The 57671-nt window shown below is 71.8% G+C and carries 46 protein-coding genes (2 of these 46 cut by a window edge); 35 read left to right on the top strand and 11 right to left on the bottom strand.

Annotated features, from left to right (window positions below; translation table 11 throughout):
* Together MCHT01_RS19065 and MCHT01_RS27850 are read left to right on the top strand one after the other, a co-directional pair.
* Window positions 1-693, top strand: the 3' portion of a protein-coding gene (locus MCHT01_RS19065) for a zinc-dependent alcohol dehydrogenase family protein (RefSeq protein ID WP_218017915.1). 306 nt of this gene lie to the left of the window's left edge; 693 of the gene's 999 nt are visible here — the last part of the coding sequence; its start codon lies beyond the left edge, outside the window; its stop codon occupies window positions 691-693.
* Between the two features lie 308 nt (window positions 694-1001).
* Window positions 1002-2540, top strand: a complete 1539-nt coding sequence (locus MCHT01_RS27850) for a methyl-accepting chemotaxis protein (RefSeq protein ID WP_067067379.1) — start codon at window positions 1002-1004, stop codon at window positions 2538-2540.
* Window positions 2541-2644: 104 nt separating this feature from the next.
* Here the strand turns inward: MCHT01_RS27850 and MCHT01_RS19055 are convergent, their stop codons facing one another.
* On the bottom strand, window positions 2645-4165 hold the full coding sequence (locus MCHT01_RS19055; protein WP_067067378.1) for an aminotransferase-like domain-containing protein: 1521 nt from the start codon (window positions 4163-4165) through the stop codon (window positions 2645-2647).
* Between the two features lie 167 nt (window positions 4166-4332).
* On the opposite strand from MCHT01_RS19055, the gene MCHT01_RS19050 reads away from it, so the two are divergent.
* The 4 genes from MCHT01_RS19050 (at window position 4333) to MCHT01_RS19035 (ending at window position 9033) form a co-directional block, all read left to right on the top strand.
* A complete protein-coding gene (locus MCHT01_RS19050; RefSeq protein WP_067067376.1) occupies window positions 4333-4794 on the top strand; it encodes a carboxymuconolactone decarboxylase family protein in 462 nt (153 codons plus the stop codon).
* A gap of 271 nt (window positions 4795-5065) precedes the next feature.
* Entirely contained in the window at window positions 5066-5770 is a 705-nt protein-coding gene (locus tag MCHT01_RS19045) for a gluconate 2-dehydrogenase subunit 3 family protein (protein ID WP_067067375.1), read from the top strand.
* Between the two features lie 91 nt (window positions 5771-5861).
* Window positions 5862-7634 carry a GMC family oxidoreductase gene (locus tag MCHT01_RS19040; RefSeq protein WP_067067374.1) on the top strand — a complete coding sequence of 591 codons (1773 nt, stop codon included), beginning with the start codon at window positions 5862-5864 and terminating at the stop codon, window positions 7632-7634.
* Between the two features lie 16 nt (window positions 7635-7650).
* A complete protein-coding gene (locus MCHT01_RS19035) occupies window positions 7651-9033 on the top strand; it encodes a c-type cytochrome (RefSeq protein ID WP_245643419.1) in 1383 nt (460 codons plus the stop codon).
* A 69-nt stretch (window positions 9034-9102) separates the two neighbouring features.
* Here MCHT01_RS19035 and MCHT01_RS26835 read toward each other — a convergent pair whose 3' ends face one another.
* Window positions 9103-9942, bottom strand: coding sequence for a GFA family protein (locus MCHT01_RS26835; protein WP_067067373.1), 840 nt, complete (start codon window positions 9940-9942; stop codon window positions 9103-9105).
* Window positions 9943-10272: 330 nt separating this feature from the next.
* On the opposite strand from MCHT01_RS26835, the gene MCHT01_RS19025 reads away from it, so the two are divergent.
* The 23 genes from MCHT01_RS19025 (at window position 10273) to tolA (ending at window position 38943) form a co-directional block, all read left to right on the top strand.
* A complete protein-coding gene (locus MCHT01_RS19025) occupies window positions 10273-11070 on the top strand; it encodes a response regulator (protein WP_067067371.1) in 798 nt (265 codons plus the stop codon).
* A gap of 234 nt (window positions 11071-11304) precedes the next feature.
* Window positions 11305-11883, top strand: a complete 579-nt coding sequence (locus MCHT01_RS19020) for a Pvc16 family protein (RefSeq protein WP_067067368.1) — start codon at window positions 11305-11307, stop codon at window positions 11881-11883.
* On the top strand, window positions 11880-12623 hold the full coding sequence (locus MCHT01_RS19015) for a hypothetical protein (protein WP_067067366.1): 744 nt from the start codon (window positions 11880-11882) through the stop codon (window positions 12621-12623). The genes MCHT01_RS19020 and MCHT01_RS19015 overlap by 4 nt, the downstream gene beginning before the upstream one ends.
* 18 nt (window positions 12624-12641) lie before the next feature.
* Complete coding sequence (locus tag MCHT01_RS19010) at window positions 12642-14273, top strand: phage tail sheath family protein (protein WP_067067364.1); 1632 nt, start codon at window positions 12642-12644, stop codon at window positions 14271-14273.
* A gap of 78 nt (window positions 14274-14351) precedes the next feature.
* Window positions 14352-14810 carry a phage tail protein gene (locus MCHT01_RS19005; RefSeq protein ID WP_067067362.1) on the top strand — a complete coding sequence of 153 codons (459 nt, stop codon included), beginning with the start codon at window positions 14352-14354 and terminating at the stop codon, window positions 14808-14810.
* A 22-nt stretch (window positions 14811-14832) separates the two neighbouring features.
* Window positions 14833-15333: a phage tail protein gene (locus MCHT01_RS19000; protein WP_067067360.1), complete on the top strand. Its 501-nt coding sequence runs from the start codon at window positions 14833-14835 to the stop codon at window positions 15331-15333.
* 34 nt (window positions 15334-15367) lie between these two features.
* On the top strand, window positions 15368-15619 hold the full coding sequence (locus MCHT01_RS18995; protein ID WP_067067358.1) for a DUF5908 family protein: 252 nt from the start codon (window positions 15368-15370) through the stop codon (window positions 15617-15619).
* Between the two features lie 3 nt (window positions 15620-15622).
* Window positions 15623-16294, top strand: coding sequence for a CIS tube protein (locus tag MCHT01_RS18990; RefSeq protein ID WP_067067356.1), 672 nt, complete (start codon window positions 15623-15625; stop codon window positions 16292-16294).
* A gap of 11 nt (window positions 16295-16305) precedes the next feature.
* Window positions 16306-18105 (top strand): type VI secretion system tip protein VgrG, encoded by a 1800-nt coding sequence (vgrG, locus tag MCHT01_RS18985; protein WP_067067354.1) that lies wholly within the window; start codon window positions 16306-16308, stop codon window positions 18103-18105.
* Between the two features lie 17 nt (window positions 18106-18122).
* Entirely contained in the window at window positions 18123-18422 is a 300-nt protein-coding gene (locus MCHT01_RS18980; RefSeq protein ID WP_067067352.1) for a PAAR domain-containing protein, read from the top strand.
* 1 nt (window position 18423) lies between these two features.
* A complete protein-coding gene (locus MCHT01_RS18975; RefSeq protein WP_067067350.1) occupies window positions 18424-18831 on the top strand; it encodes a GPW/gp25 family protein in 408 nt (135 codons plus the stop codon).
* Window positions 18832-18844: 13 nt separating this feature from the next.
* On the top strand, window positions 18845-22834 hold the full coding sequence (locus MCHT01_RS18970) for a baseplate J/gp47 family protein (protein WP_067067348.1): 3990 nt from the start codon (window positions 18845-18847) through the stop codon (window positions 22832-22834).
* A complete protein-coding gene (locus MCHT01_RS26830; protein ID WP_067067347.1) occupies window positions 22831-23697 on the top strand; it encodes a hypothetical protein in 867 nt (288 codons plus the stop codon). The genes MCHT01_RS18970 and MCHT01_RS26830 overlap by 4 nt, the downstream gene beginning before the upstream one ends.
* Complete coding sequence (locus tag MCHT01_RS26825) at window positions 23694-26390, top strand: hypothetical protein (protein WP_169806163.1); 2697 nt, start codon at window positions 23694-23696, stop codon at window positions 26388-26390. The genes MCHT01_RS26830 and MCHT01_RS26825 overlap by 4 nt, the downstream gene beginning before the upstream one ends.
* Entirely contained in the window at window positions 26387-29083 is a 2697-nt protein-coding gene (locus tag MCHT01_RS18955; protein WP_148661609.1) for a contractile injection system tape measure protein, read from the top strand. The genes MCHT01_RS26825 and MCHT01_RS18955 overlap by 4 nt, the downstream gene beginning before the upstream one ends.
* Window positions 29067-30470, top strand: a complete 1404-nt coding sequence (locus MCHT01_RS18950) for an ATP-binding protein (RefSeq protein WP_067067342.1) — start codon at window positions 29067-29069, stop codon at window positions 30468-30470. The genes MCHT01_RS18955 and MCHT01_RS18950 overlap by 17 nt, the downstream gene beginning before the upstream one ends.
* Before the next feature lie 410 nt (window positions 30471-30880).
* Window positions 30881-33235 (top strand): Ig domain-containing protein, encoded by a 2355-nt coding sequence (locus MCHT01_RS18945; protein ID WP_148661608.1) that lies wholly within the window; start codon window positions 30881-30883, stop codon window positions 33233-33235.
* On the top strand, window positions 33232-34842 hold the full coding sequence (locus tag MCHT01_RS18940; protein WP_067067338.1) for an eCIS core domain-containing protein: 1611 nt from the start codon (window positions 33232-33234) through the stop codon (window positions 34840-34842). The genes MCHT01_RS18945 and MCHT01_RS18940 overlap by 4 nt, the downstream gene beginning before the upstream one ends.
* Before the next feature lie 138 nt (window positions 34843-34980).
* The gene (locus tag MCHT01_RS18935; protein ID WP_067067336.1) at window positions 34981-36195 is read left to right on the top strand and encodes a pyridoxal phosphate-dependent aminotransferase; all 1215 of its coding nucleotides are present in this window, start codon (window positions 34981-34983) and stop codon (window positions 36193-36195) included.
* Between the two features lie 83 nt (window positions 36196-36278).
* Complete coding sequence (gene ybgC / locus MCHT01_RS18930; protein WP_439956176.1) at window positions 36279-36701, top strand: tol-pal system-associated acyl-CoA thioesterase; 423 nt, start codon at window positions 36279-36281, stop codon at window positions 36699-36701.
* A gap of 147 nt (window positions 36702-36848) precedes the next feature.
* Window positions 36849-37541 carry a protein TolQ gene (tolQ, locus tag MCHT01_RS18925; protein ID WP_067067334.1) on the top strand — a complete coding sequence of 231 codons (693 nt, stop codon included), beginning with the start codon at window positions 36849-36851 and terminating at the stop codon, window positions 37539-37541.
* A gap of 21 nt (window positions 37542-37562) precedes the next feature.
* A complete protein-coding gene (gene tolR, locus MCHT01_RS18920; RefSeq protein ID WP_067067333.1) occupies window positions 37563-38000 on the top strand; it encodes a protein TolR in 438 nt (145 codons plus the stop codon).
* Between the two features lie 22 nt (window positions 38001-38022).
* Window positions 38023-38943 (top strand): cell envelope integrity protein TolA, encoded by a 921-nt coding sequence (gene tolA / locus MCHT01_RS18915; RefSeq protein WP_067067331.1) that lies wholly within the window; start codon window positions 38023-38025, stop codon window positions 38941-38943.
* Window positions 38944-38999: 56 nt separating this feature from the next.
* Here the strand turns inward: tolA and MCHT01_RS18910 are convergent, their stop codons facing one another.
* The 5 genes from MCHT01_RS18910 to pcp form a co-directional block, all read right to left on the bottom strand.
* Complete coding sequence (locus tag MCHT01_RS18910; RefSeq protein WP_067067329.1) at window positions 39000-39842, bottom strand: hypothetical protein; 843 nt, start codon at window positions 39840-39842, stop codon at window positions 39000-39002.
* Window positions 39829-40794 carry an MbnB/TglH/ChrH family RiPP precursor modification enzyme gene (locus tag MCHT01_RS18905; protein ID WP_245643418.1) on the bottom strand — a complete coding sequence of 322 codons (966 nt, stop codon included), beginning with the start codon at window positions 40792-40794 and terminating at the stop codon, window positions 39829-39831. Before MCHT01_RS18905 ends, MCHT01_RS18910 begins: the two co-directional genes overlap by 14 nt.
* Window positions 40791-41033, bottom strand: coding sequence for a hypothetical protein (locus tag MCHT01_RS18900; RefSeq protein WP_067067327.1), 243 nt, complete (start codon window positions 41031-41033; stop codon window positions 40791-40793). The genes MCHT01_RS18905 and MCHT01_RS18900 overlap by 4 nt, the downstream gene beginning before the upstream one ends.
* Window positions 41034-41181: 148 nt before the next feature.
* Entirely contained in the window at window positions 41182-41835 is a 654-nt protein-coding gene (locus MCHT01_RS18895) for a LysE family translocator (protein WP_067067325.1), read from the bottom strand.
* Between the two features lie 218 nt (window positions 41836-42053).
* A complete protein-coding gene (gene pcp, locus MCHT01_RS18890; RefSeq protein ID WP_067067323.1) occupies window positions 42054-42692 on the bottom strand; it encodes a pyroglutamyl-peptidase I in 639 nt (212 codons plus the stop codon).
* A gap of 143 nt (window positions 42693-42835) precedes the next feature.
* Between pcp and MCHT01_RS18885 the strand changes: the two genes are divergently transcribed.
* Window positions 42836-44932 carry a M66 family metalloprotease gene (locus tag MCHT01_RS18885; RefSeq protein ID WP_169806162.1) on the top strand — a complete coding sequence of 699 codons (2097 nt, stop codon included), beginning with the start codon at window positions 42836-42838 and terminating at the stop codon, window positions 44930-44932.
* A 191-nt stretch (window positions 44933-45123) separates the two neighbouring features.
* The gene (locus tag MCHT01_RS18880) at window positions 45124-47655 is read left to right on the top strand and encodes a GspE/PulE family protein (protein ID WP_084452975.1); all 2532 of its coding nucleotides are present in this window, start codon (window positions 45124-45126) and stop codon (window positions 47653-47655) included.
* Between the two features lie 322 nt (window positions 47656-47977).
* Here the strand turns inward: MCHT01_RS18880 and MCHT01_RS18875 are convergent, their stop codons facing one another.
* Both MCHT01_RS18875 and MCHT01_RS18870 read right to left on the bottom strand, forming a co-directional pair.
* A complete protein-coding gene (locus MCHT01_RS18875) occupies window positions 47978-49417 on the bottom strand; it encodes a 3-deoxy-D-manno-octulosonic acid transferase (RefSeq protein WP_084452973.1) in 1440 nt (479 codons plus the stop codon).
* Complete coding sequence (locus MCHT01_RS18870; protein ID WP_067067319.1) at window positions 49417-50805, bottom strand: phosphomannomutase/phosphoglucomutase; 1389 nt, start codon at window positions 50803-50805, stop codon at window positions 49417-49419. The genes MCHT01_RS18875 and MCHT01_RS18870 overlap by 1 nt, the downstream gene beginning before the upstream one ends.
* Before the next feature lie 287 nt (window positions 50806-51092).
* Here MCHT01_RS18870 and MCHT01_RS18865 point away from each other — a divergent pair, with 287 nt between their 5' ends.
* The 3 genes from MCHT01_RS18865 to MCHT01_RS18855 are packed head-to-tail and all read left to right on the top strand — an operon-like array spanning window position 51093 to window position 54336.
* Window positions 51093-52823: a DNA-3-methyladenine glycosylase 2 family protein gene (locus MCHT01_RS18865; RefSeq protein WP_067067318.1), complete on the top strand. Its 1731-nt coding sequence runs from the start codon at window positions 51093-51095 to the stop codon at window positions 52821-52823.
* Window positions 52820-53449 carry a methylated-DNA--[protein]-cysteine S-methyltransferase gene (locus MCHT01_RS18860; protein ID WP_084452969.1) on the top strand — a complete coding sequence of 210 codons (630 nt, stop codon included), beginning with the start codon at window positions 52820-52822 and terminating at the stop codon, window positions 53447-53449. The genes MCHT01_RS18865 and MCHT01_RS18860 overlap by 4 nt, the downstream gene beginning before the upstream one ends.
* Window positions 53446-54336: a DMT family transporter gene (locus MCHT01_RS18855; RefSeq protein WP_067067316.1), complete on the top strand. Its 891-nt coding sequence runs from the start codon at window positions 53446-53448 to the stop codon at window positions 54334-54336. Before MCHT01_RS18860 ends, MCHT01_RS18855 begins: the two co-directional genes overlap by 4 nt.
* On the opposite strand, the gene MCHT01_RS18850 is transcribed toward MCHT01_RS18855, so the two are convergent.
* Entirely contained in the window at window positions 54299-54889 is a 591-nt protein-coding gene (locus MCHT01_RS18850) for a TetR/AcrR family transcriptional regulator (protein ID WP_067067523.1), read from the bottom strand. The two genes, MCHT01_RS18855 and MCHT01_RS18850, sit on opposite strands and share 38 nt — an antisense overlap.
* Window positions 54890-55053: 164 nt before the next feature.
* Between MCHT01_RS18850 and MCHT01_RS18845 the strand changes: the two genes are divergently transcribed.
* On the top strand, window positions 55054-56337 hold the full coding sequence (locus MCHT01_RS18845) for an MFS transporter (RefSeq protein ID WP_067067314.1): 1284 nt from the start codon (window positions 55054-55056) through the stop codon (window positions 56335-56337).
* A gap of 247 nt (window positions 56338-56584) precedes the next feature.
* On the opposite strand, the gene ligA is transcribed toward MCHT01_RS18845, so the two are convergent.
* Window positions 56585-57671, bottom strand: partial view of an NAD-dependent DNA ligase LigA gene (ligA, locus tag MCHT01_RS18840; protein ID WP_067067312.1) — the 3' portion only. The gene runs 1061 nt beyond the window's last position; the window shows 1087 of its 2148 coding nt (coding positions 1062-2148); its start codon lies beyond the right edge, outside the window — the gene reads right to left on this strand; it ends in the stop codon at window positions 56585-56587.

Raw genomic sequence — 57671 nt, 5'->3', positions numbered from 1 at the left:
GTGGTGGCGCCCGCGGCCCGACTGCTGCCGCTGCCCGGCGAGGCGGATCCCGCGCAGCTGTCCATGCTGACGGTCAACCCACCGACCGCCTCGCTGCTGCTGAGCGACTTCGCCGAGCTGCAACCCGGCGATTGGGTCATCCAGAACAGCGCCAACTCGGGCGTCGGCGGCTACCTGGTGCAACTGGCCCGGCTGCGCGGGCTGCGGACGGTCAACATCGTCCGCCGCGAGTCGGCGGTCGAGGGCGTGCGGGCCCTGGGCGGCGACGTGGTGCTGGTCGACGGCGAGCACCTCGCCGAGCGCGTCAAGGACGCGACCCAGGGCGCGCCGATCAAACTGGGCATCGACGCCGTCGCCGGCGCGGCGACGCGCCGCCTGGCCGCCTGCCTGGCCGAGGGCGCCACGCTGGTCAACTACGGCGCGCTCAGCGGCGAACCCTGCGCGGTCTCCACGCGCGAGCTGGTCTTCCGCGACATCACGCTCAAGGGCTTCTGGCTGGCGCGCTGGTTCCGCCAGGCGCCGCTGGGGCAACAACTGACCCTGCTGACCGAGCTGGCCGGCCAGATCGCCGCCGGCCACCTGCACGCCCCGATCCAGGCGACCTACGACGTGTCGCGGATCCAGGAGGCCGTCGCCGCGGCCGCCGCCGGTGAACGCCAGGGGAAGATCCTCATCGTGCCGACGCACGGCTGAGCCCTCGGGGGACCCCGAACCGCGCCGCGCCGCGCCGCGCCGCGCCGCGCCGCCGATGCCGAGCCCGTCGAACGACGGCGCCCGGCCGCCGATCCGGCGTCGTGCGACGTACACGTCGATGGGTCGCCAGGCGGGCGCGAGACAGACCCTTCGGGCGGGTGGCGGCCGCCCCGTCACGCCGACGTCAAGAAACTCCCGCCGAACGACGATTCCTGCCGCTTCGCGCGGGGAGACCCTGATGACAATCCGCCGCCTCGGCGACCGGAGCCCGTCAGGTCCGCCTCCCCCCTCGACCCCAGGAGTCCGTCATGTTCTCGCGTCTGTCCGTGGGCGCCAAGCTCGCCTTGGCCTTCAGCTCGGTCCTTCTCTTCACGCTGATCGTCGCCGTCACCGCGGTGATCCAGCTCGGCCGGGTCAACGACGTGTCCACCGACATGTCCCAGAACTGGATGCCCTCGGCCCAGCAGGCCCAGCTGATCCAGCAGCACATCAGCCGCTTCCGCACCCGCGAGTACCGGATGATGGTGTCCTCCGGCGAGGCCCGCGTGGCCGACGCCAGGAAGATCGACCAGTCCCGTGCCGACGTCGCCAAGGCCATCGACGGCTACGAGCCGATGATCAGCTCCCCCGCCGAGGCGCAGAAGCTCAAGGAGATCCGCGCCGCGTGGGCCGGCTATCTCGAGCAGAGCGCGCTGATGGTCGCCGCGGCGAAGTCGGCCGACGACGAAACCGCCAAGCGCATCCTGGCCATCGACGGCCTGCCGCGCTACGACGCGTTGAACCAGGCCACGGCGGACCTGGTCGACCTCAACAACCAGGGCGCGAAGGCGGCCGACGAGCTAGGCGACCAGATCTTCCGCAACAGCCGCTGGACCGTGGGCCTCGTCAGCGCGCTCGCCATCGCGGTCGGCGCCGCCCTGGCCGTCGTCATCACCCGCAACCTGACACGCCCGCTGGCCGCGTCCGTCCAACTGGCCGAGGCCGTCGCCGAGGGCGACCTGACCGGCACGCTGCGGGTGCAGGGCCGCGACGAGGTCGCGCAGCTGCAGACCGCGCTGCTGCGCATGGTCCAGCAGCTCAAGTCGGTGGTCGCGCAGGTGCGTGACGGCGTGGAGTCCGTGTCCAGCGCGTCCTCGCAGATCGCCGTGGGCAACGCCGATCTGTCGGCGCGCACCGAGCAGACCGCCTCCAACCTGGAGGAGACCGCCTCGAGCATGGAAGAGCTGACGGGGACCGTGGCCCAGTCGGCCGACACGGCGCGTCAGGCCAACCAGCTGGCCGGCGGCGCGGCCGACGCGGCCACCCGCGGCGGTCAGGTGGTGAACCAGGTGATCGAGCGCATGCGCCAGATCAGCGAGTCGTCCAACCGCATCAACGACATCATCGGCACCATCGACGGCATCGCCTTCCAGACCAACATCCTCGCGCTGAACGCGGCCGTCGAGGCGGCGCGCGCCGGCGAGCAGGGTCGCGGTTTCGCGGTCGTCGCGAGCGAGGTCCGCACCCTGGCCCAGCGCAGCGCGACGGCGGCCAAGGAGATCAAGTCGCTGATCAACCGGTCCGTGGAGACCGTGGAGGCCGGCAGCGCCGACGTGGCGCAGGCCGGCGACGTGATGGGCGAGATCGTCTCCAGCGTCGGCCGCATGACCGACCTGATGGGCGAGATCTCGGCCGCCGCGACCGAGCAGCGCGACGGCATCAACCAGGTGAACCAGGCCGTCGCCAACCTGGATCAGATGACGCAGCAGAACGCCGCCCTGGTCGAGGAGTCCAGCGCCGCCGCCTCCTCGCTGCGCGAGCAGGCCCAGCGCCTCGAGGAGGTCGTGGCCGTCTTCAAGGTGGCTTGACGACCGACCTCGTCGCCGAGCACGAGCACGAGCCTCGGGGCCCGGCATAGGCGCTCGGCGCTCGGTGATCGGTGATCGGTGATCGGTGATCGGTGATCGGGCACTCACGCGCCATGCGCGTCGAGCACCGCCTTCAGCCGTTCACAGCCGCGCTCGATCTGCGCCACGGGCGCGGTCGCCACGCTCAGCATCAGCCCGGCGCGCGCGAGCGCCGGACGCGCGTACCAGACCGACAGCGGCGCCGGCGAGATGCCGAAGGGAAACAGCGCGCGGGCGAGCGCCAGGTCCGACGCGCCCTCCGGCGTGCGGACCAGAACGGCCAAGGCGGCGGCGCGGTGCTCGAGCCCCAGGCCTTGCAACTGCGCGATCAACGCGTCGCGCTGCGCCAGGTAGAGCCGCTTCGTGCGTCGCAGATGGCGCAGGTAGTGCCCCTCGCGCAGAAAGCCGGCGATCGCCTGCTGGACCGCCGGCCCGGGCGGCGGCGCCAGACAGGCCGCCACCTCCGCCAGCCGCGGCAGCAGCGCGACCGGCGCCACCAGGAATCCCAGCCGCAATCGCGGATCCAGCGTCTTGCTGAACGAGCCGACGTGGAGCACCCGCCCCCGCGTGTCCAGCGAGGCCAGGGCCGGCGCCGCGCGGCCCTGCAGCTGGAGCTCGCTGAGGTAGTCGTCCTCCACGATCCATGCGCCCGTCCGCTCGGCCCAGTCGAGCAGCTGAAGCCGCCGTCGCAAGGACATCGTCACGCCGAGCGGCGCCTGCTGCCCCGGCGTGACCACGGCGAGCGCCGCATCCAGCGCGAGCCGACAGCCCTCCTCCACATCGAGCCCCTCCTCGTCCACGCGCACCGGCACGGTCTCGAGCCGGGCCAGCCCGAGCGCATGCCGGGTGAAGAAGAAGCCGGGCTCCTCCATCCAGGCGCGACGGCCCTCCACACCGAGCGCGCGCAGCGCGAGGCCCAGTCCCGCCGCATAGCCGGCGGTCACCAGGATCTGGTCGGGCGAGCACACGATCCCGCGCGCGATCGCCAGGTAGCCGGCGATCTCCCGCCGCAGCGCGAGCTCCCCGCGCGGATCCGGATAGAGCGGCGCGCCGCTGGTCTCCGCCGGCAGCGCCCGCGCGCGCAGCCTCGTCATGAGCTTGGCCGGCAGACTGTCGCGCGACGGGATCCCCGGCTGGAACAGACCCGGTCCGGCGGTGAGCTCCCGGTACATCGAGACGAAGGCCCCCGGGTCGATCGCCGCCGGCGAGACGCCGACCGCCATGCGGGCGTCGACGCCGGGACCGACGCCCGCGCCTGGACCTGCCCCTGAGCCGGCAGCCGCGCCCCCATGGGCATCGAGCCCCATGCCGATGGCGCGTCCCATCGTCGACGGCCGATGCGCGACGCGCGTCCCTGCCGACCGCGAGGCCTCGATCAGCTGCGCCGCGGCCAGCTTCTCGTAGGCCACGCGCACGGTGCCGCGCGCGACGCCCAGCTGAGCGGCCAGGTCGATCCACGATGGCAAGCGCATGCCGGCGCTGAGCACGTCGCGCTCGATGGCCGCGGCGATGCCGCGATGGATCTGATCGGACAAGGGCACCGGCGAATGCTTGTCGAGCCGGAGTTCGAGCGGTGAGGGTGTCATCGTGGTACAGCGCGTTTGACGATTCTTGGTGCTTCTCATTGCACCACCGAAGGCCAAGAATCCCTCCAACGAATCGCGAGGCCGCCTCGCCCGGAGGCCTCGCCCGATCGCCTCACCCTGCCCCTTTCCTTTTCCCTCTCCCTCTCCCTTTCCCCCTGGAGCCTCCCATGACCCAACGTCTCGATTACATGCAAGTCTCTCCCGCCGGCGTGAAGGCGCTGGGCGGCGTCTACGGCTATGTCGCCCAGTGCGGCCTGGCGCCCGAGCTCGTCGAGCTCGTCTTCCTGCGCATCTCGCAGATCAACCACTGCGCCTACTGCCTGGACATGCACACCCGCGACCTGCTCAAGAAAGGTGTGGCCGTCGAGAAGCTCGCGCTGGTGCAGGTCTGGGACGAAGGTGGCGCCCTCTTCGACGCCCGCGAACGCGCCGCGCTGGCCTGGGCCGAGTCCGTGACGCGCGTCGCCACGACCGGCGTCCCCGATGCCGACTTCGCCGCCGCGCGAGCCGTCTTCGGCGAGAAGGAGCTGGCGGACCTCACGATCGCGATCGGCCTGATGAACACCTACAACCGCCTGGCCATCAGCTTCCGCAACGTGCCGCAGGCCGTGGCGGCCGCGGCGCGCTGAGGCCTCGACCGTCGACGCGCTTTCCGGTCGCGGCCGCCGTCACCGTCCTGGCGGCCGCGACCCCCATGACTTCCGGCTCACGGCCGTGCGGATAGCGAAAAACTTGGCCTGAACGTGACCTAGGGAGAACCATAATACGGCCCCAAACGGTACCGCTACCAATTCAATGGCAGCGGGGTATCCGCCGTTTCCGCCCCGTTCTCGAGCGCCCCGACTCCGTTCCCGACGCCCGGCCAGGCAGCCTTCCGAGCCACCTCCCCAGAGAGCCGTCATGTCCCAACTCGTTTCCACGCGCCGTACCCTGCTGCTGGCGTCCGCCGCCGCCGTGCCCATCGTCGCGCTGCCCCTGAGCAGCCGCGCCAAGGGCCTCGAAGGCACCGAGCTGTCCCGCTATCAGCCGGTCTTCTTCAGCGCCGCCGAATGGAGCTTCCTCCTCGCCGCCTGCGACCGCCTGATCCCCGCCGAGGGCAAGGGCCCGGGCGCGCTGGAGACCAACGTGCCGGTGTTCATCGACCAGCAGCTCAAGGGCGGCCTGGGCGACGACGTCTACATGGCCGGCCCGCACAAGCCGGACGCGCCCGCGACGCTGGGCTTCCAGATGACGCACTCGCCGCAGGAGACCTACCGCATCGGCATCCGGCTGTCGCAGGCAGCCGCGCGCAAGCTGCATGGCAAGCCTTTCGAGCAGCTCGGCGCCGAGCAGAAGGACGCGCTCCTGACCGCGCTCCAGAAGAACGACGTCAAGTTCGCCGAGCTGGGCGACGACACGCTCAAGGCCTCGCAGTTCTTCGGGCAGCTGCTGTCCGACACCAAGAACGGCTACCTCGCCGACCCCATGTACGGCGGCAACAAGGACATGAAGGCCTGGGTCGCGATCGGCTTCCCCGGCGCCCGCGCGGCCTACACGGAATGGATCGACCAGCACGACCGTCCGTACCCGCTCGGCCCCGTGAGCCTGAGCGGCAAGCGGGCCTGAGGCCCGGCCTCCCCTCCCGAGCGCGGCCCCTCCCCGCGAGGACCGGCCGCTCCCGGACGCCGCACGGCGTCCGCTCCACAAGAAGTACGTCATGGCAAACATCACCAACGACGAGGTCGACGTCGTCATCGTCGGTCTCGGCTGGGCCGGCTCCCTCATGGCCATCGAACTGGCGCAGGCCGGGCTGAAGGTCCGCGCGCTCGAGCGCGGTCCGGACCGTCCGCCCTCGGATTTCGCCTATCCCAAGCCGGCCGACCAGTACGCCTACGCGACCCGCAACAAGGTCTTCGCCACGCCCAAGGAGGCGGCGCTGACCGTGCGCTACAACACTTCGGAAACCGCGCTGCCCACGCGCAAGTGGGGCGCCTTCGCGCCGGGCACCGGCGTGGGCGGCTCGGGCCTGCACTGGACCGGCGTGCTGATCCGCCCCACGCCCACCGACATCAAGCTCAAGACCTACGCCGACCAGGCCTACGGCAAGGGCAAGCTCGATCCCGAGATGCGGATCAAGGACTTCCCCTTCACCTGGGACGAGATCGAGCCGCACTTCGACTTCTTCGACAAGGTCTGCGGCCTGTCCGGCACCACCGGCAACCTGGGCGGGAAGATCCAGCCCGGCGGCGACCCCTTCGAGGGCCCGCGCTCCAGCCCCTACCCGCTGCCCGCGCTGCACGACACGCTGAACTGCTCGATGTTCGCGGACACCGCGCGCAAGCTCGGCTACCACCCCTTCCCGAATCCGTCGGCCAACGTCTCGCGCGCCTGGACCAACCCGTACGGCGCGCAGCTCGCGCCCTGCAACTACTGCGGCTACTGCAGCAAGTACCCCTGCCTGAACTACTCGAAGGCCTCGCCGCAGACGACCATCCTGGACGTGGTCAAGCGGATGCCCAACTTCGACTACAAGGTCAACGCCAACGTCATCCGCGTGGACCTGCACGCCGACAAGAAGACCGCCAAGGGCGTCACCTATGTCGACGAGCGCGGCAACCAGGTCTTCCAGCCCGCGAAGATCGTCATCCTGTCCAGCTTCCAGTTCGCCAACGTGCGCCTGATGCTGCTGTCGGGCATCGGCAAGCCCTATGACCCGGTGACCGAGACCGGCACCATCGGCCGCAACTACGCCTTCCTGTCCAACGGCGGCGCGACGCTGTTCTTCAAGGACAAGCACTTCAATCCCTTCGCCACCGCCGGCGCGACCGGCGAGATGTTCAACGACATCTCCCCCGGCAACTTCGACGACGGCATCAAGCTGGGCTTCATCGGCGGCGCCAAGATCCACAGCTCGCAGGCCACCGGCGCGCCCATCGGCGCGGCGCTGCCCAAGGGCACGCCGCAATGGGGCAAGGGCTGGAAGGAAGGGATGGTGGACTGGTACGGACGCTCGATGGGCGTGAGCATCACCACCACCTGCATGTCCTACCGCGGCCACTTCCTGGACCTGGATCCGACCTACAAGGACCCGTGGGGCATGCCGCTGCTGCGCATGACCTTCGACTGGCGTCAGAACGAGCTCAAGCTGCAGCGCTATCTGCGCGACATCGTGCTGAGGATCGCCAAGGAACTGGGCCCGGACGCGATCAACGAGAACTTCCTGGCGCTGGACGCGCATTGGGACATCACCAAGTACGTATCCACGCACAACGTGGGCGGCGCCATCATGGGCGCGTCGCCGCGCGATTCGGCGCTCAACAAGTACCTGCAGTCCTGGGACGTGCACAACGTCTTCGTGCCGGGCGGCAATGCCTTCCCGCAGAACTTCCAGGCCAACCCGACCGCGACCATCGGCGCCATCACGCTGATGGCGGCCAAGGCCATCAAGGAGCAGTACCTCAAGAACCCCGGCCCGCTGGTCCAGGCTTGAGCGGAGCACGACGACGATGAACACCCCGCAGTCCCCCAAGTCCTCCCTGCTCGCCCGCGTGCCGGCGATGCTCGGGCTCGTGCTGCCCGCCGCGGCGCTGGGCCTGGTCGCCGCCTACGCGGTGCACCGCCTGCCCGAGGCCGAGGCCGCCGCCGAGCCGACGACGCCCGCCCCCATCGACGCGGCGCTGATCCAGCGCGGCGAATACCTGGCCCGCGCCGGCGACTGCATCGCCTGCCACAGCGCGCCGGGCCAGGCCGCCTTCGCCGGCGGGCTGGCGATCGACAGCGGTCATGGGCTGATCTACTCGACCAACATCACGCCGGACCGCCAGCACGGCATCGGCGCCTACACCGAGCAGCAGTTCGCCGACGCCGTGCGCCAGGGCAGGCGGGCGGACGGTCAGCACCTGTACCCGGCCATGCCCTACCCGAGCTACGCCAAGGTCACCGATGCCGACATCCACGCGATGTACGCCTTCTTCATGCAGGGCGTGAAGGCGGACGCCTCGGTGCCGCCGGCCACGGACATGAGCTTCCCGTTCAACCAGCGCTGGGGCATGGGCCTGTGGAACTGGTTCTTCGGCGCGGACAAGCCCTTCCGCGGCCAGCCCGGCTGGAACGAGCAGGTGACGCGCGGCGCCTATCTGGTCGAAGGCCTGGGCCATTGCGGCAGCTGCCACACGCCGCGCGGCTTCGCGATGAACGAGAAGGCCTACGGCAGCGCGGAGGAGAAGTTTCTCTCCGGCGGCGACCTGGGCGGCTGGGAAGTGCCCTCGCTGCGCGGCCTGCCGCGCTGGAACGAGCAGGACGTCGTCGACTACCTGCACACCGGCCGCAACCGCACCGCGGCCGTCGCGGGCGAGATGACCTCGGTGGTCGAGCACAGCACCTCGCACTTGCAGGACGCTGATCTGCACGCGATCGCGGCCTATCTCAAGACCTTGTCGCCGGTGAAGGACCGCGCCGCCGACGTCCAGCCGCAGGGCGCGGCCGAGACGCAGCGCAAGCTGACCGCCGCGGTGAACCTGACGCTGGGCGAGCGGCTCTACCTGGACAACTGCGCGGCCTGCCACTTCGTGACCGGCCAGGGCGCGGAGCGCGTGTTCCCGCGCATGGACGGCGCGACGGTGGTCAACGCCGACAGCCCGAGCGCGCTGATCCACGTGATCCTGACGGGGGCGGCCACACCCTCGACGGCCAAGGCGCCGTCGGTGCTGGTGATGCCGGGCTTCGGCCATCGCCTGTCCGACAGCGAGGTGGCGACGCTGGCCACCTTCCTGCGCCAGGGCTGGGAGAACCGCGCCGCGCCCGTGAGCGAACGCGAGGTCGCCAGCATCCGAGAGAAGGCGGAGGCACAGGCGCCGGCCGTCGCGGAGAAGACCGCCGCGGCGCATTGATCGTGGCGCGCCGATCGCGGCGATTCGACCGGCGCGCGCCGAGCGCGGCGCGTGCGGTCCGTCCGAGACTCAGGTCGACGCGGGAGCGACGACCGGCGCGGGGGCGGCAACCGTCTCCTCGGCCGCCCGGATGAAGGCGGTGGCGCCCACGCCCCCGTCCATCCTCACCGGCGTGACGAAGAGATGGACCGCCACCCGCCGGCCGTCCTTGTGCAGCGCGTCGACCTCGAAGTGCTTGCGCATCATCGGGCCGTCGCCGGTGTGCTGCAGCCGGGCCATGCCGCGCAGATGGGCGCTGCGCATCTCGGGCGGGATGATGACCTCGTGCAGCGGCCGGCGGATCGCCTCCGCGTAGGTCCAGCCGAGGATCGCCTCGGCCTGGTGGTTCCATTCCATGACCAGCCCGCGCGGATCGATGCTGACGAAGCCGTCCGGCGCGTTCGCCAGCGCCTCGTGCAGGGCCGCGTCGCTGGCGCTCTGGTGCGGGGACGGGACCTCGGACCCCTCGTCGCGGGGATCGGCGGGTTGGAGCGTGAGCGTGTGGGTCGCGTCCCACCTCGGTCGACAGTTCACCGAGACGCTGCGCGTCCCCTTGATCAGGCGCTGGTCGTCCAGCGTGCCGACCGCCACATGCGCGACGGCCGAGTGCGTGGCCTCGATGCTCATGATCACGCTGCCGCATTGGGGGCAGAAGCGGCGCTCCAGGCCGTCCGTGCCGCGCCAGGCGGTGAGCGAGCCGCTGGCGCGGAAGGTCGCGGCATCGATGGGCAGCCAGGCCATGCCGGCGCCGCCCGACATGCGGCGGCAGATCTCGCAGTAGCAGACGGTGGCGGTGAGGTCGATGGCGTGGGCCGCGTACTCGGCGCGGGCGCAGGCGCAGTGGCCGTGCAAGACGATGGGCGTGTTCATGTCCCAGGCTCCCCGAAGGCTTCCGGATGCGGAATGTCTTCCCCGGATGTTCCCGCTTGGATCGCCCGGCGGCAAGTCGATCAATGACGGCAGCGGTTGTCGGGCGTCGCCTGACACCGATCCGGGGACACGGCGGCGCCGCGGACCGCGCCGTTCACCGCCCCTCCGTGGTGCCTCGCGCCCCACGTATTTCCGCCCGACATCCCGACATCGATTCTTCGATCCCCTCCTGCAAGCTCTCACAGGTTGACGCCCCGCGACCCGGCTCACTACCCTGCGCGTCCGCCTTGAAGAGCGGCTGACACGGCGGAACGCCGGCAGGGAGGATCCATGCAACAACTGACCCATCTGCTGACGCAGGCGCTGCGTGAGCTCGACCAGGTGCACCCGCCTTCTTCCGCAGCGCTGCAGACGCGGCGATTGCTGGCCGAGGCCCTCGCGAGCACGCGCCCCGCCCGCGCCCCCGTCGCCACGCGGCTGCGCGTCATCGTCGCGGACGACCATCTGCTCGTCCGCGACGGCCTGGTCGCGCTGCTCCAGCGCGAGCCCGACATCGACGTCGTCGCCCAGGCGCGCGACGGGCTGGAGCTCGTGCGCCTGGCCCGCGAGCACCGGCCCGATCTGCTCCTCGTCGACACCGACATGCCGGTCATGAACGGCCTGGAGGCCCTGCGCCGCATCCGCGCCGAGCCCATCGCCTGCAAGGCCGTCTGCCTCTCCTCCCGCGCCCTCCCGCGCGAGGTCGTCGCCGCCATCGACGCCGGCGCCCAGGGCTTCGTCCTCAAGGACAACTCCTTCGACGAGCTCGTGCGAGGCGTGCGCCGCGTCATGCAGGACCAGGTGTTCATCAGCGGCGAGCTGCTGCAGGGCACGCTCGCCGGCATGCGCCAGGATCCGCGCGAGCTCGCCATCACCCAGCTCACCCCCCGCGAGCGCGAGATGGTCCAGCTCTTCGCCGAGGGCTACAGCGCCCAGCAGATCGCCGACCAGCTCCACGTCAGCGCCAAGACCGTCGCCACCCACCGCGAGCACGTCTACGCCAAGCTGCGCATCCAGAGCATCGCCGAGCTCACCCGCTTCGCGCTGCGCGAGGGCCTCACCTCGCTCGACGCCCGCCCCCCGCGTTGATCCGCTGATCCGCTGTTCCCTCGATCCGTTGGCCCGTTGACCCGCCGCCCGCGGCGGTACCGGCGCGATGACCGCGCGGATGCTCCCTGCGCGACCGTCCGATCCCGCCCCGCGATCTCAGCACTTCCGCCGCGCCGAATCAGACGATTGCCGATGGGACCGGCACGACCCGCGCCCTACCCTTGCCGGACCAGCACGGACCTCCGGATCCGATCGCCAACCCAAGGGTCTCGAATGATCGACGCCGCCCTCAAGCAGGTCGCCCAGCAACTGAACCAGCACCTCCGTCATCGCCTCGGCGCCGACGAGGACCTGGTCGTGCTGACCAACCTGCTCGAGCAGAACGGCGGCCCCGTGCCGCTGGCGCAGAACAAGCTGGTGATGTTCCTCGCCGGCATCGAGCGCGACATGCTGGCCCACCGCGCCGCCGCGCCGGGCGGGCTGCAGTCGCGCCTGCAGTCGCCGGAACCGGTCTATCTGAACCTGCTGGTGATGTGCGCCGCCAACTTCAGCGGCACCAACTACACCGAGGCGCTCAAGTGCCTCTCGGCCGCGATCGCGTTCTTCCAGGCCCGTCCCGTGATGGACCACCTGAACTGTCCCGAGATGGACAGTGCCCTCGAGCGCCTCACGCTGAACATCGAGAACCTCAGCAGCGCCGAGATGCACAGCCTCTGGTCCATCCACAGCGGCCGCTACCTGCCCTCGGTGCTCTATCGCATCCGCCTGGTGAGCGTCGACGGCCAGTGGGCCCGCGGCCGCGACATCCTCATCAACCAGACCGACCGCGACGTGCGCGGCAACCTGTCATGAGCGCGCCGCTGCGTTTCGTCGAGCTGCTGCGCCTGCGCGTCGAGCACGACTACTTCGATGGCGGCCTCGCGCGCGGCCTGCGCTTCGAGCCCGAGCCCGACTGCGCCGCGTGGTTGCGCCGCCATGAGCTCATCGTCCGCCAGCGCGACGGCGCATTGCTGATCGCCGCGTCCGAGGCGCAGCTGCCGCGCCTGTGGGACGAGCTCCGCCTGCCGCCGGGTGAGCGGCCCGTGCTCGCGTGGACCTTGCGCGCCGGCGATCCGAGCCATGCGCTCTACACCGACCGGCGCGCGCGGCATCGGCTCGTGGCGGACGACGCCGTCGCCAGCGCCATCAGGAGCGCGGGCACCGGCGCTGCCGACGGCGGGCTGACGGCGTGGTCCGCGGCCTTGCCGCTGCGCGCCACGCTGTGCCTGCCCGCGCGGCGCAGCACCTGGAAATATCTGCTCGTCGGCGATTGGCCGGACGTGCCGATGGCGCTCGTCGAGCGCGAGGGCCGCGCCGAGTTCCGCCGCGACGAGCCCGAGACGCTGGACGACGGCCGCGTGGCCGCCGTCTTCCGCTCCACGCGCCGCCTGCCGCTGCGCGAGCGCGGCGCGCTGCGCCTGGAGCTGCGCGAGACCGACGGCGCCTCGCGCCGCCTGCTGACCCCCGTTCCCCTGGCCGCGCCCGCCGGCTTGATCTGCGAGCACCGCAACGGCCGCCGCCGGCCGGTCCACGAAATCTTCCTCAACCGCTGAATGCCGAAGGAGCCAGCCATGGCCGTGATGAAAACGCCTGGTGTCTACATCGTCGAGAAGAACGCCTTCCCCAACTCGGTCGTGGAAGTCGCCACCGCCGTGCCCGCGTTCATCGGCCACACCGAGTACGCGGACAACCGCAACGTGCCGCTGGCCATGAAGCCGTGGCGCATCAGCTCGATGGCCGAGTACCACCAGTTCTTCGGCGGACCGCCCAAGCCGGTCTTCAAGATCGCCGCGCCCGCCGACGGCCAGTCCGCCGACTTCCAGGCGGTGGCCGAGCGCGACAAGGATCCGCAGGGCTTCGTGATCCAGCAGGCCGACGGCGTCGAGGGCGGCCGCTTCGGCCTCTACCAGGCGCTGCGCCACTTCTATCAGAACGGCGGAGGGCCCTGCTACATCGTCTCCGTGGGCACCTACAAGGACGAGCTCGACAAGGAGCTCATGACCAAGGGCATCGACGAGCTGCTCAAGGAGCAGGAGCCCACCATGGTGCTGGTGCCCGAGGCGGTCAGCCTCAAGACGATCGACGACTGCAAGGACGTGCAGCAGGCCATGCTCGCCCACTGCGGCGGCAAGATGCGCAGCCGCATCGCGATCCTCGACATCTACAACGGCGACAAGGCGCTGAACGACAACCTCGCGCCGGTCGACACCTTCCGCGACAAGCTCGGCATCAACTACCTCGACTTCTCCGTCGCCTACTACCCCTGGCTCAACACCTCGATCGTGGGCGAGAAGGAGCTGAGCTTCGAGAACATCCACAAGGACAGCATCGCCACGCTGAAGTCGCTGATGCTGGCCGAGCTGCGCCTGGACGCCAAGCCCGCCGAGGACGCGCCGGCCCGCGACAAGGCCATGGCCGACGCCATCGCCGGCGTCGACACCGACTTCGAGGCCCAGGTCAAGGCCGCCTTCGACGAGCAGAAGAAGACCGATCCCAAGGCCAAGGACCCGACGCCCGACCAGATCAAGGCCGGCGTGCTGGCGCGCAAGGCGCTGCTCAACAAGACGCTGTCCAGCGTCAGCGGCGTCTTCAACACCGTGCTCAACGAGGCGCGCCGCCACCTCAACGTCATGCCGCCCGGCCCCGCCATGGCCGGCATCTACACGATGGTGGACAACAGCCGCGGCGTCTGGAAGGCGCCCGCCAACGTCAGCCTGTCCGGCGTGATCTCGCCGACGGTGTCGATCTCGGCCGAGCAGCAGGAGGACCTCAACGTCACCGCGCAGGGCAAGTCCATCAACGCCATCCGCAGCTTCATCGGCGAGGGCGTGCTGGTCTGGGGCGCGCGCACGCTCGACGGCAACAGCCTGGACTGGCGCTACGTCAACGTCCGCCGCACGATGATCATGCTGGAGGAGTCCTGCAAGCTCGCCGCCAAGGCGCTGGTCTTCGAGCCCAACACCGCCAATACCTGGGTGACCATCAAGAGCATGATCGCCAACTTCCTCACCGGCATCTGGAAGCGCGGCGGCCTCATGGGCGCGGTGCCCGAGGACGCGTTCAGCGTCCATGTCGGCCTGGGCGAGACGATGACCCCGGACGACGTCCTCGAGGGCATCCTGCGCGTGACCGTGCTCGTCGCCATGGTGCGGCCGGCCGAGTTCATCGAGATCACCTTCCAGCAGCAGATGCCGAAGTCCTGATCCCCGGCGCCCCGGCGACGACCCCCACGACCCACGACAGATCCGCGACAGGATCCACGACCCTAGGGAGCAACCGAAATGGCTGATGACGGTTCCAAGCAATCCACCAATGTCTGGCCCCTGCCGAAGTTCCACTTCCAGGTGAAGTGGGACTCGGCCGTCCTGTCCTTCGAGGAAGTCTCGGGGCTGGACGTCGAGGCCCAGCCCATCGAGTACCGGCACGGCGACAGCCCGGTCTTCTCGCCGATCAAGATGCCGGGCCTCAAGAAGTACGGCAACGTCACGATGAAGAAAGGCGTCTTCAAGTCGGACAACAAGTTCTGGGAATGGTTCAACACCATCAAGATGAACACGATCAAGCGGCTGCCGGTGACGATCAGCCTGCTCGACGAGGAAGGCAAGCCGACGATGGTGTGGACGCTGACCAATGCCTGGCCGACCAAGATCACGGGCACCGACCTGAAGGCCGAGGGCAACGAGGTCGCGGTCGAGACCATCGAGATCGCCCACGAGGGCCTCACCATCGCCAACGCCTGAGCCCACGCTAGGCCAGCCAGCCGTGGTCGACTTCGCCGAGCTGATCCAGGGCGACAACGTCCCGCCGCGCGGCGATCCGCCGCCGGCCTTCGCGTTCCGGGTCGAATTCCTGAACCTGCCCCAGCACCGCGGGCCGCTGCCCTGCTCGTTCCGCGAGGTCTCGGGCATGGACCAGACGCTCGACACCGAGGAGCTGGTCGAGGGCGGCGAGAACCGCTTCGTGCACCAGTTGCCCACGCGCCCCAAGGCGCGCCGGCTGATCCTCAAGCGCGGGCTGGTGGAGCGCGACTCGGCCTTCGTCACCTGGTGCCGGCTGAGCCTGCGCGGCGGCATGGAGCGGCCGCTCGACCTGGTCGACGTGAAGGTGCAGCTGCTCGACGCGAGCTTCGCGCCCTTGCAGGTCTGGACCTGCAACGGCGCCTTCCCCGTGCGCTGGACGATGGCGCCCTTCGACGCGATGAAGAACGATGTGGCGATCGAGGAGATCGAGCTGGCCTACCGCGACTGCTGGGGGCCGCAATGACGAGGCCGGACCAGGCGCCGGCGAGGAGCCCGACATGACGCTGGAAGTTCGCCAGTTGGTGCTGCGCGCGCAGGTGCGCGGCGGACCGGACGACGAGGACGAGGTCGACGCGGACGGCCGGGACGGCGCGCGCGCCAGGCCCCGCTCCGGCGGCGCCAAGGCCGCCGGCGGCTGCGGCGGCGGCGAGGACGACCCGTGCGAGGACAAGGAGACGCTCAAGGAGGAGATCCTGGCGGCCTGCAAGCTGTGGCTGCGCGAGCAGCTGCGCGCCCACACCGAACGGTGACGCATGGCCAGCCAACCGCTCACGATCACCGCGCTGGACATCTCCGGCGACCCACCGCAACCGATCTCCGGCAAGACCTACCGGCTCATGATCAATCCGGCCGAGTTCTCGCACACGCGCAGCATCTGCTACAACACCCGCCGCACCTTGGGCCAGACCAACAACGCGACGCGGTTCTCGGCGATGAACCCGGACCGGATCGCCTTCAGCGTCGTGTTCGACGGCACCGGCGTGATCCCGCCGCGCAAGGACCAGCCCGACGACGTCGCCGGCCAGCTCGACGCGATGTGCGCCGTCATCTACAAGTACCAGGGCAAGGACCACGAGCCCAACCACCTGCGCGTGGGCTGGGGGAAGCTCAGCTTCGACTGCCGGCTCACCACCTTCAACACGACCTACACGCTGTTCAAGTCGGGCGGCGCGCCGCTGCGCGCCAAGGTCGAGCTGGCGATGACCGGCTTCGCGACGCCGCAGGACCAGGTCCTGTCGGCCAGCCCGTCCTCGCCGGACCTCAGCCACAGCGTGCTCGTCGTCGCCGGCGACACCCTGCCGCTGCTGTGCCTGCGCATCTACGGCGACGCGCGCTACTACCCCGAGGTGGCCGCGTTCAACGGCCTGTCGAGCTTCCGCCGCCTCGATCCCGGCACGCGGCTGCACTTCCCGCCGCTGGCCTGAGGAGCACGACCATGCCGGCCGCCGCCCCCAGTCCCGCCCTCACCGACGCCGGCGCGCTGCGCGTCGTCGTCAGCAGCGCGGGCGAGGACCAGGCCGAGCTGCCGCTGATCTCGGTCAGCGTGCGGCACGCGCTGAACACCATCTCCTGGGCCCGGCTCGTCATCGCGGACGGCGACATGACCACGGGCAAGCTGGAGATCGCCGACGGGGCCCTGTTCCGCCCCGGCACGGCGATCGTCGTCAAGGCCGGCTACGGCGACGACGACCTCGTCGCGATCTTCCGCGGCGTGGTCGTGCGCACCGGCTTCAAGGTCGGCGGCAACAACTACGCGCGGCTGGAGATCGACTGCCGCCACACCGCCTTCCGCGCGACGCTGGGCCGCCGCAGCGCCCATTACGTCGACCAGAAGGACAGCGCGATCCTGGAGACGCTGCTCAGCCGCCACGGCGTCAGCGCGAAGGTGACCGCCACCACCGTGCAGCATCCCGAGCTCGCCCAGCACCACTGCTGCGACTGGGATTTCATCGTCGCGCGCGCCGACGCCACCGGCATGGTGCTGCACATGGCGGGCGAGGACCTGGTGGTCGAGCCGCCGGCCTTCGACCAGGCCCCGGTGCTGGGGGTGACCTGGGGGCGCGACCTGATCGACTTCCAGGCCGACATCGACGCCCGCACGCAGTGGACCTCGGTGCAGGCCAGCAGCTGGGACCCGTCGCAACAGGACGTGCTGACGGGCGAGTCCAAGCCCCCCTCGGACCCGCCCGACGGCGGCGACCTGTCGGGCTCGGACCTGGCCGCGATCGTCGGCCTGGACCCGCTGCCGCTGCAGAGCTGCGCGCCGCTGGGCAAGGACGCGCTCGACGTCTGGGCAAGCGCGGCGCAGACCCGCGCGACGCTGGCGCGGCGCCAGGGCCGCATCGGCTTCCAGGGTCACGCGGCGGCGGTGCCGGGCGCGGTGATGGCGCTCAACGGCCTGGGCGCGCGATTCGGCGGCCACGTGTACCTCACCGCGGTCCAGCACGAGCTGACCGACGGGGAATGGACCACCCACGCCGAGTTCGGCCGTCACGCCGACTGGCATGTCGAGCGCGCCGATGTCGCCGCGCCCGCCAATGGTGGGCTGGTCCCCGGCGTCAGCGGCCTGCAGGTCGGCGTCGTCATGAAGCTGGACGAGGATCCGCTCGGTGAGTTCCGCATCCAGCTGCGCCTGCCCGCGCTGCAGGCCGAGGCGCCCGGCATCTGGGCGCGGCTGGCGCAGGCGCATGCGTCGAGCGGCTTCGGCCACTTCTTCGTGCCGGAGATCGGCGACGAGGTGCTGGTGGGCTTCCTCAACGACGACCCGTCCTTCCCGGTGGTGCTGGGCGCCCTGTACAGCAGCCAGCACCAGATGCCCTACGCGCCGGAGGCGAAGAACAACACCAAGGCCATCGTCACGCGCTGCCTGCACCGCCTCGAGTTCAACGAGGAGGACAAGATCATCACCCTCGTCACGCCCGGGAAGAACACCGTCGTGCTGGACGACAAGAACAAGCGCATCCGGCTCGAGGACGAGAACGGCAACAGCGTGGAGCTCGCGCCCGGCGGCATCACGCTGGACAGCCCGAAGGCGATCTCGATCACGGCGGGCACGACGATGTCGCTCAAGGCCGCCACCGGCATGACGCTGAACTGCGATGCCGACATCAGCGCCAGCGGCGCCAACATCACCGCCGAGGCCAAGATGACCTTCACCGGCAAGGGCTCCGCCGCGGCCGAGCTGTCCGCCGCCGGACAGACGATCGTCAAGGGCGCGATGGTCATGATCAATTGAGCCCGAGGACCCGCCCCATGCCGCCCGCCGCCCGCCTCACCGACCTGCACACCTGCCCGATGGCGACGCCCGGCCTGCCGCCCGTCCCGCATGTCGGCGGGCCGGTGATCGGCCCGTGCGTGCCGACCGTGCTGGTGGGCAAGCTGCCGGCGGCCGTGGTCGGCGACACCGCGGTCTGCGTCGGTCCGCCCGACGCGATCGTGCAGGGATCGGCGACGGTGATGATCGGTGGCCGGCCGGCCGCGCGCATGGGCGACGCGACCGCGCATGGCGGGCAGATCGCGCTGGGCCTCTTCACCGTGATGATCGGAGGCTGAGATGAACTTCCTGGGCCGTGGCTGGAGCTTCCCCCCGCGCTTCGACGCCGACCGCCGCGCGGTCATGGTGGCGGGCGTCGAGGACATCGAGGAAAGCCTGCGCATCCTGTTCCGCACCCGGCGGGGCGAGCGCGTCATGCAGCACGCCTACGGCACGGCGCTGCATCAGATGGTCTTCGAGGTGATCAACGACCACACGCTGACCGAGCTGCGGGTGATGCTGGAGAAGGCGGTGGTGCACTTCGAGCCGCGCATCGAGCTGGAACGGCTGGCGATCCGCGTGTCCGAGGACGATCTCGGCACCCTGCTGCTGGAGCTCGACTACCACGTGCGCACGACCAACACGCGGCACAACATGATCTATCCGCTGTACCTGGACCAGGCCACGCACCCGGTCCTGGCCGGCTGAGCGCGGAGCGGCCATGCATCCGGGATCGCAACAGGACCAACGGCTGCCGGCGGCGCTGACGCCCGGCTACGCGCGCCCGGACGAGCAGCGCGTGGCCGATCGCCTCGTGCGCGTGCAGGCGCTGGCGCGGCAACTGCGCTTCGTGGACGCGCAGGGCCGCGCGGCCGGACGCTGGAGCGACGCGCTGGAGCGGGACGGCGCGATGCTGATGGCCGAGCTGGCGACGCTGCCGGTGGCGGCCTGGCAGGCGCGGCTGCGCGACGACGGTCCGTGGCACGACGCGACGCTGCGCGCGCAATGCCTTGGGCTGGCGCGGCGGGTCGACCGCTGGTACGGGGCGTTGCGGGAGCAGGCGGAAGCCCGGCCCCACGACGATCGGCTGTTCCGCCCGGTGGCGGCGTGGCTGGGGGAAGCCGTGCGCGAGCAACTCGGCCCCCGGCTGCGCCCGCTGCTGTCCGACGCGAGCGGCTCGCCCGCCGCCGCGGCGGTCCGCGGCGGGCCGCCCGATCCGCTGGCGGCCTGGCATGCCGACTGGCGAGGGGGCCGGTCGGGCGACGCGGCGCCGGCCGCCTTGCCCGCCCGCGACGACCGGCTGTTCTGGCTCGCGCTGTGCCGCGTGCTGCTGCGGCTGCGCGAGCTGGCCGCGCAGCGCTTCGAGGCCGCGCTGGCCGGGGGGCACCACGATCCGTCGATGGGCCTGCTGCTCGCCTGGACGCAGCTGCTGCATGTCAGCCGCGCGCCGCTGAACGCCTTCGACGAGCGGCTCGTCGATCACTACTACGCGGAGCGCCTGGCGCTGCCTCGCCATCCGGCCGGGCCGCAGCGCGTCTGGCTGGTGCTCGACGCGGCGCCGCTGCTGGCCGAGCCGGTCCCGCTCGATCCGGGTCAGCGCTTCGTCGCGGCGCTGCCGCGCGGCAGTCGCAGCTTCGTGATCGAGCAGCCACCCGCCCTGCAGCCGCTGCGGGTCGCGCGCCTGCTGAGCTTGCGGCAGATGCGTGATCCGCTGATCTCGCCGCAGCGCGAGTACGGCTACGCCAGCAGCATCGCCGCCGCGGACCTGGTCCCGCCCACGCCCGAGTCCGCCGCCGAATCGCGCGCGCCCGCCTGGCCCGCGCTGGGCGGCGGCGTGGCCTCGCAGCCGGCGCGGCTGGGCCTGGCGATCGCCTCGCCCCTGCTGCTGCTGCGCGAGGGCACGCGGCGCCTGCAGCTGACGCTGGAGATCGCCGGTCCGGCGCTGCCGACACCGGTGAGCGAGGACCACGGCAAGGCCGCGTTCCTCGCGGCGGGCGCCTTCGAGCGGGTGGCGCACGCCGCCTCCGGCCAACCGGAGCCCGGCCCGCGCGAGCGCGAGGACCGGCTGTGGTGCCGCGTGACGCGTCTCTGCCCCCCGCTCGGGCGGCAGCCCTGGCTCGCCTACCTGTGGGCGCGCTGCCTCGCGAGCGCCGATCCGGACGCCCTCGCCCGGCGCCTGGGCCGCTTGCTGGCGGTGTGGCTCTGCGGCACGGCCGAGGACCTCGAACCTGGCGCGCTCGCGCTGCTGCGCCGTCATGCGCGCCACGTCTTCGATCGCGCCGGGCTGCGCCCGCCCGCGGTCGACGTCGATGACCCGCTGGCCATGCTCTACAACGACCAGCCGCTGGAGCGCTCGCTGATCTTCAACCGCGTGTTCCACGATGCGTGGCGCGTGCGCGCCAGCGGTGACGCCGGATGGCTGGAGCTCGGCGCCGCGCTGGTGGCCTGGCCCTCCGACGGCATCCGCGGCCTGCAGCTGCGCCTGCAGATCGGCGCGGACCTGCCCGCCGTGGGCATCGCCAGGCCCGCGATCCACGGCCCGGGCTGGCCGGCGCAACCGGTGCTGCAACTGCTGCTCGACGGCCGCAGCCGGCTCTTCCCGGCGAGCCTGCTGCAGCAGCTCGCGCTGGCCGCGGTGCGCGTGGTCGTCGATGTCCAGGGGCTGCGCTCGGTGCAGATCAACAACCAGCTCGGCCAGCTCGATCCGAGCAAGCCCTTCCTGCCCTTCGGCCCGCTGCCCGACACCAGCGCCTATCTGCAGTTCAGTCATGTGGAGCTGATGCGCAAGCCCTTGACCCGACTGCGCGCGCGCCTGCGCTACGCGTCGCTGCCGGCGCTGGGGCTCGCCGAGCAGTACGACGGCTATCCCGACGGACCGTGGACGCCGGACGTCTTCCGCGTCCGCGCGGAGCTGCTGCGCGACGGCCGCTGGCAGAACGCGGACCTGCCCTCGATGGCCCTGTTCCCCGCGACCGTGGACGGCCGGCCGGACGAGGAGCAGACCCTGGACCTGTCCTCGCCGGCCTGGCTGCGCCTGCATGCGCCGCAGCCGGAGGCCACCGGCGCGGACTACTCGCTGCGCAGCCGGCAAGGCTTCTTCCGCCTGCGGCTCGACGGCCCGTCGGCCGGCTTCGGCCATGCGCTCTACCCGCGGGTGCTCGGCGAGCGGCTGACCGCCAACAGCCGCCGCAAGACACCGCTGCCCCCGCCCCTGGCGCCCTACACCCCGGTGCTGGCCTCGCTGCGCGTGGACTACACCGCCCAGGAGCGCGTACTGCCGCGGCCCGGCGCCACGGAGCTCGGCATGGCCGGGCTGGTGGCCGGCAGCGGCCCCGGCGGCGGCGAAAGCGCGTCCAGCCAGCTCTTCCATCTGACGCCCTTCGGCGTGCTGCCGCTGCGCCACCTCCCGGGCCGGCACGCGGTGACGGTGCTGCCCGCCGAGCCGGCCGAGGGCCAGTTGCTGATCGGCCTGTCCGGCCAGGCGCCGTCGGGGACCTTGAGCCTGCTGTTCCTGCTGCGCGCGGAGTCGGCGGCGGAGTCGCTCGGCCGGCCCGGCCCGGCCCTGCGCTGGCAGGCCTGGTGCGACGGCGACTGGCGCACGCTGGAGCCGCATCGCGTGCTGCTCGACGCCACGGACGGCCTGCTGCGCAGCGGGCTGGTGCTGCTGGACCTGCCCGCCGGCATGAGCGCGGACTGCCCCGCGCTGCCGCCGGGTCTGTTCTGGCTGCGGCTGCTCGGCGACGGTCAGGGGCCGGCCGACCTCGACCTGCTCGCCGCCATCAAGGGCGTGTGGGCCAACGGCGTCGCGGTGCGGCTGGAGGGCCCGCCGCGCGACGAGGTCCTGCCGCCCGGCAGCATCCGCGCGGCGCAGACACCGGTGCCCGGCCTGGCCGGCATCCGCCAGCCCTGGCCGTCGCTGCCGCAGCGCCTGGCCGAGGATCGCGGCGCCTGGAAGCAGCGCGTCGCCGAGCGGCTGCGCCACCGCGACCGCGCCGTCACGCCGGGCGACATCGAGCGCCTGGTGCTCGAGACCTTCCCCGGCGTGTTCAAGGTCAAGTGCCTGCCGCGCTCCTCGCGCCGTTCGGACCGGAGCATGGGCCGCGACGGCGACGGCCGCGACGATCGCATCGTGGTGGTCGTCGTGCCGGCCCTGCCGCCCGGTCACGACGTCGACGGCACCGAGGCGCCGCGCCTGGACGCGGCGACCTTGCTGCGGGTGCGGCGCTTCCTGCTGCCACGGATGGCGCCGGGATACGCGCTGCTGGTGCGCAACGCCACCTACGACCGCATCCAGGTCCGCGGCACGCTGCGGCTGGCTGCGGGCGAACCCGCCGGCCGCCGGCTGCGCGAGCTCAACCAGGCCCTGCGGGACTTCCTGTCGCCGTGGCGCCCGGGCGGACTCACCGCGCGTTTCGACTGGCGCCTGCGCGCCGAGGAGGTCGAGGCCTACCTGCGCGCGCAGCCTGGCGTCGAGGCCGTCGGCGGCGTCTCGCTGCTGCAGGTCACCCGGGATGACGGCGGCCTGTTCCGCTTCGGCGACTCGGCGCGCGGCGACCGGGTGCTGCGGCCGCGCGCGCCCTGGAGCCTGGCGCTGCCCACCCGAGGCCACCTGCTCGAACTCACCGACGACCCCGGCGAGCGGCCGGCCGTCAGCGGCCTGGCGCAGCTCAGCGTCGGCGGCAGCTTCATCATCGGGCGGGCCGTCGCATGAAGACCGTCAACCGCGAGACCCTCAAGAACTACTTCCGCGACGGCCAGATGCCGTCGCAGCGGCACTTCGAGGCCCTCATCGATTCCATGCTCAACATGAACGACGAGGGCTTCCGCAAGACCGTCGAGCATGGCGAGCAGCTGTACGCGCCGATCGGCCATGACGCGCTGATCAGCTTCTATCGCGACCAGCAGCCCGACGATCCGCTGTGGCAGATGCGCCTGGGCCGCGTCAACGACCAGCTGCAGTTCCACGCGCCGGTGAACGTCGCGCCGGGCGCGGCGCCCGACGCGGCCGGCGGGACGACGGATCGTCCGCGGCCGCCGGCGATGACGCTCGATGGCCGGCAGCGCGTGGGTCTGGGCACCGAGGACCCGCGCGCGCGGCTCGACGTCCGCGGCGTCGCGGCGGCGGAAGGCCGGCTCGGCACGTTGCCCATCGACCCGGCGCTGCACAAGGCGCTCAAGGCCGACGGCCAGTGGCACGACCTGACCCCCAAGCTGCATGGCTGCCAGGGCTTCGAGGTCATGGCCGGCGCGGGGCTGCCGCACAGCGGGCATTTCGGCCTGGTGCACGCGATCGCGCTGAGCACCTACAACCCGACGCCGAGCTGGTTCCCCAGCCGCGGCAGCCGGCGCGGCATCCGGCAGACCCAGGCCTGGTGGGGCCGGCGCTGCGACAAGATCGAGCTGCGCTGGCTCGGCAGCCAGGGCCGCAACGCGAGCTATCAGCTGCAGATCCGCAGCGGCTGCCGCTTCGGCGACGACGTGCCGCTGCGCGTGCAGCTGACCAAGCTGTGGTTCTGGCCGGAGATGCAGGCGGACGACGCGAAGCCCGACCCGAGCTGGGGAGTCGATCCATGAGCGCGCGATCGGCCCTTCGGGACGCGATGCCGGACCGGCCTCGCGGCGCGGCGTCCCTGCCCCGCACGATTCCTCGCAAGGCCGAGCCCGACGCGTTCGGCTTCGACGCGCTGCGCGCGCTGGCGATCGAGCGCGCGCAGGCCGCCAGCGGCGACCTGTGGACCGACTACAACCTGCACGACCCCGGCGTCAGCCTGCTGGAGGCGCTGTGCTTCGCGCTCACCGAGGACGTCTTCGCCGCGCGGCAGCCGGTGCCGACGCTGCTGGGCCTCGACGAGGCGTCGCCGCTCGCGGCCTGGGAGCGGCTCGGCCTGCACGACCGGGAGGCGCTGCTGCCCTGCCGGCCGGTGAGCGAGGCGGACTGGCGCCTGTGGCTGGGCCATGCGCTGCCGGGGGCGCGTCAGCTCGCCATGAACGCGCTGAAGGACTGGCGCGGCCGGGCCGTCGGCCTGTGGCGGATGACGCTGCAGGCGAGCACCGACCGGCCCGACGGTGACCGCCGCCTGCGCGAGCGGGCGTTGCGGGCCTTCCACGCGGCCCGCGCGCTGGGCGAGGACCTGGCGGAGCCGCCGCGGCTGCTCGCGCCGCGCTGGGTCCGCCTGGACGTCCAGTTGAGCGTCACCGGCGAGCGCGACCTCGGCGACCTGCTGGCCGAGGTGCTGCGGCGCTGCGATGCCGGCATGTCCCGGCGCGTGCAGACGCCGCTCGACGGCCAGGACGATCCGGAGCCGCCGGCCGGCTTGGCGGACGATCCCGACCTGCCCGGCGGGCCCATGGGGCGGCCGACGACGCGCGCCGAGCGCCGCTGGCTCGCGGAGGACGATGACTTCCTGTACGCCAGCGACCTGGGCCGCCTGTTGCAGGAGGTGCCCGGCGTGGCGAGCGTCGAAGGGCTCCGGCTGCGCGCCGTCATCGACGGCGACGACCGTCCCGAGGACCTCACCGCGCCGCCCGGCAGCGTCGCGCGGCGCGGCCGGGACTGGGCGCTGCGGCTGCGTTGGCCGTCGTCGCCGGAGGAGCTGCGCGGCTGGGTCGTGCGGCGCGACGGGCTGCGGGTGCAGCTGCCGGAGGAGGCCCTGCTCACTCAGCTCGCGCTGCAGCGCCGCGTCGACCATGCGCGCGACGCGGCGATCCTGCGGGCCGAGGCCGCGAAGACCATGGGCGGCGAGCGCCTGGACGCGCCTGCGCCCCTGCCCGCGCGACGCGACGGGCACCTCGCCGCCGTCGGCGCGCTGCCGCCGCTGTATCACGAGGCGCTGCAACTGCGCGACGCGGCGCAGCCGGGGCTGCGCGCGCAATGGGCCGGTTATGCGGCCCTGCTGGAACTCGGCCTCAACCAGGCCCAGCAACAGCGCGAGCAACTGCCGCGGCTGTTCGCGCTCGACGATCCGGATTCACGCAGCTACTGGCATGAATGGCCCGGCGACGCGCAGCTCCCCGGGGTCGAGTCGCTGTACCTGGTCAATCGCCGCGAGGCGCAGGACGACCTCGCGCTGGATGCCGACCGCCTCGAGCGCCGGCATCGCTTCCTCGACTTCCAGCTCGCGCTGCACGGCGAGGTGCTCGACCAGACCGTGCTCGACGGCCTGCCGCGCTATCACGCGCCGGACGCGTGGCGGCGGCACCTGCTCGCGCAGAAGCGGCAGTTCATGCGGCGCGTGATCCGCCTGGGCCGCGATCGTGGCGCCGGCGCGGACTACGGCCGACCACTGTTCGGCGACCTCGACAACACACCGCCCCTGCAGGAGCGGCTCGGGTTGATGCTCGGGCTGGCGCGCACGGAGAGCCGGCGGCTGACTCTCGTGCTGGAGACGCTGCAGAAGCACGGCGTGCGCTTCGAGCGCGAGTCGCGGCGCTCACCGCGGCCGCGGCCGCCGTCGGATGACGGGGCGCCGTCGGCGGACAGGGCGCCCTCCGGCGCGCAACGGGTGGAGGCCCTGTCCACACAGGACCGGCGGCAGCCGGTGCGACGCCTGCTCGATCCGGCGCTGCCGCGACTGCCCCGCTCGGCGGTGGACTGGAAGGAGCTCGCCGCGAGGCTCCGGGCGTGGGCCGCGCGACAGGACCTGGCACGAGTGCCGCCCGCCTTGTTGCGCGCGGCCGTCGATCCCGGCCGCTTCCGCCATGACGAGGCGGGCCGGCTGCGCCTCATCGCGGACAACGACAGCGACTGGGTGATCGCCGACGGCATGGCCGAGGACGCGGCGCTGCGGCTCGCGCGGGAGCTGCACGCCGCCGCCTGCCTGCTGCAGGCCGACGGCGAGGGGCTGCATCTGGTCGAGCATCTGCTGTTGCGGCCCGTCGGCGCGCCGACCCCGGAGGGTTCCCAGGTGCCGGCGCTGACCGACGCGGATCGTCGTGTCAGCGTGGTGCTCGCCGGCTGGACCGCGCGCGGCCGCGACGAGCGCTTCCGGATGCTCGCCGCGCAGGCGCTGGAGCGCGAGGCGCCCGCGCATCTGCGCTGCGAGCTGGTGTGGCTCGACGCGCGGGACCTGTTGACCTTCGAGCATCGGTGGGTCAAGTGGCTGGATCAGCGACGAGCGTACGAGACGGCATTGCTCGCCGGGGAGGCCGCGGCAGACCTCATCGGCGCGCTCGACGAGGCGGCGTCCGCGCTCGGCCGCTGGTTCCAGCGCCGGCGCCCGGGACCCTCGATGCGGCCCGGCACCTCCGAGCCCGGAGACCGGACATGAGCGGACACCCTCGCCTCGCCGGGTCCCCGGGGACGACCGCGAGGCCCACGCATCGCGTCGAGACGCTGCGGTTGGAGCTCGGTCATCGCAATGAGCGCGAGGCCCGCGGCGCGCATGAGCTGCATGACCGGCTGATGCGCTTCCTGCGCCGTGACGGCCTCGCCGCGATCGAGGACTGCTTCGACGGCGCCTGCCCGCCGGGCGAGGTCTGGGTCCTGCCGCGATTGACGCTCGACCTCGGCGTGCTCGACCGCCATCAGGACGATCGTCAATGGCTGGAGCGGCTGACCCGCTCGCTGAAGGCCGAGCTCGCGCGCGCCGCGCTGCAGCAGGACGCGCCGGTGCATCCACCGCTTGCCATCGCGCGCGGCGACGGCGAACGGCACGAGGTCGACCAGTTCCTCCATTACCTGCGCCACGGGCACCTGCCCTGGGGCCTGACGCTGAGCGGACGGCGCGCGTTGTCGGGCTGGCTGGCGCGGCTGGCGCATCGCCAGGGCGCGGCGCTGTGGCGCGCGCTGCAGCAGGACCCGGCGCGGGACCGGCTGCTCGCGCGGCTGTCGCGAATCACGCCGCACGGCGGCTTGCAGGCGCTGGTCGCGCAGCGTGACCCGCGCCTGGCCGCCACCTTGCAACAGATGGACGACGAGGTGCTGCTGCCGCTGCAAGGCCGCGGCCGGCTCAGCGCCTACCAGCGTGGCCGTCTGCAGCAGGCGCTGCGCGTCGCGGCGCTGGAGCAGCTGTGGGACGCGCGCGGCGCGGGACTTGGAGGGCGCGGACGCCGGGCCCTGCTCGGGACCTGGCGCGCGCTGCTCGCGGACGCGCTGGGCGGCGGGTGGCGCGGCGATCTCGCGGCGCTCGCCGGCGGCGGGCGATCGGACACGGGCGGCGACGGCAGCAGCGTCGGACGCGGTGGGGGTGCCGGACGCCACGGCGCGAGCGGGGTCGGCGCGGGCGGCTTCGGCGGTTTCCACGGATCGGCAGGCCCGGACGGGATCGGCGGGATGGGGGGTGCCCTCGGCGCCGCGCCGCGCGCCGGCAGCCTGGTGGCCTTGCTCGTGGGCGGACGAACCGGTGCCATGGATGTCGCCGCGCTGCCCGACACCGTGGCCGCATCTCCGGGCCGCACCTGGGAACAGGCGCTGATCCAGTTGCAGGGCCTGCTCCGCCAGCGTCGGCCGGGTCAAGGCGACCGGCTGCGCCGACTGCTGACGCAGCTCGCCGCCTCGCATCCGATGCTGCTGCGCCGGCGGCTCCGCGCCTGGGCGATGCAGCGGCGTGAGCGCCGGACCTGGTCGCTCGCGCTGGAGCCGGCCAGCATGGCCGTGCTGCTGGGTGCGATGAGCCCGCGACCCGCGCCCGAGCTCGCGGCCTCGGCCGGGCAGCACTGGGCCGAGTCCCTCCGGCAGACCGCGCTGCGGTTGCACCGGGAGGCGCCTGCCACCCATCGCCCCGGTCCGAGCCGATTGCAGGCGCTGCTGATGCAGGCCAGCCTGCGCCACCTCGCCGAGGGCAAGCGGCCGCCGGACCAGCATTCAGGCTGGCTCGCGCTGTGGCGGAAAGCCTGGCTCGACTGGGACGACGCGGATGACCCGCCGCCGATGTCGTCGCGAGGAAAGCCGGCCTCGACGTCAGCGCCCTCCTCCTCGGCGCTCGGCCCCGACGATCGCCCGCCGCCGCCGAGACGGCGCGGCGCCGGCGCGACGGACGCGACGGATGACGCCCTGCTCCACCTCGAGCGCGCCTGCCACGAAGGCCGCTGGCGCTGGCCGCAGCGGCTTCGGCTGGCGCGGCTGCTGGAGACGGCGCAGGGCTGCGATCGCTGGCTGCACCTGCTCACCGAGGACCGCCGCTGGCGGATGCTGCAGGCGCAGTTCGGCGCGATGGCGGGCCCGTTGCGGCAGCGCGCGGGGCGGCTCGAGGGCTGGCTGCGCGGGCTGGTGCGCGAGCCCGCGGCGGCGCTCGCCGAGCACTGGCGGCGCCTGTGCCGCCACCTGTTCATCCGAGGCCTGAGCCCGGACGCCGCGTCCCTGCGCCGCCATTACCAGGACGAGGCCGTGCCGCGCGCCCTGGGCGCGCCTGGGGCCGCCGACGCCCTCGCCGACAGCGACGGTCCCGTCGTCACGCGTGACACGTCCGCCCGTCCGGCCCGGCGGCCCGATGAGCGCGAACCGGTGTGGGTCGACGATGCGGGTCAGGTCTTGCTCGCGGCCTACGCGGAGCGGCTGTTCAAGCACCTGGACCTGGTCCGCGACGGCCGCTTCGTCGACGACGCCGCGCGTGCCGCCGGCGTCCAGTGCCTGCAGGCGCTGTGCCACGGTCCGGAGCCGGCGCCGCCCGACGAGTCCTGCACCGCGCTGTCGCGGCTGCTCTGCGGCGTCGGATCCGACACGGTACTGCCGCTGCCCGCCCCGCTCGACGACGAGCGCGCCACGCTGCTGGAACAGCTGCTGAGCGCGGTCATCGCGCACTGGTCGGCGGTGGGCCGGACCTCGGTCGCCGGACTGCGCGAGAGCTTCCTGCAACGCCAGGGCCGGCTGCACGAGGAGCGCGTCCCCGCCGGCGAAGCGCGGCGCTGGCGGCTGCGCGTGCAGACGCGCGGCTTCGATGTCCTGCTGGATCGCCTGCCGTGGAGCTTCCACACGATCCGCCTGCCCTGGATGCAAGGAGCGCTGCATGTGGAATGGCGCTGACACCCCGCACGTCCGCGCGCTGGGGCTCGAGCTCGACTGGCTGGCGCGGGCGCTCGACCGCCGTCTGGCCTGGCACTTCCGGCAGGAGGATCGCCGGGACGACCGCGGCGCCGACGACGGCGGCGGCGGCGGCGGGCTCGATGCCGCGACCCGCATGCTCGCCGAGCTGCCGCCTCCGCCGGCGCTGCCGGCCGGCAGCGAGCTCCGCCGCTGGGTGGAGGACTTCGACATGACCGCGACGCATCGCCTGGTGCTCGCGCTGGCGATGGCCGCGCATCTGCGACCGGCGACGCTGGATCTCTTCTTCATGCGCAATCAGCACCTGGACCGCGGCTTCACCGAGTTCGGCGGCATCAAGGCGCTCGCGCACGGCGGCTTCCTGCCCACCGGCGAGACCGCCGCCTTCCTGGTCGCCGACGATTCGCTGCCGGCGCGCTTCGCGCTGCTGGCCTGGCTGGACGGCCCGCAACCCTTGAGCGACGCGGGCTACCTGCGCGTGGACAGCCCGCCGCCGGGCGAGCCCCGGCTGGCGGGCCTGCTGCTGCTCAGCGACGAGGCGCTTCAGCGCCTGTGCACCGGCGACGCGGACAAGCCCGACCACAGCCTGCAGTTCCCCGCGCGCCGCATCACCAGCGCGCTGACCTGGGACGACCTGGTCCTGACGCCGGAGGTCATGGACGAGGTCGAGCAGATCCGCGCCTGGATGAGCGACGGCGGCCGGCTGATGCGCGACTGGGGCCTGGCGCGCGCGCTCAAGCCCGGGTATCGCGCGCTGTTCCACGGGCCGCCGGGCACCGGCAAGACCCTCACGGCGACGCTGATCGGACAGTCCGCCAACGCGGACGTCTACCGGATCGACCTGTCGATGGTCGTCTCCAAGTACATCGGCGAGACCGAGAAGAACCTGGCGCGCGTCTTCGATCAGGCGCAGAACCGGCGCTGGGTGCTGTTCTTCGACGAGGCGGACGCGCTGTTCGGCAAGCGTGGCGCGGCGCAGAGCGCCAACGATCACCACGCCAACCAGGAGATCGCCTACCTGCTGCAGCGCATCGAGGACTTCCCCGGCATCGTGATCCTGGCGAGCAACCTGCGCGGCAACCTCGACGAGGCGTTCTCGCGGCGCTTCCAGTCGATGGTGCATTTCCCGCTGCCCGACGCCGAGCAGCGCCTGCGCCTGTGGCGCGGCATGCTCGACGCGCGGCACTGGACGGAGGACGTCGACCTGGACGGGACCGCGCAGCGCTACGCGCTGTCCGGCGGCGCCATCGCCAACGTGATCCGCCATGCCGCGCTGGCCAGCCTGCGGCGCGGCCGGGACCGGATCTCGCCCGCGGAACTGCGCGCCGGCATCGCGCGCGAACTGGGCAAGGAAGGGAGAACGCTGTGAGCCCGCATTCCTCGCCGCCGCGGTACCTCGGCGCGATCGCGCTCGGCGCCCTGTTCGGCGCGATCACGATCACGGCGCTGTCGGCCGTCGGCGCGTCCTCCCCGCGGGGCGACACGACCCTGGCGCCCCCCTCCGCCGCCGCGCCGGCATCGGCATCGGCATCGGCATCGGCATCGGCATCGTCGTCGTCGCCGGCATCGTCGGCTCCGGCTTCGGCTTCGGCTTCGGGGTCGGGGTCGGCTTCGACATCACGAGCGCCAACGCCGCGCGCCGCCTCGTCAGCGTGGATGGCGCCCCCGGCCACCGCGGCCATCTCGGTCTCTTCGGCCTCCTCGGCGCCCGTCGCGGCGGCCGCCTCCGCCGCGCTCGCCGCCCCCACGGTCGCGGCCGAGCCGCGGGTCTCGTGCCCGATGCCCGCCGGCTCCTCGCCCTTCCCGGGCGGGGCCACCTCGGAAGGCGCCTGCGGCGCGGCCTGCTGCGGCGCCGACGCGCCCTTGCGGCTCCTGCGCCCGCCCGAGGCCCTGCCGCCGGCACGCCAGGGCCGCGCCTACGAGCAGCTGATCGCCATCGAGGGCGGCCGCCCGCCCTACCAGTTCACGCTGGTCGACGGCGCCCTGCCCAACGGACTGACCCTCGGCTCCCGCGGCCTGGTCGCCGGCACGCCGGAGCAGCCGCAGGTGAGCCGGTTCGTCGTCGCCGTGCAGGACCGCGCCGGCGCCCGCCTGCGCCAGGCCTTCGATCTGCGCGTGCAGCCGCCGCCGACCGCGCGCAAGGCGCCGGCCTCCGCGCCCGCGGCCTCGATGCCGGAGCTCGGCGAGCTGACGACGCTGGACGCGCACAGCGACCTGCAGGCCCGGCGAGATCCGGTGGCGATCACCTATCTGCTGCCCAAGGCGGCGTTCGAGGCCTTGAAGGCCGCGGCCGCGGGCGGCGCGGCTTCCGACAGCGCCGCGATGCCGCCCGAGGGCGAGCTCGTCGACCCGGCGCTGGCGGCGTCCGCGCCCGCCGCCGTGGTGGCGCCGCCGGCGCCCGCCGCGTCCGCGCCCCTGCCCCCTCTGCCGGACGACCTGTCCTGGACCGAGGCGCAACAGGCGCAACTGGTGGTCGCGCTGGAGCCGATGCTGAAGCAGGAGTTCCCGGCGCGCGACCTCTTCGAGGCCGCCGTGCGGACGCGGGTCTGCCTGCATGTGTCGCGCGTGATGGTGAACGAGGCGCGCCGGCTCAAGCAGAAGGCGCCCGATGCCGAGGACTTCCTCACCCGCTGCACGGACCCCACGAAGAACCCTACCGCGCCCAGCTACGCCGCGGCCGCCGCATCGGCCGCCGCCGGGCAACTGCCGCTGGACCAGGTGCGGCCCTGGCTGCTGCCGCCGGGGCTGGAGAGCTGGCTCGCCAAGGCCGCGCGCGTCGAGCGGCCGCTGCTGCCGTCCAAGGCGCTCGACTGGTCCGGCCAGCCGGGCTGCGGCTGTGCCGCCGAGCGCGTGGACCAGCCGCTCTACGCCTTCTATCCCACCTGGATGAACGACGTGCAGCCGCAGTGGATGAACTTCAACCTGATCAACCGGCTCAGCGTCTTCGCGTTGCCGCTGAACGCGGACCTGGCGCGGCCGGACGGGTGGGCGACCTCGACGGCCCACACCGCCTTCGCGCGCACCGCGCGACGGCACGGCACCAAGCTCGACCTGGCGCTCTACGCCAACGACTGGCGATTCCTGCTCGCGCCGACCGCGGAGCAATGGACCTCGGCCCGGCAGCGCCTGGCGCGGCAGCTCGCGGTGCGCACGCGCGAGATCCTGGACACGCCGCTGCCCGGCTGGACCGAGGACGTGAAGGCCTGGATGCCGGGCTTCGCCGAGCGCCAGTATCTGGGCGACGGCGTGACGATCATGGTCGAGGACCTGCCCGCGACGCGGCCCGGCTCGACGCGCTTCGCGGAGTTCTATCCGGCCTTCGTCCGCGCGCTGGCCGAGGAGATGGGCACCCACCGCGAGCGGCAGTACGCGATCAACCTGGTGCTGACGCTGCCGATGCTCAAGGAGCATGCGGTCTTCGGCGTGCCGGCGCTGTTCGAGCTGCTGAAGACCGTGGAGCAGCCGACGGTGGCCCATGGGCGGATCGTCGCGGAGCAGTCCGACTACCAGCGCGGCAGCAATGTGGAGTTGCGCTTCCTGGTGCTGCTGCCCGAGCCGACGGCGCTGTCGAAGAAGCGGCTGCGGCAGTTCGCCGAGGACAGCCCCGCGCTGCACGGCACGGACCGCCGCGTCTTCCTGCGCAGCATCGTGCCGGTGCTGCAGTTGCCGTCGCCGGAGGCGCAGCAGTTCCAGGACGACGTGGTCTATGCGCAGGACAACTTCGGCGGGCTGGGGTTCTGGCCGGTGCCGCTCGAGGATCGCGAGGTGGACGCGGCGCGGCGCGAGGTGCTGAGCAACGCCTTCGGTCCGGGGCCGGAGCTCGACTGGAAGGCGGCGCTGTGCAACTGGATCTGTCCGAACCGCTGGGCGCTGCGGCTGCTGCTGGAGTTGCTGCTCGTGGCGGGCGCGGGGGTGTGGGTCGCGCTGCAGCTGAACTGCGAATGGCGGCGGCGCTACGGGCGCGTGGCGATGCTGGCGGGGTTGCCGCCGGCGCTGGTCGCGTTCGCGCTGTCGGGGTGCGATCCGGCGATGGCCTTCCTGCGCAACGGGACGGTGTTGCTGGGGTTGCTGGTGATCGCGCTGATCGTGTTCCTCGGCGCGGCGATGCTCAAGCGAACGGTGGAGAAGCCATGAAGCAGCACGACACGCGAAGGCGGGAAGCGGCGCAGGCCGCGACGCGGCAACCGGCCGCGAGCGAGCACGCGGGGCCGGGGGCGGACGCGCCGGCGGACAGCACGCGCATGGCCGGCCAGGCGGCGCAGCTGGAGCGCCTGCGCGGCGCCGAGCCGTCAGCGGCGGCGGCGCCGATCGCCGACCCGGGCGGTCTGCCCGCGCAGCTGCGGGCCGGCATGGAGGCGATGTCCGGCATGGACCTCGGCGATGTACTGGTCCATTACGGCTCGTCGAAGCCGGCGCAGCTCAACGCGCTTGCGTATGCGCAGGGACGGGACATCCACCTCGCGCCGGGGCAGGAGCAGCACCTGCCGCACGAGGCCTGGCATGTGGTGCAGCAGGCGCAGGGCCGCGTGAAGGCGACCACCACGATGGGCGACGACGTGCCGGTCAACGACCACGATCACCTGGAGCGCGAGGCCGACGCCATGGGGGCGAAGGCGGCGACCGGGGCGCCGGTGCAGCGCAAAGGGCGGATCGACACTGCCAGCATCGGCGACGAGCAGGAGCGCGCGAAGGTGGAGCTTGCCATCAAAGCGCTGAAGGAGGAGAAGCGCCAGCAGAAGCAAACGAGGACAGCGGCATGGGCCGGGGAAGAAACCCCGATGCTGGACGACGGAAAGCCGGATCAGCAGGCGGCGTTCGATCGGGATGACAAGTACAACGCCGACATCGAAGCGCTACGCGCGACCCACGAGCAGGCGATTGCAGCCCTTGCCAAGGAGCATGAGCTGCCGCTGATATCCGGCGCTGAGTACTACGGCACCCGGGTGGGAGACTCCAAGGTCTTCCGACGCCCGGACAACGGCAAGGAGTACGTCAAGGACCATCGAGGAACCTTCGTCCCGCGCTATATCCGTCGTGAGCGAAACGCCCGTGACAAGGTGGGAAAGACGCTGCTGGGAAAAGGGAAGACCTACCACAGACTGAAGACGGATGACGAGGTCACCCTTCCCGACGCCGCCGAACATGGCGCCCCGCAAGCAGCCGATCAAATCAGTTGGCCCCACCGTGAGTTCCTTCAACAAAGCTCGGGAGGAGGGAAAACCCCGTACGCGTTCAGTCACACCTCCACGAAGCGCCCCATCCTCAGCAACACGCATCACAGTTTTGGTGGTCAGAACCCCAAGAAGCCAGAGGAGACGCACAAGGGCGCCCATATCACCGATCTCGCCCATCTGGACACGGAAGCGATCGGAGCCCAATGGCAGTTGGACCCGGAGCATGGCCACAAGGTGCGCCTCGATACGGCCAAGCACTCGCCGCTGTCGAAGGGTGATGGCGAGGAGTTGGCGAAGGAGTCCCGCAAGGTGCAGATGAGCGGCTATCGCAACATGGAGGTCGTGACGCGGGAGATCCCCGCAGATGCCGTCATCGACCCCGGGATCGAGGGCTGGGACACGCTGGAAGGCCCGACGAGCGATTACCACACGGGTGCTCATGCGGGCACCTCGAAGCGAGGGCAGGAGTTTTCCAGGTGGCGGGATGCGAGATCCAAGGCCAATCACGAGGCGGACCTCGAGGAGAAGGCCCGCAAGGCCAAGGAGACGGAGTCGACCTCGAAGTAAGGCAGATCGGGAGGGGGCGACACCCGGGCAAAGGCCTATCATGCCGACGGCGGCCCCGGCCGCGCCCCTCCGTCGTTCCGACCCTGTTCCGGACCTTGATCCCTCGTTGGCATCCGCCACCAACGTAGACCGCATGAAATGAGACTCTCCGATCGAGTTGCCCGCATCGATCCCTTCTACGTCATGGAATGCGCCAAGCGCGCCGACGAGATCGCCCGATCGGCGGTGTGCGACCCCGCCCAGGGCGGCCGGCGCATGATCTACCTGAACATCGGCGAGCCCGACTTCGGCGCCAGCCCCGCGGTCCGCGAGGCCGCCGCCCGCTTCACCACCGCCGGCCGCATCCCCTACACCCAGGCCAACGGCCTGACGACGCTGCGCCAGCGCCTGTCCGACTGGTACCGCGACACGCAGCACCTGGACATCGCCCCGGAGCGCATCGTCATCACCGCCGGCGCCTCGGCCGCGCTGCAGCTGGCCTGCCTGGCGCTGTTCCAGGCCGGCGACGAGGTCCTGATGCCGGACCCCAGCTACCCCTGCAACCGGCACTTCGTCGCCGCCGTCGACGCGACGCCGGTGCTGATCCCGTCCACGCCCGAGCAGCGCTTCCAGCTCGACATCGGCCATCTGCGCCAGCACTGGAACGCGCGCAGCCGCGGCGTGCTGCTGGCCTCGCCCAGCAACCCGACCGGCACGTCCATCGAGCCCGAGGAGCTCGCCCGCATCCACGCCTTCGTGCGCGAGCGCGGCGGCGTCACCATCGTCGACGAGATCTACCAGTCCCTGGGCTACGACCGCCGCTTCGCGCGCAGCGCGCTGGCGTTGGGCGACGATGTGGTGTCGATCAACAGCTTCTCCAAGTACTTCGGCATGACCGGCTGGCGCCTGGGCTGGCTGGTGCTCCCCGAGGCCATGATCACGCCGGTCGAGAAGCTCGCCCAGAACCTCTACATCTGCCCGTCGACGATCGCGCAGCAAGCGGCGCTCGCCTGCTTCGAGCCGACCTCGCTCGACGAGTACGAACGCCGCCGCGAGGAGCTGCGCCGCCGCCGCGACCTGGTGGTCCCGGCGCTGGACGCGATGGGACTGCCCGTCCCGGTGATGCCGGACGGCGCCTTCTACGCCTGGGCCGACGCCTCCGGCACCGGACTGTCCAGCTGGGACCTGTGCATGGACCTGATGCAGCATGCGCAGGTCGCGCTCACGCCCGGCCGCGACTTCGGCCCGGCCTTCGGCGAGCGCTTCCTGCGCCTGTCCTTCGCCAGCGGCATGGACGACCTGCGCGAGGCCCTCGCGCGGATCCGTGTCCGTCTCGATCAACTCAAGACCCGCAGCACCGCCAGCGCCGCATGACCGCGACTTCCTCCAACGACTCCCCCGCCACCGTCCCCGCCCTGCTCGGCGGTCCGATCGCCCTCGCCGGCGCCGCGGCGGGCCTGCCCGCGTATCAGCACGAGCTGCGCGTCTACTGGGAGGACACCGATGCGGGGGGCGTCGTCTTCTACGCCAACTACCTGAAGTTCATGGAACGCGCCCGCACCGAATGGCTGCGCGCGCTGGGCTTCGAGCAGGAGACCATGCGCCGCGAGGACGGCCTGATGTTCGTCGTCAGCGACACCGCCTTGCGCTACCTCGCGCCGGCGCGGCTGGACGACTGGCTGCGCGTGAGCGTGCAGCCCACGGAGATCGGCCGCGCCAGCATGACCATCGACCAGCACGTCTTCCGCGGGGACCAGCTGCTCACGCAGGGCCGCATCCGCATCGGCTGCGTCGACGCGCTCAGCCTCAAGCCCGCCCGCATCCCGGCACGCATCCTGCAATCGCTGGAGCCGATCGTGCCGCCATCCGCACGCGCCTGACGGCGCGGACACGCTTCTTTGCAGATGCTGGCCCGCCGTTTGCCGAGGTGGCCGCCAGTCTTGTCACAATTCCACCCTTGAACGCCTGACCGCCGCTGCAGTTCCGCGACCGGACCCGGCCCCTCCGCGACCACCCTCGTCGACCCCATGAATCAAGACCTCTCCATCATCTCCCTGATCGCCCATGCCAGCCTCACGGTGCAGCTGGTGATCGCCGCGCTGCTGCTGGTGTCGCTGGCCAGCTGGAGCGTGATCTTCAGCAAGTTCATCGCGCTGGGTCGCGTCAAGGCGCGCAACGAGGGCTTCGAGCAGGAGTTCTGGTCGGGCAAGAACCTCAACGACCTCTACAGCAGCGTGTCCAACCGCCCCGACGGCGCCCCGCTGGAGCGCATCTTCGCCTCCGGGATGCGCGAGTTCCTGAAGCTGCGCGAGAAGCGCGTGGTCGATTCGGGCCAGCTGCTCGACGGTGCCCGCCGCGCGATGCGCGCCAGTTTCCAGCGGGAACTCGACGCGATGGAATCGCATCTGTCGTTCCTGGCGTCGGTGGGCTCGGTGTCCCCGTACGTGGGCCTGTTCGGCACCATCTGGGGGATCATGCACGCCTTCGTGGGCCTGTCCAACCTGACCCAGGTCACGCTGGCCACCGTGGCCCCCGGCATCGCCGAGGCGCTGGTCGCCACCGCCATCGGCCTGTTCGCCGCCATCCCTGCGGTGCTGGCCTACAACCGCTTCGCGCGCCAGATCGACCGCAACGCGATCACGCTGGAGACCTTCATCGAGGAGTTCTCCAACATCCTGCAGCGCAACGCCGGCCAGCCCGCGCCGGCCGCGCAGCGCTGATCGCGACCACCGGAGAACGACATGCCCGCGATGTCCTCCCGCGGCTCGCGCCGCCGCACGATGAACGAGATCAACATGGTCCCCTTCATCGACGTGATGCTGGTGCTGCTGATCATCTTCATGGTCAGCGCCCCGCTGATCACCACCGGCACCGTCGACCTGCCCAGCGTCGGCAGCGCCAAGGCCCAGCCGCAGCACGTGATCCAGGTGATCGTCGGCACCGACGAGCAGCTCAAGATCAAGCTGGACGGTGACCAGGACCCGTCCCCGGTCCCGCTCAAGGCGCTGGCCACCCGCGTCAAGGAAGCCCAGAACGGCGACGCGGCGACGCCCGTCGTGATCTCGGCCGACCGCAACGTCAAGTACGAGGCCGTGGTCAAGACCATGGACGTGCTGCAGCGCGCCGGCATCCAGCGCGTGGGCCTGTCGGTCAAGAACGGCGCGCCCGCCGACAACTGATCCCGAGGACCGACCCCACGCGATGAGCACGTCCTCCCGATTCCATCCCGACCGGGATCCCTTGCGTCCGCCGCCCGCTCCGGGACTGGGGCGCGGTTTCAGCCTGGCCATGGCCGCCCACGTGTTGCTGGTGGTGGCGCTGAGCTTCGGCGTGAGCTGGCGTTCCACGCCGGTGCCGGCGCTGGAGGCGGAACTCTGGTCCGCCGTGCCCAAGGCCGCCGCCCCCAAGGAGCAGTTGCCCACCGAGACCCAGCCCGAGCCCCCCAAGGAAGAGCCCAAGCCCGAGCCGCCCAAGCCGCAGCAACCGCCGCCCGAGCAGGTCCAGGCCCAGCGTGACGCGGAGATCGCGATCGCCAAAGCCAAGGAGCGCAAGCAGAAGGAAGAGCAGGCGCAGCGCGAGGCCGACGAGAAGCAGCGCAAGCTCGATCAGCTCAAGCGCGAGAAGGACGAGGCCGACAAGAAGGAACGGGACCGCAAGGCCAAGGAAGAGCAGGCCAGGAAGGACGACGCCGCCAAGGACAAGGCGGAAAAGGCCAAGCAGGACAAGGCCCGCAAGGACGCCGAGGCCAAGGCCGAAGCCCAGCGGCAGGAGAACCTGCGCCGCATCCAGGGCATGGCCGGCGCGAGCGGCGGTCCGACCTCGACGGGCACGGCGCTCAAGAGCTCCGGTCCGTCGGCCAGCTACGCGGGACGCATCAAGGCCCGCGTGCGGCCGAACATCATCTACAGCGACCCGGGTGGCGCATCGAATCCGGAAGCGGAAGTCGAAGTGCGCTCGGCGCCGGACGGCACCATCATCGCCCGTAAGATCGTCAAGCCCAGCGGCCTGCCGGACTTCGACAACGCGGTGCTGCGCGCGCTGGACAAGACCGAGAAGTTCCCGCCGGACACCGACGGCCGCGTTCCGCAGGTGATGATCATCACCTTCCGTCCCCGGGAGTGAGCGGCGGCCGGCGCAAGCCGGCCGTCTTCATGACGCACGCGAGCGATCGCGTGCGATCAGCCGCGCGGGATCAGCGGGTGCGAGACCACCAGGTCGATGCTCTCCACCCGCCCGAGCCAGCCGCGCCTCACCGCCGCGGGCAGCCAGGCGCAGAAGTCGAAGCCCGGGCCGGCGGCCATCAGCGCCCGCTCCAGGTCCAGGCCCCCGCGCAAGGCCTCGCACCAGCGCAGCGTCGCCATGTCCAGCGCGATGACGCGCCCTCGCCAGCCTTCGCGCCACACCATCAGCGCGACGCGCGGCCCCTTGCCGAAGCGTTCATCCGGCAGGGCCGCGACCTCCCGCAGCGCCACTCCCTCGCAGGGCTGGAGCACCACGCTCTCCGACAAGGTCAGCCGCAACGCCTCCTGCGGCAGGCGACCCAGCAGCGCCAGGCTGCCCAGGTCCACGCGGGACTCGGGCTGGCGCTCGGCCTGATGGAGCGCCCATTCCAGGCGCGCGATCGCGGTCCAGGCCGCGGGCAGTCCGTCCCGCTCCGCCTGGGCGAGCCGATCGATCAGCGCCTCCCCCCACTCGCCCAGGTCGGCTTGCGACGGCCCGCGCTGGCGCCAGCAGGACCAGGCCAGGGCGGCGAAGCTGCCCGCGTCCTGCGCCTCCATGCGGGCCCGCAGGCGCGGATAGATCGGCGTCAGCACGCGCTCCGACAGGACGCAGGCGCCGGACCGGTACACCCCGAGCGCCCGTGCCAGCCCGCCCCGGATGCCGGGCAAGGGGGTCAGGCCTTGCGGCGCCATCGCGGCCAGATCGCTGCCCGGCGGCGCGAGCACCGCGTCCACCAGCCGGGATTGCGCGGCGATCAGCTCGTGCCGCCCCCGCAGGGCGTCGAGGTCATTCGGCGCCATGGCGCCCCTCCGGGAAGGGACGGCGGCGGGCGGCCGCCCTCGCCTTGCGCGAGTTGGGACGAGGCGGTGGCGGCGCGATCAGGAGCCGGCCGAGGGCCGCCTGCTCGTGCCGCGCGCGGTCGACCTCGGCCACCAGACCGGCCAGCGGGGGCAGTTCTTGATCCCACTCGATCAAGGTCGGCCGAGCGCCGATGCCCGCCAACGCATGGCGGTAGAGCGTCCAGACCGGCTCGGCCACCGGGCCGGCGTGGTCGTCGACGACCAGCCCCTCCAGCCGCGTGTGACCGGCGAGGTGGAACTGCCCCACCACCGCCGCGTCGATCTCGTCGAGCCAGCCCTGGCAGGCCAGCACGGCCTCGGCCTCGGCCAGCCCGTGGTTGAGGGCGTTCACGAAGAGGTTGTTCAGGTCCAGCAGCAGGCCGCATCCGGTCCGGTCCGCCAGCGCGTTCAGAAAGGCCGGTTCGCTCAGGTGGTTCTCCTCCCAGGCGACATAGGCGGCGAGGTTCTCGATCAGCAGCTGCCGGCCCAGCACCTGCTGCACCGTGTCCACCTGCGCCGCCAGCAGCGCCAGGCCGCGCGCGCTGAACGGGATCGGGAGCTGCGCGTGCGCGTGCCTCGCCTCCTCGTGGCGCTGCACGCGGCAGAAGCTGGCGTGTTCCGACAGCACGGCCGGACGCAGCTCCTCGATCAGCGTGCGCAGCCGTCCCAGATGCAGCCAGTCGATGCCGGCCGCGGAGCCCAGTCCCAGCCCCACCCCATGCAAGCTGATCGGGTGATGGCAGGCCGCCTCCAGCAGTACCTGCCGGGCGACGCCGCCGGGCGCGAGGAAATGCTCGCTGTGGACCTCCAGGAAGTCGATCCCGTCGGCGCCCTGCGCCGTGACCTCCCGGTAGTGCGGCGGACGCCAGCCGATGCCGACGGCGACCGGCCAGAGCGCGGCACGGCGGCTCACGACGCGGCCTTCGCGCCCTGGCCGTCCGCGCGATAGCGCCATTCGTCCGGCTCCTCGCGATCGGCCCGTGTCGGGGGCCCGCACATCGGCAGGCCCGTGACGTCGACGTCGTCCAGCCCCGCCGCCAGCAGATCGTGACGCCGCTCCCAGCCCTGGCCGGTCGCCGCCGGGGTGACGTGCTCGGCTCCCGCCGACAAGGCGGCGGTCAGGGCGACGAGGAGGACGTGTCGAGTGGTCATGGGCGCTCCGGCATGCAGGCGCGGGCCCGCGGTTGGACTGGATCTGCGCCAGGCGTCCGACCCTTGTCGAGGGCCCGCCGAGCACAGGCGCCTCAGTTGCCGATCAGGCGCGGCGCGCGAGCGCCGCTGTCCTGATCCTTGACAAAGCTCAAGCCGCGGCCTGGACCCAGGCTTGCCAGCCGGTGTAGATCGCCGTGACCCACAGCAGCAGGCCGACACCGCGCAGCAGCAGCCGCTGGCGGCGCAAGCCCGCCGCGCCAGAACCGGCCATCCGCCCCCGGCCGCCGGCGGCGACCCAGGCCAGACCGCCATAGATCGCGATCTGGGTCGCCGCGGTGATCAGCGCGATCACGCCCAGTTGCAGCACCAGGCCGCCCCGCTCCGGATGCACGAACTGCGGCAGCACGGCCAGGCTGAAGAGATAGGCCTTCGGATTGAGCAGGTTGGTCAGCATCGCGCCGAAGAAGGCGGAGCGTGTCCGTCCGGCCTGGGGCGTCCCGGTGGCGGCGGTCGACGTCGGCTCGGCGCGCATCAGGCCCCAGCCGAGCCAGGCCAGGTAGAGCGCGCCGGCGACCAGCATCGCGGTGAAGGCGCCCGGCAGCGCCTTCAGCACCAGGGCCAAGCCCATCGCGCCCATCGTCAGGTGGCACAGCGCCCCGGCCACCACCCCGCCCAAGGCCGCGAGTCCGGCCCGCAGTCCGCCGGTCAGGCTGTGTCCGACCACGAAGGCCATGTCCATCCCGGGGATCAGGACGATGCCCAGCACCAGGGCGAAGTACAGGGACAGTTCGGCGGGGGTCATGGGGGTCTCCTCATCGGGCCAGGCAAGGCCACGGAGACGCAGCCTAGGGACTGCCCCTGTCAGAACAAGGCAGGAGACCGCCGCGTCGGCGTATCGGCGTATCGGCGTATCGGCGTATCGGCGTGTCGGCGTGTCGGCGTGTCGGCGTGTCGTCGGGACGTCGTGTCGGCGTGTCGTCGGGGCGTCGAGCCGCCAAGACGTCAGGTCGTCTCGTCGGCTCAGTCCAGTTGGCCGTCGCCGATGCGGATCTCGTCGGCCGTGACCGCCAGTTCCAGCGCGAGCCGCGTGGCCGCCACCAGCGTGGGCAGCGGCAGGCTGGGCGCGCCGGGATGATGGGCGGCCTGCTCGGGCAGGTAGGGGATGTGCATGAAGCCGCTGCGGACGGGCTCGCCCTGGAGCCGATGCTGCAGTCCGTAGAACAGGTGATTGCAGACGAAGGTGCCCGCCGTCTGGGACACCGAGGCCGGATAGCCCGCCGCGCGCAGCCCGGCCACGATGGCCTTGATCGGCAGTGTCGTGAAGTAGGCCGCCGGGCCGTCCGGCACCACCGGCTCGTCGACCGGCTGGGCACCGGCGTTGTCGGGGATTCGGGCGTCGTCCACATTGATGGCGACCCGCTCGAGCGACAGGTCGCAGCGCCCGCCCGCCTGCCCGATGGCCAGCGCCACCACGGGCCGGACCCGCGCCAGCGCCTCGTCCAGCTGCCGCAGCGCCTCCCCGAACACGCAGGGCAGTTGCACCGCGACGACCTTCGCGCCGCCGATCACCTCGCCGCTGAGCGCGCGCGCCAGTTCCCAGGACGGGTTGACGGATTCCCCGCCGAAGGGCTCGAAGCCGGTGAGCAGCACTTTCTTCATGGCGGCGAGTCTAGCGGCGGCCACCCCTTCACATCCCGCAACACTGCTTACCCGGATGAGCAGACTCTCACCCGTCGAAGTCATGGCCCTCCCTGTCCCCGCAGGGAGACTTCGCGCCTTTCGATTCGCGTCCTCGCCGCTCCATGCCTCAACACCTGTCCCCGGTGATCCGCCCCGCTGGTCATTCCCTCGCCCGCGCCTGCGTCGCCCTGGCCGCGGCCACGTTGATCACTGGCTGCGGTGGCGGCTCGGGTGACAGCGCGACCACCAACAACACCGCCAGTGGCGGGCCAGAGACCGGCATCGGCACGGGGACTGGAACAGGCACGATCGGCACGGGTACGGGTACGGGTACAGGCACGGGAACGGGAACGGGCGCTGGCTCCGGTACGGGTTCAGGCACGGGCACCACGCCGACGACGCCGGTCACCGTCCTGGGGATTCAACGGCTCGAGGTCGGCCAGACGCACTTGCTGCCGGACGGCTCCCGCGCCTGGGCGCCGCCGACCCCGGCCAACGCCACCGAATCGCTGCATCTGGTCGGCGGTCGCGAGGCGCTCGCCCTGGTCCGCCTGTCCGCGGCGGATGCCAGCCAGCCCGTCATCGAGGGCCGGGTCGACGGCCAGTCGCTGGGCACGATCGCGCTGAACCCGCCCGCGCAGCTCCCGCCGACCGAGGCCAACGGCCCCGTCTATGCGACCGACTTGCACAGCGCCCTGCTTCCGGCCGCGTGGCTGCGGCCCGGGCTGACGCTCCGGGTGAAAGCCGCGAACTACGGGGCCGGCGACGCGCGCCCGGTCGAGGTCGGGGCCGACATGCCGTTCACGCTGCGCGTGCTCCCCTTCTATCTGTTCGGCGCCAACGAGACCAACACCGGCCGGCCGCTGTCGGTCACCGCCGCGCCGCCGACCGACGCGGTCGCGGAGCTGCTCGCCAAATGGCCGGTCGCCAAGCTGGACGCGGTCAAGCACCCGGCCCGCGCCGCGATGTGGCCGACCCTGGTGATCGGTCCGCGCGGCGACGCCGCCGGCCAGGCGCAGCCCGCCTATGTGGCGCGCTCGTCCAGCGACTACAAGGACGGTTTCGCCGGACTGGCCGGGGTGCTCGGCGTGCTGGGCGCGCTGCGCAACGCCAACGGCGAGGGCCCGATGGCGGTCCAGTACTACGCGCCCCTGCTGGCGCTGGACTCGGCCGGCAAGTACCACGGTCCCGGCGGGGGCCTGGGCGGCGGCAGCGTCGGCGCGGGGGACGAGGGCTATACCGGCATCTTCGTCCACGAGCAGGGACACGCCTTCGGTCTGCCCCACGTGGGCGAGGCCTTCGACGCCGGCCGCTACCCCTATGCCTGGGGCAGCCTGAACGGCTCGGCCTGGGGCGTCGACACCGGCCGCAAGACGCTGCTCGCCCCCTTCGTGCCGACCACGGCCTCCTCCTACGCGAACTGCAAGTCCGCCACCTATGGCGGCAAGCCCCGCACCCTGGACGCCCAAGGCCGCTGCGTGAAGCAGGACCCGATGCAGAGCGGCGCCGGCGATCAGGCGGCCGGCTTCCGTTACGCCACCTTCTCCGACTTCAGCACCGCGGTCATGCAGCGCTACCTGGAGGGCTCGACCACCGTGGACAGCAAGGGCAACCACGTGCCGGGCGGGCGGATCGTCGCGGACGCGGCCTTCGCCAGCGGCTTCAAGCAGTGGGACACCCTCGACAAGCGCTGGATCGAGGCCCCGACCGGAACGACCTCCGGCGGACTGTGGGGCCTGGACCGCGGTCTGGCCCTGCAGCGCGACGTCCCGGTCCATGCGATCGTGTTGACGCTCAGCAACGCGGACCCCGGCAACGTCTCGGGCGTCACCCAGATCTATCCCCCGCTGAGCTTCACCGGCAACCTGCCGCGCGGCATCGACCCGAGCGCCGCCGCCGACCGCGCGAGCATCGTCCCCGACACCTCGACGAACTACTGGTTCTGCCGCAACGGCGGCTGCGACTTCACCCTGCGGCTGACCTACGCCGACGGCACCGTGCGACATCGCCTCCTGCAGGGCGGATTCCGCCCGTTCAATCAGGCACGCGGCACGCCGGCGGCGACGGCCTCGGACCCGCTCAACGGCGACAGCTTCCGCCTCTTCGCGATCCAGGTGCCCGGCGACAAGGCGCTGACCAGGATCGAGCTGCTGGACACGCCGATGGCCTGGGAAGGCCTGCCGGCCAGCCCCCGCGTGCTGGCGTCGCGCGTGCTCTGAGGGCCGGCTTCCGGCGACACGGCGGGGCGGACCGGGACCCGTGTCCAGGTCTTGCCCCCCCGCCCTCGGGAGGGCTCTGCGGATTCAATCGGGAACGCCACCTGCTTATCCGGGTAGTTGCACCCTCACAAACGGGTTACCCTCCCGGCTTGAATCTGTCAGAGAACGCCCCCCCTGCGGAGACCGCCTACATGTCCGACCCGTCCGCGCCGCTCCAATGGCCGTACGCCCAGCCCGGCCTCACCCCGGCCGAGCAGCCGCCCTTGTTCGAGTGGCCGACCCCGCCCTTCGCCGCCTATCCCCAACCCAAGCCGCAGCGCGAGCCGCTCGCCTGCGAGATCCTCGGCCTGAATGGCAGCCGCGCCGTCGGCAAGGTGATCCTGATGGTGCCGGGCGAGCGCCTGGCCCAGGTGGTGGTCCCGCCGGCGCGCAACGCGATGCCGCTGAAGTTCTCGCAGTTCAAGGCGCTCAAGCTGCTGCACGCGATCGAGGTCCCGCCCCAGGATCCGGAACAGGTCGGCGACCCGCTGACCCTGGACCAGCGCCCGCGCAGCGAGTTCCGGCTCGTCTACCAGGGCGGCGAGGAACAGAAGGGCACGACCATCGGCCACCACGAGAGCGATCTCGGCCTGTTCCTCTTCCCGCCGGTGAGCGACACCAGCGACTGGGTGCGCTGCATGTTCGTGCCGCGCGAGGTGCTGGCCAGCTTCGAGGTCGGCGAGCGCATCGGCGACCTGCTGGTGCGCGAGGAAGTGGCGACGTCGGAACAGGTCCAGGACGCCGTCAACGAGCAGCGCCAGCTGCGCGATCGCCGCGTCGGCGACATCCTGGTGGCCCAGCAGATCGTCAGCGCCGAGCAGCTGATGCTCGCCATCGAGCAGCAGGCCAAGATGCCCATGGTGCGCATCGGCGAGGCGCTGCTGGCGCTGGAGCTGGTCACCCAGGCGCAGCTGGACGAGGCGCTCGAGCAGCAGAAGCAGGATCGCTCCGTGCCGCTGGGGGAGCTGCTGGTGCGCAAGGGCATCGTGACCCGCGCGCAGCTGCAGTCCGCGCTCGCCCGCAAGATGGGCTACCCGCTGGTCGACGCGGACAACTTCGCGATCGAGCCGGACGCGGTGCGCAAGCTGCCCTTCTCCGTCGCGCGGCGACTGGAGGTGCTGCCGCTGGTGCTGCGCGAGGGCAAGCTCATCGTCGCGATGGAGGACCCCACGCGGCGCGACTGCATCGACGAGGTCGAGTTCATCACCCAGCTCAAGGTCGTGCCGGCGCTGGCGCGGCTCGGATCGCTGCAGTTCGCGATCCCGACCGCCTACGAGCGCTTCGGCGGTCAGCCGATCGCCAGCCGCGAGTCCGGCCTCCCCGCCCTGACCATGGACTTCGAGCTCGACAGCTCGGACAAGCTGATCGAGACCCTGGAGCGCGAGGGCCAGGAGCAGCAGGCCCGCGAGGTCGCGCGCGAGGAAGAACGGCCCATCGAGCAGAGCGACAACTCGCTGGTGCGGCTGATCAACAGCATGATCATCGACGCGCACAACCAGAACGCGTCGGACATCCACATCGAGACCCATCCGGGCAAGGACAAGCTCAAGATCCGCTTCCGCAAGGACGGGGTCATGCAACCCCACCTGGAGCTGCCGCACACGTATCGCAGCGCGATGATCGCGCGCATCAAGATCATGTGCGACCTGGACATCTCCGAGCGCCGCAAGCCGCAGGACGGGAAGATCAACTTCGCGCGCTTCTCGCCGCAGCACCAGCTGGAGCTGCGGGTCGCGACGATCCCGACCAACAACGGCCTGGAGGACGTGGTGATGCGGCTGCTGGCGTCGGCCAAGCCCATCCCCATGGAGAAGCTGGGGTTCTCCCCGTCCAACCTCAGGCAGTTGAAGGAAGCCGCGTCGCGGCCCTACGGCATGGTGCTGTGCGTCGGCCCGACAGGCTCGGGCAAGACGACGACGCTGCACTCGGTGCTGTCCCACATCAACACGCCCGACCGCAAGATCTGGACGGCCGAGGATCCGGTCGAAATCACCCAGTCCGGGCTGCGGCAGGTCCAGGTCAACCCCAAGATCGACTGGACCTTCGCCAAGGCCCTGCGCGCCTTCCTGCGGGCCGACCCGGACGTGATCATGGTCGGCGAGATCCGCGACGAGGAAACCGCCGAGATCGCGGTCGAGGCCTCGCTGACCGGCCACCTGGTGCTGTCCACGCTGCACACCAACAGCGCGCCGGAAACGGTCACGCGTCTGCTGGACATGGGGATGGACCCGTTCAACTTCGCGGACTCGCTGCTGGCGGTGCTCGCGCAGCGGCTGGTGCGGCGGATCTGCCCGGCCTGCCGGAAGTCGGAACCCATGCCGGAGGCCACGCTCAACGAGCTGCTCGACGACTACCTGCACGTGTTCAAGCCGGAGCACCGGCCTGAACGGGACGCGGTGCTCGCGGAATGGAAGGGCCAGTTCGGCCAGCCCAACCTCCTCCACTATCACAGCCCCGGCTGCGAGAAATGCGACAACACCGGGTTCAAGGGCCGCGCCGGCGTGCACGAGCTGCTGGTGGTCAGCCGCACCTTGCGTCGCCTCATCCAGACCGGGTCACGGGCGGAGGAACTCATGCATCAGGCCCTGTCCGAAGGCATGCGCACGCTGCGTCAGGACGGCATCACCAAAGTCCTCCAAGGCGTCACCACGCTCGGCGAGGTTCGGGCCACCAGCAACCAGTAGCCGCTGTTCGCCACAGCCCGCCGGGATTTCGCCCCGGCGGGCGACTCCCTTTGTCAGCCGACAAAGGAAGCAAAACGGCTCTGACGACGCTCATATGCGCTCGCTGGCCGGCAGTCGTCGCTCGTCACTCCGCTCCGAGACTCCTCCGACGATGCCCTCACCCCACGCCACCCTGCTGCCAACTGGCCAGCCTCTCTCTACACGCTCGCTCGCGTCCGCTCGACTCGCCCACCGCTCAACGCGCGTCGCCATCTGATCCGGACGCTCGCCCCCTCCCGGGGGACTTCGCCCACACGAGCCCGACCACCATCGATCACAGGAATCAGGCGCTAGCCAAAGCCAGGATCGGCGCCGCCATCCGTGCAGCCGCGCCACGATGGGCCGTCGCGAAATCGGCAGCGGCACGCGCCATCGCGCTTCGATCCGCCGGCCGCGTGAGCAAGGCGAGCGCCTCGTGGACCGCCGTCGGCAACGCGTCCACGCGCTTGGATGCGCCCGCGGCCAGCGACAGCTCCGCCGCCTCGGCGAAATTGAAGGTGTGCGGTCCCATGAAGAGCGGCACGCCGCAGGCGGCCGCCTCGATCAGGTTCTGGCCGCCCAGCGGCTCGAAGGAGCCGCCCAGCAGCGCGACGTCGGCCAAGCCGTAATACAGCGCCATCTCGCGCATCGAGTCGCCCAGCCACACATCCGCCACCCGCGCGCTCAGCGGCGGCACGGCGTGCTCGTGGCTGCCGAAAGCGCTGCGGCGCGCCAGCGTCAGCCCGGTCTCGCTGACCATCGAGGCGATCTCGTCGAAACGCTGCGGATGCCGCGGCACGATCAGCAGCAGCGGCGAGCCCGCGGCCCGGCGCTGCGCCTCGGCCGCCTTCCAGGCGGCCAGCATCGCGGCCTCCTCGCCCTCGCGGGAGACCGCCAGCATCAGCACCGGACGGTCCAGGTCGGCGCGCCAGGCGCGGCCCCGCGCGAGCAGGACCTCGTCAGGCTGCAGGTCGAACTTGAGATTGCCGCACACGCGCACGTCCGGCACGCCGGCTTGCCGCAGGCGGTCGGCATCCTCGCCCGACTGCGCGAGCGCGAGACGCAAGGTCCGCGCCGCCGGAGCGAGCAAGGCCTTGAACTTCTCCCCGCGGCGCAGGCTGCGCGCCGACAGACGCGCGTTGGCGAGCACCATCGGCACGCCGGCCTTGAGCGACTCGTGCTGCACGTTCGGCCAGATCTCCGTCTCCATCAGCACGCCCACGGCGGGCTTCGTGCGGCGCAGGAAGCGGCGCACCGCGCCCGGGGTGTCGAAGGGCAGCCAGCGCTGCTCGTCACCCTCGCGCAGCAAGGCGCGGCCGGCCTCGCGACCGGTCGCCGTCGTGTGCGTGAGCAGCAGCCGCATCCCCGGCCGATCGCGTCGCAGCTGATCGATCAGCGCGACGGCGGCCCGGGTCTCTCCCAGCGAGACCGCGTGCACCCAGACCGCCCCCGGCGCGATCGCCGGGCCGAAGCCGAAGCGCTCGCCGAGGTGAGCCTGATAGAGCGGCTCCACCCGGCCGCGCAGGAACAGCCGCAGCAGATAGGCCGGCGTTCCCAGCCGCAGCACGGTGCTGAAGAAGCCCCGGGCGAAGCGCTCCTGGAACGAATCGGACGGCGGGGGCCAGGCACCCGCCGTCACCGGCACCGCCGGCGCGACCACCCGGCCCGTCCCCGAATCCGGCGCGCCGGACCGACCGGACCCGGCGGCGCCGTCCGGGCGGGCCTCACCGCCCGGCGTGGCCATCAATGGCCCGAGGTGAAGGTGATGTCCGGCTTGACGCGCTTGAGCTGCGCCAGCACTTCCTTCTGGATGCGCTCCAGCGCTTCCTGGGTGTGGCCCTCGAAGCGCAGCACCAGCACCGGCGTCGTGTTGGACGCGCGCACCAGGCCGAAGCCGTCGTCGTACTCGACGCGCAGGCCGTCGATCGTGACGATGTCCTTGGCGTTCGGGAACTCGGCGATCTCCTTGAGCTTGGCCACCACCTCGTGGTGCTCGCCTTCCTTGCAGGGGACGTTCAGCTCAGGCGTGTTGACGCTGTTGGGCAGGTCGTTCAGGACCTGGCTCGGGTCGGCGCTGCGCGACAGGATCTCCAGCATGCGGGCGGCGGTGTACATCGCGTCGTCGAAGCCGTACCAGCGCTCGGCGAAGAAGATGTGGCCCGACAGCTCGCCGGCCAGCGGCGCGCCGGTCTCCTTCAGCTTGGCCTTGGCCAGCGAGTGGCCCGTCATCCACATCAGCGGCTTGCCGCCGTGCTCCTCGATCCACGGACCCAGGCGCTGCGAGCACTTGACGTCGAAGATGATCTCGGCGCCCGGGTTGCGGGTCAGCACGTCGGCGGCCAGCAGCATGATCTGGCGGTCCGGCATGATCATCGTGCCGTCCTTGGTGACGATGCCCAGGCGGTCGCCGTCGCCGTCGAAGGCCAGGCCCAGCTCGGCATCCGTGGCGTGCACGATGCGCTTGAGGTCCTCGAGGTTCTCGGGACGCGAGGGATCCGGATGGTGGTTGGGGAAGTCGCCGTCCACCTTGGAGAAGATGTCCACCACCTCGCAGCCCAGGGCGCGCAGGATGGCCGGGGCGGTGGCGCCCGGGATGCCGTTGCCGCTGTCGACCACGATCTTCATCGGGCGGGCCAGCTTGGCGTCGGTGACGATGCGGTGGGTGTACTCGGCCACCACGTCCATCGAGGCGACACGACCTTCACCGGCGACGTAGTCCTCGGCCTCGATGCGGCGCTTCAGTTCCTGGATCTGCTCGCCGTAGACGGCGGCGCCCTTCAGGACCATTTTGAAGCCGTTGTAGTCCTTGGGGTTGTGGCTGCCCGTGACCTGGATGCCGGAGTTGCAGCCATGCTTGCCGCGCGTGGCGGCGACGTAATACAGCATCGGGGTCGTGACGGCGCCGATGTCCACCACGTCCAGGCCGGTCGACTTCAGACCACGGATCAGCGCATCCACCAGCGAGGGGCCCGACAGGCGGCCGTCGCGGCCGACGGCCACGGCCTTCTCGCCCGCCTTGACGGCTTCCGTGCCGAAGGCCTTGCCGAGGTGCTCGGCCAGCGCCTCGTCCAGCGTCGTGCCGACGACACCGCGGATGTCGTAGGCCTTGAAGATGGATGCGTGAACTTGCATGTGCTTCCCTGTAGGAATTGGAGTGAATCGGGACGATCCGGCCCGGCGGCGACCCGGCGGGCTCGAAAAACTGGGCGGATTGTAGGCAGGGCTCGTGAGGTGCCCGTGTAACCCGGTGCACGGGGGCAAATGTCGGACCAGGGCGCCGCCCCCCGGGCCGGACCGCAAGCGCTCGCCGCCTCGTCGCCACGCGATCCGCCGGCCTCGCGCGAGGCGCCGGGGACCGCGTCAGGGACATGTCCGAAAACGGCCAGCCGGGGGTGGGACCGGCTCCTATGATTCGTCGCATGGACTTCCTGCTCGACCCCGAACACTGCTACCCGGCGCTGCTGGCGCGCGACGCGCGCTTCGACGGCCAATGGTTCGTCGGCGTGACGTCCACCGGCGTCTACTGCCGCCCGATCTGCCGGGTGCGCACGCCGCGCCGCGAGAACTGCCGCTTCTTCCCCAGCGCCACGCTGGCCGAGGCGGCCCGCTTCCGCCCCTGCCTGAAATGCCGCCCCGAACTGGCGCCGGCCGCACGTCCCTGGAGCACCATGGACGCCGCCGAGGTGCTGGCCCGCGAGGCCGCCCGCTGGCTGGACGAATGCGCGCCCGAGGACGCCTCGCTGCCCGCCCTGGCCGCCCACCTGGGCGTGAGCGAGCGCCATGTGCGGCGCGTGTTCACCACCGTGCATGGCGTCGCCCCGCTGCAATACCTGCAGACCCGCCGTCTGCTGCTGGCGAAACAGTTGCTCACCGATACCCGCCTGCCCATCGCCGAGGTGGCGCTGGCCGCCGGCTTCGCCTCGCTGCGCCGCTTCAACGCCGCCTTCCAGGAACATTACCGGCTGAGCCCGACCGCCTTGCGCAAGGGCAGCAAGAGCGACCAGCCCGGCGGCAGGACGTCGGCCTCCGCGCCGCCCGCCCCCGGCCCGACAGCGACCGCCCTCGCGGCGTCGCCGCTCGCGACGTCCGCGACCGACGAGCACGGCGAACGCACGGCCCGCCCCCCGTCCCACGCCCCTGGCGCGGGAGTCTTCGAGACCGCTGAACTGCGCCTCGACCTGCGCCCGCCGCTGCTCGGCACGGCGCTGCTGAGCTTCCTCGCGGCGCGTGCGGTGCCGGGCGTCGAGCAGGTCGACGTGGCGGCGCTGACGCTGTCGCGCAGCGTGCGCCTGGTCCGCGCCGGTCAAGACGATCTGCTGGGCTGGGTGTCGATCCGGCTGAGCCCCGACGGCGCCGAGCGCGCGCAGGTGCGGCTCTCGCTGAGCGCCTCGCTGTGGCCGGCGATCGCGCAGCTGATGCCGCGGCTGAGGCGCTGGCTGGACCTGGACGCCGATCCGCAGGCGATCGCCGCCGCGCTGGGCGAGACGCTCGGCCCGGCCGCCGAGGGGCTGCGGCTGCCGGGCTCGCTGGACCGCTTCGAGCTGGCGATCCGCGCGGTGCTGGGCCAGCAGATCACGGTCGCCGCCGCCCGCACGCTGGCCACGCGCCTGATCGCGAAGTTCGGCGTCCCGCTGCCCGACGCGCTCGGCGCGCCAGCCGGGGTGACCCACGTCTTCCCGACGCCGGCCACGCTGGCCGCCGCCACCGTCGACGACGTCGCCTCGCTGGGCATGCCGGCGCGCCGCGCCGAGGCGCTGATCCATCTCGCCCGTCAATGGCCGACCCTGGCCTTCGCGCAGGGCCGCGGCACGGTCGAGGACGCGATCGCCGAGCTCGCCGCCCTGCCCGGCCTGGGCCCCTGGACCGCGCACTACATGCTGATGCGAGGCTGGAGCTGGCCCGACGCCTACCTGCCCGGCGACGTGGTGCTCAAGCAATGCCTGGAGCAGCGCGCCGGCACCCCGCTGCGGCCGCGCGAGCTGATCGCCGCCGCCGAGCACTTCGCCCCCTACCGCAGCTACGCCGTGCTGCAGCTCTGGCGCGAGGCCTCCGCCGCGAGCGCCGCCGCCAGCGAGGCCCGGGCCGCCGCCAGGACCGCGGCCAAGGCGGGCCGTTCCGCCGCCGCCATGAAAAAGGAGATGACGCGATGAAGACACCCCGCACCACCGCCCGCCCCGGCACCGCCCCCGTGTCGGCGTCCCCCCGGGCCGCCGCCTCGCGCGCCGCGCCCCGCCACACCGCCTGGACCGAGACCGCCACCCCGCTGGGGCCGCTGCTGGTCGCCCGCAATGACCAGGGCCTGTCCGGCCTCTGGTTCGAGGGCCAGAAGTACCACCCCGGCGGTGTCGACGCCCCGCGTGACGACGCCGACCCGCTGCTGCGCGACACGGTGGCCGTGCTGCGCGATTACTTCGCCGGCAAGTCGCGGGACGCGTCGCGGAGCGAGTCGCCCGCCCTGCCGCCGATGTCGCCGCGCGGCACGCCCTTCCAGCAGGCCGTCTGGCAGGCGCTGCTGGCGATCCCGGCGGGCGAGACCATCACCTATGGCGAGCTCGCCGCGCGTCTGGGCCGGCCCGAGGCGGTCCGCGCGGTCGCCGCGGCGGTGGGTCGCAACCCCGTGTCGGTGCTGATCCCGTGCCACCGCGTGGTCGGCGCCGACGGCAGCCTCACCGGCTACGCCGGCGGTCTGCACCGCAAGGAGGCCCTGCTGACAATCGAGGGCGGGTTGCCGGATACGCTACGCGCCTCGCCCAACCCGCAAAAGGTACCCGCGTGAAGCGAAGCGATCTGATCGAACTGCTGGTCCTGGCCGCCATCTGGGGCGCGTCCTTCCTGTTCATGCGCCTGGCCGCGCCGGAGTTCGGCGCGGTGGCCACCGCCGCGGTGCGGGTGGCCGGCGCCTCGCTCTTCCTGATCCCGCTGCTGGGTCTGCGCGAGGGCCTCGGCGACCTGCGCACCCACTGGAAGGGCCTGCTGCTGGTGGGCCTGCTCAACAGCGCCTTCCCGTTCGCGCTGTTCAGCTTCGCCGCGCTGTCGATCAACGCCGGCCTGTCGAGCATCCTGAATGCCACCACGCCCATGTGGGGCGCGCTGGTCGCCTGGGCCTGGTTCGGGCAACGGCTGGACGGCTCGCGGCTGGTGGGCCTGGCGCTGGGGTTCGCTGGCGTGGTGCTGCTGGCCTGGGACAAGGCCTCGTTCAAGCCGGGCGGCAGCGGCTTCGCCATCGTCGCCTGCCTGATCGCCGCGCTGAGCTACGGCGTCGCCGCCAGCGCGACCAAACGCTACCTGTCCGGCGCCAGCCCGCTGGCGGTGGCCACCGGCAGCCAGTTCGCCGCCGCCCTGCTGCTGGCCCTGCCCGCCTGGACGCTGCGGCCCGCCGCGCTGCCCAGCGCGCATGCCTGGGGCGCGGTCGCCCTGCTGGCGCTGCTGTGCACCGGCATCGCCTACATCCTGTTCTTCCGCCTGATGAAGCGGGTCGGCCCGACCAACACCATCTCGGTGACCTTCCTGATCCCGGTCTTCGGCCTGCTGTGGGGCTGGATCTTCCTGGGCGAGACCCTGAGCGCAAGCATGGCGCTGGGCTGCCTGGTCGTGCTGGTGGGCACCGCGCTGGCGGTGGGCGTGCTCAAGCTCCCGTCGTCAGCTGCTCGAGCGACGTCCTGAGGATCTGATCCGACAGCCCCGGCGCGCCCTGCCCGCAGGCGCGCGCCAGCACGACGGCGCCGACCATGGTCGTCAGCGTCCGGATCGCGCGGGCCTGGTCCTCGGGCGTCGGCTCGTCGACGACGGTCCCGTCGGGCCGGTGGATGGCCAGTGCCCGCAGATAGGCGTCGATGCCCTGGCTCATGGACTGGCCGAGCTGTCCGCCCTCCCGCGCGGCGTCGACCGCCAGCGAGGTCATCGGGCAGCCCGCGCCGGGCGTGTCGCGATGCGTCGCGCCGAAGTAGCGCCGAAGTAGCGTCGTCAGGTCGCCGCCGTGGCGCTCGAACTGCGCCGACAGCTTGCCCAGCGCGCCCTCGAAGGCCTGATCGCAGGCCTCGGCCGCGAGTTCCTCCTTGGACGCGAAACGCCCGTAGAAGCCGCCGTGCGTGAAGCCGGCCTCGCGCGCGATCTCCGCCAGACCGACGCCGGCGATGCCGCGCTCCCGGTACAGACGCGAGGCGGCCTCGACCAGCGCCTGCCGGTTGGCGGCCGACTGTTCCTTGCTGACTTTCATGATGGACGTCATCGTATCGCCGACTTCGCCTGGGCCGCCAACTTCCGGCGAAGGCATGGTTTTGAATATGGTCATCATCAAATTCGAGCGACCGGCGGGGCTTGCGATTACGATGCCGACCGTCATCAAAACTGGCCGGCCTGACCGCCGCCCGTGAGGTCGCCATGCTCGCACCCGCCCTGTCCCGCCGCCTGACCCATCAAGGTCTTCACTTCAGCTGGGTGATCGCCGGGCTGACCTTCCTGACCATGCTGTTCATGTCGGCGGCGCTGGGGCTGCCTGGCGCGATGCTGCAGCCGCTGGCCAAGGAGTTCGGCTGGTCGACCAGCCAGATCTCGTCCGCGCTGGCGCTGCGCTTCGCGCTGTTCGGGTTGATGGGGCCCTTCGCGGCGGTGCTGATGGAGCGCTTCGGCGTGCGGGCCGTGGTGGCGACGGCGCTGTCGCTGGTCGGCGGCGGCATGCTGCTCGCGGGGCTGGTGACGCAGCTGTGGCAGCTGGTGCTGCTGTGGGGCGTGATGCTGGGCGTGGGCAGCGGCATGACCGCGTTGGTGCTGGGCGCGGTCGTGTCCAACCGCTGGTTCGCGACCCGTCGCGGGCTGATCATGGGGATCCTCACGGCCAGCGCCGCCACCGGCCAGCTGATCTGCCTGCCCATCGCCGCCTGGATGATCGAGCACTGGGGCTGGCGCTCGCCGCTGCTGCCGCTGGCGGTGCTGTGCCTGGCGGTGATGGCGCTGGTGCTGCTGTTCATGCGCGACCGGCCGTCGGACGTGGGACTGGCGCCCTATGGCGCCGATCCCGCGACGGCCGCCGCGCCCGCGGCCCCGGCCGCGCCGGTGACCTGGCGGACACCTTTCGCCGCGCTGCGCGAGGCGTCGACGCAGCCGACCTTCTGGCTGCTGTTCGGGACCTTCTTCATCTGCGGGCTGTCGACCAACGGCTTGGTGCAGACCCATTTCATCTCGCTGTGCGGCGACTACGGCCTGGCCGCGGTGCCCGCGGCCTCGGTGCTGGCGATGATGGGGATGTTCGACTTCATCGGCACCATCGCCTCGGGCTGGCTCAGCGACCGCTACGACGCGCGCAAGCTGCTGTGCTGGTACTACGCGCTGCGGGGGCTGTCGCTGCTGTGGCTGCCGAACGCGGAGTTCACGCTCTACGGGCTGTCGCTGTTCGCGGTGTTCTATGGGCTGGACTGGATCGCGACCGTGCCGCCGACGGTCCGCCTGACGGCGGAGCGCTTCGGAGCGGCCAAGGTGGGCATGGTGTTCGGGTGGATCTTCGCGGGCCACCAGATCGGCGCGGCGGTCGCGGCCTACGGCGCCGGGTTGAGCCGCAGCCTGCTGCTGAGCTACTCGCCCGCGCTGTATGTGGCGGGAGCGGCCTGCCTGCTGGCGGCGGTGATGGCGATGGTGATCCGGCGCAAGGGCGCTTCGGTAGGCGCTTGAGGCAGGAGCCCGAAGACCCTCACCCCTGCCCTCTCCCGCAAGCGGGAGAGGGAGCCATCAGCGCTCTCCTGCAAGCGGGAGAGGGAGCCATCAGCGCTCTGCTGCAAGTTGGAGAAGGATCCGCCAGCGCTCTGTCGCAAGCGGGAGAAGGATCCGCCAGTGCTCTGCCGCTACGGAGCGAGTCAGCGCGCCCCTCTTGCTCCCTCTCCCGCTTGCGGGAGAGGGCGGGGGTGAGGGTCTCCCCGAATCACTCCAGCGCCGCCAGCAGCGCCTGAAGCCCCGCCTCGTCGACGATCGCGACCCCCAGCTCCCGCGCCTTGTCGAGCTTGGAGCCCGCCTCCTCGCCCGCGACCACGAAGCTGGTCTTCTTCGACACCGACCCGCTGACCTTCCCGCCCGCGGCCTCGATCAGCGCCTTGGCCTCGTCGCGCGACAGCGTGGGCAGCGTCCCCGTCAGCACCAGCGTCTTGCCGGCCAGCGGCTGCGGCCCGGTCGGCGCCGCCGCGGCGCCCTCCGATTGCGGGAACGAGATCATGTCCTGCGCCAGCAGCAGCTCGACCACGGTCTTGTTGTGCTCTTCCTTGAAGAACGCGTGGACGCTGCGCGCCACGACCGGCCCCACATCCTTGACCTCGAGCAGCTGCTCCTCGGTCGCGGCCATCAGCGCGTCCATGTTGCCGAAGTGCTTGGCCAGGTCCTTGGCCGTGGTCTCGCCCACATGCCGGATCCCCAGCGCGAACAGGAAGCGGGCCATCGTCGTGGACTTGCTCTTCTGCAGCGCGTCGAAGAGGTTCTGCGCGCTCTTCTCCCCCATGCGCTCGAGCTCGGCCAGCTTGGCGACACCGAGCTTGTAGAGCCCCGGCAGGTTGGTCACGATGCCGCCGTCCACGAGCTGGTCGACGATCTTGTCGCCCAGGCCCTCGATGTCCATCGCGCGGCGACCGGCGAAGTGCAGCAGCGCCTGCTTGCGCTGCGCCGGGCAGAAGATGCCACCGCTGCAGCGGTGGTCGATGCCGCCCTTCTCCCGCACCACCTCGCTGCCGCAGATCGGGCAGGCCTTGGGCATGTGGAAGTTGGGGACGTAGGGGTTGCGGGACGGCTCGGCCACGGACTCGGCGCCGGCGAGATCCGCCGCGGCCTCGTCGGCCTTGGCGACCCGCGCGATCCTTCCGACGATCTCCGGGATCACGTCGCCCGCGCGGCGCACGATGACCTGGTCGCCAACCCGCACGCCCTTGCGGCGCAGCTCGAAGACGTTGTGCAAGGTCGCGTTGCTGACCGTCGTGCCGCCGACGAAGACCGGCTCCAGCTTCGCCACCGGCGTCAGCTTGCCG

Source organism: Mitsuaria chitosanitabida ATCC BAA-476 = NBRC 102408, assembly GCF_001598255.1.
Classification (GTDB): Bacteria; Pseudomonadota; Gammaproteobacteria; order Burkholderiales; family Burkholderiaceae_C; genus Roseateles; species Roseateles chitosanitabidus.
The sequence above is the reverse complement of the archived record's forward strand: the minus strand, read 5'-3'. Positions and strand labels throughout refer to the sequence as shown.

What these genes read in the sequence shown, in the direction of transcription:
- MCHT01_RS18875 (WP_084452973.1), bottom strand. Translation starts at nt 49,417, where the DNA reads ATGGCCACGCCGGGCGGTGAGGCCCGCCCGGACGGCGCCGCCGGGTCC.
- MCHT01_RS18895 (WP_067067325.1), bottom strand. Translation starts at nt 41,835, where the DNA reads ATGACCCCCGCCGAACTGTCCCTGTACTTCGCCCTGGTGCTGGGCATC.
- MCHT01_RS19035 (WP_245643419.1), top strand. Translation starts at nt 7,651, where the DNA reads ATGAACACCCCGCAGTCCCCCAAGTCCTCCCTGCTCGCCCGCGTGCCG.
- MCHT01_RS18880 (WP_084452975.1), top strand. Translation starts at nt 45,124, where the DNA reads ATGTCCGACCCGTCCGCGCCGCTCCAATGGCCGTACGCCCAGCCCGGC.
- MCHT01_RS18990 (WP_067067356.1), top strand. Translation starts at nt 15,623, where the DNA reads ATGGCCAGCCAACCGCTCACGATCACCGCGCTGGACATCTCCGGCGAC.
- pcp (WP_067067323.1), bottom strand. Translation starts at nt 42,692, where the DNA reads ATGAAGAAAGTGCTGCTCACCGGCTTCGAGCCCTTCGGCGGGGAATCC.
- MCHT01_RS18850 (WP_067067523.1), bottom strand. Translation starts at nt 54,889, where the DNA reads ATGAAAGTCAGCAAGGAACAGTCGGCCGCCAACCGGCAGGCGCTGGTC.
- MCHT01_RS18900 (WP_067067327.1), bottom strand. Translation starts at nt 41,033, where the DNA reads ATGACCACTCGACACGTCCTCCTCGTCGCCCTGACCGCCGCCTTGTCG.
- tolR (WP_067067333.1), top strand. Translation starts at nt 37,563, where the DNA reads ATGCCCGCGATGTCCTCCCGCGGCTCGCGCCGCCGCACGATGAACGAG.
- MCHT01_RS19045 (WP_067067375.1), top strand. Translation starts at nt 5,066, where the DNA reads ATGTCCCAACTCGTTTCCACGCGCCGTACCCTGCTGCTGGCGTCCGCC.
- MCHT01_RS26835 (WP_067067373.1), bottom strand. Translation starts at nt 9,942, where the DNA reads ATGAACACGCCCATCGTCTTGCACGGCCACTGCGCCTGCGCCCGCGCC.
- MCHT01_RS18935 (WP_067067336.1), top strand. Translation starts at nt 34,981, where the DNA reads ATGAGACTCTCCGATCGAGTTGCCCGCATCGATCCCTTCTACGTCATG.
- MCHT01_RS18975 (WP_067067350.1), top strand. Translation starts at nt 18,424, where the DNA reads ATGAACTTCCTGGGCCGTGGCTGGAGCTTCCCCCCGCGCTTCGACGCC.
- MCHT01_RS18955 (WP_148661609.1), top strand. Translation starts at nt 26,387, where the DNA reads ATGAGCGGACACCCTCGCCTCGCCGGGTCCCCGGGGACGACCGCGAGG.
- MCHT01_RS18995 (WP_067067358.1), top strand. Translation starts at nt 15,368, where the DNA reads ATGACGCTGGAAGTTCGCCAGTTGGTGCTGCGCGCGCAGGTGCGCGGC.
- MCHT01_RS18885 (WP_169806162.1), top strand. Translation starts at nt 42,836, where the DNA reads ATGCCTCAACACCTGTCCCCGGTGATCCGCCCCGCTGGTCATTCCCTC.
- MCHT01_RS19010 (WP_067067364.1), top strand. Translation starts at nt 12,642, where the DNA reads ATGGCCGTGATGAAAACGCCTGGTGTCTACATCGTCGAGAAGAACGCC.
- MCHT01_RS18845 (WP_067067314.1), top strand. Translation starts at nt 55,054, where the DNA reads ATGCTCGCACCCGCCCTGTCCCGCCGCCTGACCCATCAAGGTCTTCAC.
- MCHT01_RS19015 (WP_067067366.1), top strand. Translation starts at nt 11,880, where the DNA reads ATGAGCGCGCCGCTGCGTTTCGTCGAGCTGCTGCGCCTGCGCGTCGAG.
- MCHT01_RS19020 (WP_067067368.1), top strand. Translation starts at nt 11,305, where the DNA reads ATGATCGACGCCGCCCTCAAGCAGGTCGCCCAGCAACTGAACCAGCAC.
- MCHT01_RS19040 (WP_067067374.1), top strand. Translation starts at nt 5,862, where the DNA reads ATGGCAAACATCACCAACGACGAGGTCGACGTCGTCATCGTCGGTCTC.
- tolQ (WP_067067334.1), top strand. Translation starts at nt 36,849, where the DNA reads ATGAATCAAGACCTCTCCATCATCTCCCTGATCGCCCATGCCAGCCTC.
- MCHT01_RS19025 (WP_067067371.1), top strand. Translation starts at nt 10,273, where the DNA reads ATGCAACAACTGACCCATCTGCTGACGCAGGCGCTGCGTGAGCTCGAC.
- MCHT01_RS18945 (WP_148661608.1), top strand. Translation starts at nt 30,881, where the DNA reads ATGCCCGCCGGCTCCTCGCCCTTCCCGGGCGGGGCCACCTCGGAAGGC.
- MCHT01_RS27850 (WP_067067379.1), top strand. Translation starts at nt 1,002, where the DNA reads ATGTTCTCGCGTCTGTCCGTGGGCGCCAAGCTCGCCTTGGCCTTCAGC.
- MCHT01_RS18970 (WP_067067348.1), top strand. Translation starts at nt 18,845, where the DNA reads ATGCATCCGGGATCGCAACAGGACCAACGGCTGCCGGCGGCGCTGACG.
- MCHT01_RS18860 (WP_084452969.1), top strand. Translation starts at nt 52,820, where the DNA reads ATGAAGACACCCCGCACCACCGCCCGCCCCGGCACCGCCCCCGTGTCG.
- tolA (WP_067067331.1), top strand. Translation starts at nt 38,023, where the DNA reads ATGAGCACGTCCTCCCGATTCCATCCCGACCGGGATCCCTTGCGTCCG.
- MCHT01_RS26825 (WP_169806163.1), top strand. Translation starts at nt 23,694, where the DNA reads ATGAGCGCGCGATCGGCCCTTCGGGACGCGATGCCGGACCGGCCTCGC.
- MCHT01_RS19055 (WP_067067378.1), bottom strand. Translation starts at nt 4,165, where the DNA reads ATGACACCCTCACCGCTCGAACTCCGGCTCGACAAGCATTCGCCGGTG.
- MCHT01_RS18940 (WP_067067338.1), top strand. Translation starts at nt 33,232, where the DNA reads ATGAAGCAGCACGACACGCGAAGGCGGGAAGCGGCGCAGGCCGCGACG.
- MCHT01_RS19050 (WP_067067376.1), top strand. Translation starts at nt 4,333, where the DNA reads ATGACCCAACGTCTCGATTACATGCAAGTCTCTCCCGCCGGCGTGAAG.
- MCHT01_RS18865 (WP_067067318.1), top strand. Translation starts at nt 51,093, where the DNA reads ATGGACTTCCTGCTCGACCCCGAACACTGCTACCCGGCGCTGCTGGCG.
- MCHT01_RS18870 (WP_067067319.1), bottom strand. Translation starts at nt 50,805, where the DNA reads ATGCAAGTTCACGCATCCATCTTCAAGGCCTACGACATCCGCGGTGTC.
- MCHT01_RS19005 (WP_067067362.1), top strand. Translation starts at nt 14,352, where the DNA reads ATGGCTGATGACGGTTCCAAGCAATCCACCAATGTCTGGCCCCTGCCG.
- MCHT01_RS26830 (WP_067067347.1), top strand. Translation starts at nt 22,831, where the DNA reads ATGAAGACCGTCAACCGCGAGACCCTCAAGAACTACTTCCGCGACGGC.
- MCHT01_RS18950 (WP_067067342.1), top strand. Translation starts at nt 29,067, where the DNA reads ATGTGGAATGGCGCTGACACCCCGCACGTCCGCGCGCTGGGGCTCGAG.
- vgrG (WP_067067354.1), top strand. Translation starts at nt 16,306, where the DNA reads ATGCCGGCCGCCGCCCCCAGTCCCGCCCTCACCGACGCCGGCGCGCTG.
- MCHT01_RS18980 (WP_067067352.1), top strand. Translation starts at nt 18,123, where the DNA reads ATGCCGCCCGCCGCCCGCCTCACCGACCTGCACACCTGCCCGATGGCG.
- MCHT01_RS18910 (WP_067067329.1), bottom strand. Translation starts at nt 39,842, where the DNA reads ATGGCGCCGAATGACCTCGACGCCCTGCGGGGGCGGCACGAGCTGATC.